The sequence below is a fragment of the Streptomyces sp. CBMA156 genome (assembly GCF_014596515.1).
Classification (GTDB): Bacteria; Actinomycetota; Actinomycetes; order Streptomycetales; family Streptomycetaceae; genus Kitasatospora.
This window is the reverse complement of the sequence record NZ_MSJQ01000385.1, coordinates 1-56269: the sequence shown is the minus strand read 5'-3', so window position 1 is coordinate 56269 and position 56269 is coordinate 1. Positions and strand designations below refer to the sequence as shown.

Below are 56269 nucleotides of genomic sequence, written 5' to 3'. Positions count from 1 at the left end.
CTCGCTGCTGCGCCCGATCGACCCGCACTGGACCCTCGACGGCCGCCCGTTCCCGGTCGCGCGGCCGGTACCGGCGGAGGTCTGAGCCCGAGGGGCTCCCGGCCTGGGAGGTCCCAGCCGGGCGGTCCGAGTCAGAGTGGCCGAACCCGGGGCCGGCCGCCCGTGCCCCGGGTGCAGCAGGCCGGGCTGCGGCGGCGCCGGGCTTGAGCAAGGCTCGACTGGGACTCGGGTCGTGCTCGACCCGGGGGTGCCACCCTGAGTGCCGGAGCGGCAGATGCCCGGGGCCACGGCGGTCCGGAACCCGCGGTTCTCATGGCCTCTGTCGAACGGCATACGCCTGAAGGTGGAGGACCTACCCCGTGGGTCGGAGCCGAGATCGCGACCTTGTGGTGACGATCCGACGGGTCCGTCCGGGCCACGATGGTGACACCGGGCGGCGGACCGCGCAGACCGGGCCGGTGGCGCAGAGCCGAACGACGTGAACGGCCCTCGGCAGCGGGAACAACAGGCAACGGCCGCATCGGTCACGACACGGGAGAGGACAGCCGGGCATGAAGGGCATCGTGAGCAAGGTCGCGCTGGGAGTAGCCGGCACCGGCATGGCCGTGGCCGTGGCGGCCGTGGCCATCGGCCCGCGGGTGTCCGACTGGTACGACGAGCGCCACCAGCAGCAGGCTGCCTATGACACCGGCACCCAGGCCAAGGCCGACCGTCACACGATGCCGGCCTGGCTGCCCGACAACGCCTCCGGCGTCAAGTACCTGATGTCCACCACCGGCGACGACCGCCTGCTGCGCGCCACCCTTCCGGAGGGGCGGCTGCCCGTCGGCTGCACCGCCGGGCAGCCGGGCAGGGGCGCGCACCCGGTGCCGGAATCGCTCAAGGCGGGCTGGTTCCCCGAGGGCGTCGCGACCAAGGCCAGCGGCACCTGCGGGCACTACAGCGTCGCGCTGAACGGCAACCAGCTCTACGCGTGGCAGGACGGCGCGGCAGTGCAGGCGGCGCTCCGCGCCGAGCACGTCGTCAAGCACTGAGCACGTCGTCAAGCGCTGAGCACGTCGTCAAGCGCTGAGCACGTCGTCAAGCGCTGAGCGCACCGCTCGGGCATCGGCCCTCCCGGTCGCTGCTGACCGATTTCTGATCACCCTTGGCTGTTCCTGATTGCTTCTGGCCAGGGACCGTTACGGCCCGCCGGGCACCGGAAGGTGCGGGCGGGCCGTCGTCGTGGGCGAGCAGGGACCGGCCGGCGGGCGATCGATCCGGGCACACTCCGTGGCCGAACAGGGCCCACCCCCGCTGTCGGAACCGGGCCGGGCTGCGATAGGACGGAGCGCGAACGAATCCCACGTCACCCGTCCGTAAGGAGAACCATGCCCGGCCCGACCGTCGGCCCCACCGACGACACGTCGACCGCAGCCGCCGCCACCCCGTCCGTCCTGCCCGCCCCGTCCCTCCCCGGAACCGCCACCGGATCCGTCGCCGCACCCGCCACCGGCCAGGCCCGCCCCGGCTGGGCCGTGATCGCCGCCCTCGGCGGTCTCACCGCGCTCGGCCCCCTCACCACCGACCTCTACCTCCCGGGCCTGCCCGCGATCGCCGACGACCTGGTCGCCCAGCCGGCCGCCGTCCAGCTCACCCTGACCTTCTCGATGTTCGGGGTCGCGGCCGGGCAGCTGCTCTTCGGACCGCTCAGCGACCGCTTCGGGCGCCGCGTGCCGCTGCTCGTGGGGCTCGTCCTCTACACCCTGGCCAGCGCGGTGTGCGTGTTCGCGCCGAACCTCACGGTGCTGATCGCCGCCCGCTTCGTCCAGGGCGCGGCCGGGTCCGCCGGGCTGGTGATCGGGCGCGCCGTCTCCCGGGACCGCTTCCAGGGCGTCGCGCTGCTGCGCTTCCTCGCCTCGATCGCCCTGATATCCGGACTGGCGCCGATCCTCGCTCCGATCGTCGGCGCGCAGCTGATGCGGTTCACCTCGTGGCGCGGCACCTTCGGCGTGCTCACGGCGCTCGGGCTGCTGCTCACCCTGGTCGCGTTCGGCGTGCTGCGCGAGACGCTGCCGCCGGAGACCCGGGACCGCGGTGGCGTGGGCGCGGCCCTGCGGACGATGGGGCGGTTGCTGCGCAACCTGCCGTTCCTCGGGCTGGCGCTGACCAGCTCGCTCGCCTTCGGGGCGCTGTTCGGCTACATCAGCGGGTCGTCGACGGTGCTCCAGCACGTGTACCAGGTCTCGCCGCAGACCTACAGCCTGCTGTTCGGGCTGAACTCGTTCGCGATCGTGGTGATGACCCAGCTGAACGGGCGGGTGCTGGCGCCGCGCTTCACCCAGCGGGCACTGATGCTCGGCAGCCTCGCGGCGGCGGTCGCCGCGGGGGTGGCGCTGGTGCTGCTGACCACGGTGTGGGACTTCGGGCTGGCCGGCTTCTGCCCGCCGCTGTTCGTGATGATGGGCAGCCTGGGGGTGCTCCTGCCGAACACCGCCGCGCAGGCGCTCGGCATGGTCGAGCCGCAGGTGGCGGGTACGGCGTCGGCGCTGCTCGGGACGGGCAACTTCCTGTGCGGCGCGGTGGTCGCTCCGCTGAGCAGCCTCGGCGGGCAGCCGTCGGCGGTGCTGCTGGCGCTGGTGGTCCTGGTCTGCGGGGTGCTGGCGACGGTGGCGTACCTGGCGCTGTGCCGGCCGGAGCGGTAGCAGAGAGCGGCGAGCGACGAACAGAAACCAGAGGACAGAAACCAGAAACCAGAGGACAGAAAACAGATGACAGCTGACAGATGTTGAAATCTGTCAGCTGTCATCCGTCAGTCGTTACCCGAAGCGGACTCAGGCGATGGAGAAGTCATCCCCGAACACGTTGCCCTGCCCGTACCAGCCGTGCAGGTACACGGTGACGGTGCCGTTGGCGCCGGTGGTGAAGGGGACGGACAGCTTGGTCCAGGTGGAGGAGTTGGCCCAGACGCTGGCGGTGGCACCACCGCTGACGCCGACGTACGCGTAGTTGCCCTGCACCCAACCGCTCAGGGTGTAGCTGGTGTTGGGCTTCAGGGTGACGGTCTGCGCGCACTCGCCGGTCTGGCTCGCGGTGGCCGCGGCCTGGAGCGAGTGGGTGCCGGAGTGGGCCGGGCTGGAGGCCAGGCCGCCGCCGCTCTGGCAGGTCCACGGGGCCAGGCTGCCGCTCTCCAGGTCACCGTTGACCACGGTGGTCGCCGGGCCGGTCCCGGTGACGGTCACCGAGTAGGTCGCGGAGTGGCTGCCGGACGGGCCGGTGGCGTTGATGGTCAGCGGGTAGGTGCCCGGCATCGTGCTCGCGGCGGCGGTGATGTTCAGCGTGGCGCTGTTGCCGGCGGTGACGGTGCCGGGGGTGACGGTGGCGGTGAGGCCGCCGATCGGGACGGTGATGATCGAGAAGTTAAGGCTCTGCGCCGAGCCCGCGGTGACGGCCGTCGTGACGGCCGCGGAGATGGACGAACCGGCCGTGACCGTACCGGAGGTCGGGTTCACGGCGACCGAGAAGTCGTTGCTCGGCTGAGTGCCGTTGACCGTCAGGATGAAGCTGCTGCTGTGGCTGCCGGAGGCCGCCGAACCGGTGATCGTGATCGGGTAACTGCCGGGCGCCGTCGCGGAGGTGGTGCTGATGTTCAGCGTGGCGCTGTTGCCGGCGGTGACACTGCCCGGGGTGACGGTCGCGGTGACGCCCGCAGGGGCGCCGCCGACCGTGAGGTTGACGCTCTGCGCCGAACCCGCCGTCACGGCCGTCGCGATGGTCGCCGACGTGGACGAACCGGCGGTGACCGTACCGGAGTTCGGGCTGGCCGAGATCGAGAAGTCGTTGCTCACCGTCGAGCCGCTGGTGAACGGCGCGAAGATGTGGGTGAAGTCCCAGGTGTTCTGGGCGATCCCGGAGCAGTTGTCGTTGCCCTTGGTGCCCGGGCAGCCGCCGTTGTCACGCTGGAGCGCCCAGAAGGACAGCGTGTTGATGCCCTTGGCGACCGCCCAGTTGTACACGGTGGTGGCGTTGGCCAGGGTGAAGGTCTCGGCCGGGCCGAAGTCGTCGACACCGATCATCTCGGTGATCCCGATCGAACCCCACAGCTGGGCGGGGGTCTTGGACGGGTACAGCCTGGCGAGCTGGTTGTAGAGACCCTGCGCGGAGGTCTGGGTGTCGGCCGCCATGTCGTGGGTGGCGTTGTCGTAGTAGTCGAAGGTCATCATGTTGACGACGTCGATCCGCGCGTTGTTGCTGACCGCGTTCCGCAGCACCGCGAGGCCGCTGTCGGCCAGCCCGGAGGTGGTGGTCGGCAGCGTGTAGGAGAACTGGATGGTCCGGCCCTTGGTGGCGGCCCAGTCCTGGACGAGCTTGATCGCCTTGTTGCGGCGGTCGATCCCACCCGTGTTGGTCAGCGAGTTGTCCTCGATGTCGAGGTCGATCCGGCTGACGTCGTAGGTGGTGATCACGTTCTCGAAGGCGGCCGCGATCTGGTTGACATCGGTGCAGCTGTCGGCCAGCTCGGTGCCGGTGTTGTCGGCGGTGTAGCCACCGAAGGACGGGATCACGTCCCCGCCGTTGGCACGGATGGTCGCGATGTCGGCGCCGAAGGTCGCGGAGGACACCGGCATCGAGGAGTCGCCGTTCCAGTACGGCGTGCAGGAGCCCTTGGTGGCGGCCTGGAGGAACGCCATCGTCAGGTGCTTGGCGCCGGACTGCGCGGCAAGCTGGGCCGGGCTCTGGCCGGTCCAGGCCTCGAAGTAGGGGGCGAAGACCCGGTTGGGGAGCGGGGTGGCGGCCTGGGCGGAGCTCGTCCCGGCGGCGACCAGGCCGGCCGAGGCGACCAGCGTGGCGCAGGCCGTCAACACGGCCTGGACTGTTCGGCGAAGGCGCATGAAATCTCCAACAGACTTGGTGGGGCAGGACGTTGGGGAGGTGCGATCGGTCCGGGCGGCGCAGCAGTGTGGGGTCGGCGGCGTGGTGCCTGGACCGGGTCGGATATCGGGAGCACGAGCGTGCGGGCGGGCGAAGGCTCGCCGGCTCGCGTGGATGCGGGCGGCGTGCGCATGCGCGCGCCGTACGGAGCGGGGGTGGAACGGAACATGGCAGGGCAGTGCCTCAGCCGCCGGTGGCCACACCCCCACAGTGCATCCCGGTCGGATCGACATGCTTATGTTTGGACTAGACCACTGGTCTGTCAAGAGACCTAACAGTTCGTCAGCATACGGTCCGCGCGGCCGAAGGGGGCGAAAGGGCGACCGCGGCGGGTGAGGTGTCGCCGAAGGGGCCGGGAACGAGAAGACCGTGGCCGCGCACCCGGGAAGGGGCGCGGCCACGGCGGCCCGGCGCTCAGGACACCGGGCGGTTCATGGTGGCGCGGATCCACGGTTCTGCGAAACCCGTGGAGCGGCGGAAATGCGGTTCTTCCGAATGCGTGGACCCCGCGTTACTCGCGGACCTTGCGTAATCCGCGGACCCTGCCCGGCCCGCGGACCCGCGGTTCGGCTCAGCGCGTCGGAGGGCAGAGCGTGGCGAGCAGTGCGTCGTTGATCTTCGCGGCGGTGTCGGGTCCGAACCCCTGCGGGTGGTCGGCGGAGGTGAAGCGCTGGCCGGCCAGCTCGACCAACTTCTGCTTGTCCTTGGGGAACTGGTACATCGACTGGCACTGGTTGCGCGCCCGGTCCACGGCCTGCTCGGGCTTGCCGCCGACGATCGCCGGATCGATCGCGTCCAGCGCGGAGACCAGCTTGGCCGTCAGGTCGGTGCCCGGCTTGGCGGGCAGCCCGGCGTCGGCGGGCGGGGCGGGCTTGGCCGGAGCGGGGGCTCCCGAGGCGCCGGCGTCGGGTGCGGGCGCACCGGCGGTGCCATCGGCCGTGGGGGCGGCCGTGCTGTCGGTCGTGGGCGCGGCGGAGTCGGGCGCGGGCGCCTCGGGCGTGGTGGTGGCGCCGGTGGGGGAAGTGGCCGGAGTGGTGGCGGAGGCGGTGGGGGAGCCGGCCGCGGCGGTGGCCTTGCCGGAGTCCGACCCGGAACCGGAGCAGGCAGCGAGGCTCACCGCGGCGAGTGCCGTGAGGGTGGCGGCGAGGAGACGAGTGCGCATGGCGCCCACACTGTCATGTTCGCGGCATGGAAGGGAAGGTCCCTCTACAGGCCGGAGAGGAGGGCTCCGCAACGGCGGACGGCGGCCCGGAGGAAGCTCCTCCGGGCCGCCGCGTTCACGATCCCCGGTCGGTCGGTGGCAACCCGCGCCGGCCGCCGGACGGGCAAACCGCCGGACGGGCAGACCGCCGGACCGGCAAACCGTCAAACCGTCAGGCCGTCCAAGCCGCCGGACCGGCAGGGGCGCCAGGTCGGCCGACCGGCCGTCCGGTCGTCAGCCGAGACCGTTGGACTTCAGCCAGTCCTTGGCCACCGCCGACGGATCCTCCTTGTCCGTCGACACGCGCTTCATCAGCGCCAGCAGCCCGGCGGTGTCGAGCTTGGCCGACACCGCGTTGAGCGCCGCCGTCGCGGTCGCGTTCACGCCCGCCTTGTTGACCAGCGGGGTGACGTTCTGCGCGCCGAAGATGTTCTTCGGGTCGGACAGCGGGACGAGCTTGTACTGGGCGATCTTCGGGTCGGTGGTGAACACGTTGCCGACCTGGATGCTGCCGTCCTTGAGCGCGTTCGCGGTGGTGTCGGCGGTGGGCTTCCACTCCTTGAAGGTCAGCCCGTAGACGTCCTTGAGCTGCTGCTCACGGCGGTTCTTGAACTCCGGCGGCCCTCCGATGGTGAACTCGCCCGCCTTGGCGGCGAGGTCGGCGATGCTCTTGAGGCCGTCCTTGTCGGCGGTCTCCTGGGTGACGCTCAGCGAGTCCTTGTCCTCGGCCGGGGAGGAGTCGAGGATGCCCAGCGAGGCGGGCAGCGTCTTGGCGAGCGCCGCGTTGACGTCCTGGGTGGTGACGGCGGTGGAGTTGGCGTCCAGGTAGGCGAGCAGCGAGCCGTTGTACTCCGGCAGGACGGTCAGGTTCCCGCTCTGCAGCTGCCCGTAGAGCACCTCGCGGCTGCCGATGTTGAACTTCTCCTCGACCTTGATGCCCTTGGCCTTGAGCGCCTGCGAGTAGATCGAGCCGAGCAGGACGTTCTCGGGGAAGTTCGCCGAGCCGACCACCACCGTCGACCCTGAGCCGCCCGCCCCGCCTGTTGAGGTCGCGGTGCTCGAACCCCCGCCGAGCGGGTCGCCGCCGCCGGAGGAACCGCAGGCGGTGGCGCCGAGGGCGAGCGCGGCGAGGGTGCCGAGGACGACGGCGCGACGGCTTCGGTTGATTGTCGACATGGTGACAGATGTCCTTCCGGGACGAGTGAGAGGAGGGGAGGAGATCAGCGGGGCCGCTGGGCGCGCACCCCGGGCGGGAGCGCGAACCGGGCGAGCAGGGCGAAGAACAGCTGGGCGCCGACCGCGAGCAGCACCACCAGCAGCGCACCGCCCACGGTCACGGCGTACTTGCGGGTCGCCAGCCCGTCGATGACGTAGCGGCCGAGCCCGCCCAGGCCGACGTAGGCGGCCACCGTGGCGGTCGCGATCACCTGCACGGTCGCGGTGCGGAAGCCCGCCAGCAGGGTCGGCGCGGCCGAGGGCAGGCAGACCTGCCGCAGTACCTGCGGGTGGGTCAGTCCGATGCCGCGCGCGGCGTCCCGGACGTCCGGGTCGGTGCCGCGCACCCCCTCGACGGCGGCCACCAGCAGCGGCGGCGCGGCCAGGGCGACCAGCGGGATCAGGACCGCGGTGTCGCCGACCCCGGCGAGCAGCACCGCCAGCGTCACCAGGCCGAGGGTGGGCAGCGCGCGGGCGGCGCCGGCGAGCGCGGTCACCACGGTGACGCCGCGCCCGGTGTAGCCGATCAGCAGCCCGAGCGGGACGGCGAGCAGCGTCGCGTACAGCAGGGCCTCGCCGGAGAGCAGCAGGTGTTCGGAGACCCGGTGCACGATCGAGTCCGGCCCGCTGAGGTGGTCCGGAGCGGTGAAGAAGTCGCTCAGCCAGTTCAGCCAGTTCACGAGCCCGCTCCCTTCTCCCGGACGGCCCAGGGCGCGAGCAGCCGTCGGGCGGCCACCAGCACCAGGTCGACGGCCAGCGCCAGGACGGCGATCAGCGCGATGCCGGCCACGATCGGGGTCGGGAAGGTGCGCTGGAAGCCGTCGATGAACAGGTAGCCGAGCCCGCCGCGCCCGACCAGCGCGCCGACGCTGGCCAGCGAGATGCTGGACACCGCAGCGACCCGCAGTCCGGCGATCAGGTACGGCACGGCGGCGGGCAGCTCGACCGAGGTCAGCCGGTGCCACGGCCCGTACCCCATCGCGGTGGCGGCCTGCCGGACGGCGTCAGGGACGGCGCGCAGCCCGTCCACGGTGGTCGGCAGCAGGACGGCGAGGGCGTAGAAGGTGAGCGGGATCATCACGGTCGCCTGGGTGGCGAGCCCGGTGTACGGGATCAGCACCACGAACACGGCCAGCGAGGGCAGCGCGTAGACGATGTTGAAGACGGCGGACAGCGGCTGGTAGAGCCGCGGGAAGCGGGCGCAGGCCAGGCCGAGCGGGACGGCCAGCAGCAGACCGATGAGCACGGGGACGAGGGCGATCACGGCGTGGTCGGCGAGCAGGTGGCCGAGGTAGCCGACGTGGTCGCCGATCCAGTACCAGCGGACGATCGGTTCATCGTCCACCGTCGGCTCCGTCCGTGCCGTCCGTCGTGTCCGTGCCGCCCGGGTCGTCCGTGCCGCCAGTGCCACCTGTGCCGCCCGCGCGGCCCGGGTCGTCCGATCGGCTTCCGGCGGTCGGGGACTTGCCGATGCGGACGGGCGCGTCGGCGGCCGTCGGATCGGGGGCCTCGGGTCGCAGCGCCGCGAGGACGGCCTCGCGGCTCGCGGTGCCGGTGGCCCGGCCGTCGGCGTCCAGCGCGACCGCGGCCCCGGCGGGGGAGAGGACGGTAGCGTCCAGCGCGCTGCGCAGGGTGTCGGTGTCCGGGCGGAATCCGGCCGCCGGGTGCAGCTCGGCGGTGACGGCGTCGCGGTCGATCCAGCCGATCGGGCGCCGCCCGTCATCCAGGGCCAACTCCCAGCCCCCGTACCGGAGTCCGTCGCTCACGGGGCGGATCTCGACGGCGCTCGCGGGGCGCAGGGCGAGGCCGCGCAGGCCCCGGTCGCGACCGAGGAAGGCGGCCACGCCCTCGTCGGCGGGGGTGGTGAGCAGGGTGTGCGGGTCGGCCAGCTGGGCGATCCGGCCGTGCTCGCGCAGCACCACCACCTGGTCGCCGAGCCGGACGGCCTCCTCGATGTCGTGGGTGACGAACAGCACCGTCTTGTGCAGCTCGGACTGGAGCCGGAGCAGCTCCTCCTGGAGCCCGGCCCGCACCACCGGGTCGACGGCGCTGAACGGTTCGTCCATCAGCAGCACCGGCGGGTCGGCGGCCAGCGCCCGCGCCACGCCGACCCGCTGCTGCTGGCCGCCGGACAGCTGGAACGGGTACCGCTTGGCGGTCTCCGGCGCGAGCCCGACCAGTTCGAGCAGTTCGGCGGCGCGGGCACGGGCCTTCTTGCGGTCCCAGCCGAGCAGGTAGGGGACGGTGGCGATGTTGTCGATCACCTTGCGGTGCGGGAAGAGCCCGGCCTGCTGGATCACGTACCCGATGCCACGGCGAAGCTTGGCCGGTTCCAGCTTCGCGACGTCCGTGTCGTCCAGCAGGACCCGGCCCGAGGTGGGCTCGACCATCCGGTTGACCATGCGCAGCAGGGTGGTCTTCCCGCAGCCGGACGGTCCGACCAGGACGGTTATCCGACCGGTCGGGACCTCCAGGTCCAGGCCCTCGACTGCGATGGTGCCGTCGGGGTGGCGCTTTCCGGCGCCGTCGAATCTGATCACGTGGAGTTTCCTCGTCAGGGCGCCCCGGGGAGGCGGCGCCTGGGTCGGTCGGTCGTTCGGTCGGGTCGATCGGTGGCGGCGGTTTGAAGCGCCCGGGCGTACTTCCGCCCGCGTGGCTGCCCAGCTTTGGACCGGCGGAAACTCTGATCAGACTATGACCTGCATCATCTCCTGTCCCTGATTTACCGTCCGGCACGCGGTGCGGCCCCTGGCTCAGCCGCCCTGACGGGTCGGTAGTCCGGCGGCCTCCCAGCCGACGAAACCGCCGTCCAGGTCGGTCGCCCGGTGCAGCCCCAGTTCGCGCAGCGAGGCGGCGGCGAGGCTGGAGGCGTAGCCCTCGGAGCAGACCACGATCACCTCGACGTCGTAGCCCGAGGCCTCGGGGATCCGGTGACTGCCCGTCGGATCGAGCCGCCACTCCAGCACGTTGCGCTCGATGATCAGCGAGCCGGGGATCTCCCCCTCGGCCGCCCGCTGCGCCGCCGGACGGATGTCCACCAGCAGCGCGCCGTCCAGCTGGGCCTGGTACGCATCGCGGGCACGCGGGCGGTGGACGCCCTCCCGGGCCCGCTCCACCAGGTCGTCGATCGTGGTCACCATTGTTCCGGTCCTTCCTCGGAGGTGCGGACGAGCCCGCCGGCCCGCAGGTCGTAGTGCGCCATCGAACTCAGCGGCGGCGAGTAGGCGTGCAGGGTGACGGCGGGGCCGACGGCGGTGTTGCGCACGTCGTGCACGTACTCGGGGCCGAAGGCACGGGCGGTGCCGGCCGGGACCCGGCGGATCAGCAGGCCCTGGTCGGGCCCGCCGAGTGACAGCTCCTCCAACTCGCCGAGGGCGACGGTGAACGCGCCGCGCGAGCCGCCGTGGTCGTGGAAGCCGGTGGACTGGCCGGGCAGCCAGCTGATCAGCCACACCTCGTGGTCCTCGTCGGCGGCCAGGCGGCGGTACCAGCGCTCCTCGGTGGAGAGGCGGACGTGGTGGATCCACTCCTCGGGCCGCTCGGCCAGCTCGCGGACGATGGTCCGCAGGGTGCTGGGGGTGAGCGGTGCGGTGGTCCGCGCCTGCCCGGTGGCCGGCGTGGGTGGTGGCTCCGGGGTGGGCGTCGGGTCCGTGGCCGTGTCCGTGGTGGCCGTGGCCGTGCCCCTGTCCGTGGGCGGGGTGGTGCTGTCGGTTGGCCGGGTGTCGGGGCTGATGCTCGGGCTCGGGCTCATGAGGGCGTCCTCGGATGCGGCGGGAACGTCGGGGGGAGGCGCCCGGCCTCCGGCGGCAGCGGGCGGGCGCGGGCCGGCGGAGCGGCCAGGCACGCACGGGTGCGCCGGAACGGGGCGGGAAGTCAGAACTGCGGGTGCGGGTGCGCGGCGCGGGCCCTGGCAGACGTCACAGGGTGGGACCGGCGGGAGAGAACAAGGTCAACAGGCACAGATGGAACTCGCCTGGCGTCGCAGATCGACGTGCAGGCGGCAGACCAGAGTGGCGCCGGAGTCCATGCGCCGGATCCTTCCCGAGCGAACCGGACGAAGTCAAGCCGAGCCGACGGCCCGCCGTCGCCCCCGGGTGCTGTCCGCCTCCGGGGCCTACCCCGCCACCGTCGATCGCGCACCCCGGGTGCCCGGATTCACCCGGACGAGTAAGAAGGCGACTCCTGGGGTAGATCAGCTTCCCATCGCCCCCGGGCACGCCCGCGTGTCCGCGCCACAAGATCGCTCCAGACGCGTTGACGCCGACGTATTGTCAGGCCACCGAGGCCGGGCCTACCGTCTACAGATCGCTTTCTACGCACGTAGACCCTGTGGCTCCCGCGTGGACCCGCAGGGCAGACCCGCCCCGTCAACCCTCAGACCGCGGGCCCGACCGCACGGCCGGACCGCGGAGTTGCGGAGGTACCCATGTCGCAGATCGTCCGTGCCGCGCTCGTCCAGACCCGCTGGACCGGTGACCAGGAGAGCATGATCGCGCTCCACGAGCGGTACGCCCGCGAGGCCGCCGCCCAGGGCGCGAAGATCATCGGCTTCCAGGAGGTCTTCAACTCCCCGTACTTCTGTCAGGTCCAGGAGGCCGAGCACTACCGCTGGGCCGAGGCGGTCCCGGACGGCCCGACCGTGCGCCGGATGCGGGACCTCGCGCGCGAACTCGGGCTGGTGATGGTCGTCCCGGTCTACGAGGAGGAGCAGACCGGCGTCTACTACAACACCGCCGCCGTCATCGACGCCGACGGGAGCTACCTCGGCAAGTACCGCAAGCACCACATCCCGCAGGTCAAGGGCTTCTGGGAGAAGTACTACTTCAAGCCCGGCAACCTCGGCTGGCCGGTGTTCGACACCGCCGTCGGCAGGGTCGGGGTCTACATCTGCTACGACCGCCACTTCCCCGAGGGCTGGCGCGCCCTGGGCCTGGCCGGCGCGCAGATCGTCTACAACCCCTCCGCCACCAGCCGGGGTCTGTCCGCCTACCTCTGGCAGCTCGAACAGCCCGCCGCGGCCGTCGCCAACGAGTACTTCGTCGCCGCGATCAACCGCGTCGGCACCGAGGAGTACGGCGACAACGACTTCTACGGCACCTCCTACTTCGTGGACCCGCGCGGCCGGTTCGTCGGCGAGGTCGCCTCCGACAAGGAGGAGGAACTCGTCGTCCGGGACCTCGACCTCGGCCTGATCGAACAGGTCCGCCAGCAGTGGGCGTTCTACCGCGACCGCCGGCCCGACGCCTACGGACCGCTCGCCGAGGCGTGAGGAGCAGCGCGATGACCACCAGTGACCCGCGCCGGCGCACCGTCGTCAGCGGCGGCCTCGTCATCACCGCCACCGAGGAACTCCACGCCGACGTCCTGATCGAGGGCGAACGCATCGCCGCCCTCGCCACCACCGGCAGCTCCGCCGCCGAGGCCTGGACCGCCGACACCGTCATCGACGCCACCGGCCACTACGTCATCCCGGGCGGCGTCGACGCCCACACCCACATGGAGCTGCCGTTCGGCGGCACCGCGGCCTCCGACACCTTCGAGACCGGCACCCGCGCCGCCGCCTGGGGCGGCACCACCACCATCGTCGACTTCGCCGTCCAGCCGGTCGGCGGCTCGCTGCGCGAGGGCCTGGACACCTGGCACGCCAAGGCCGAGGGCAACTGCGCCGTCGACTACGCCTTCCACACCATCGTCTCCGACGTCAACGACGGTGTGCTGAAGGAGATGGACGCCCTCGTGGACTCCGGCGAGTCCACCTCGTTCAAGCTCTTCATGGCCTACCCCGGCGTCTTCTACAGCGACGACGGCCGCATCCTGCGCGCCATGCAGCGCAGTGCCGTCAACGGCGGGCTGATCATGATGCACGCGGAGAACGGCATCGCCATCGACGTCCTGGTCGAACAGGCGCTCGCGGCAGGGAAGACCGCCCCCCGGTACCACGGCGAGGTCCGCCGCGAACTGCTGGAGGCCGAGGCCACCCACCGGGCGATCAAGCTCGCCCAGGTGGCCGGCAGCCCGCTCTACGTCGTGCACGTCTCCGCCGCCGCCGCGCTCGCCGAACTCACCACGGCCAGGGACGCCGGGCACAACGTCTTCGGCGAGACCTGCCCGCAGTACCTCTTCCTCTCCACCGACAACCTCGCCGAGGAGGGTGCCGACGGCTTCGAGGGCGCCAAGTACGTGTGCAGCACGCCGCTGCGGCCGCGTGAGCACCAGGAGGCGCTCTGGCGCGGGCTGCGCACCAACGACCTCCAGGTGGTCTCCACCGACCACTGCCCGTTCTGCTTCGCCGGCCAGAAGGAACTGGGCCGCGGCGACTTCTCGAAGATCCCCAACGGCCTGCCGGGCGTGGAGAACCGGATGGACCTGCTCCACCAGGCCGTGGTGGACGGGCACATCAGCCGGCGCCGCTGGGTCGAGATCGCCTGCACCACCCCGGCCCGGATGTTCGGCCTGCACCCGCGCAAGGGCACCATCGCGCCGGGCGCCGACGCCGACCTGGTGGTCTACGATCCCGCCGCCGTGCAGACCGTCTCCGCCGTGACCCACCACATGAACGTGGACTACTCGGCCTACGAGGGACGCCGGCTCACCGGCCGGGCGCGGACGGTGATGTCGCGCGGCACCGTGGTGCTGGACGGCGGGGAGTGGCTCGGCCGGGCCGGGCACGGGGCCTTCCTGCGCCGGGACACCTGCCAGTACCTGGTCTGAGACCTCCTCTCCCGCTTCCCGTCCCCGCGCCCGTGCAGGTCCACCCGTGGCCGCCCGCCCGGCCGCCCCACCGGCGGTCGGGCGGGCGGCCGAACCCCTCATCTGGAGCCCCTCATGGACATCGGCCTCGTCCTTCAGACCGACCCGCCCGCCCGGCTGCTCATCGACCGGATGGTCCGGGCCGAACAGGCCGGGTTCAGCCACGGCTGGACCTTCGACTCCTGCGTGCTGTGGCAGGAGCCCTTCGTCATCTACAGCCGGATCCTCGCCGAGACCGAGCGGATCACCGTCGGCCCGATGGTCACCAACCCCTCCACCCGCACCTGGGAGGTGACCGCCTCCCTGTTCGCCACGCTCAACGACATGTACGGCAACCGGACCGTCTGCGGCATCGGCCGCGGCGACTCCGCCATGCGGGTGGCCGGGCGGAGTCCCGCCACCCTCGCCCGGCTCTCCGAAGCCATGCACGCCATCAAGGAGCTGGCCGAGGGGCGCACCGCCGAGGTGGACGGCGTCGAGATGCACCTGCCGTGGATCCGCCCCGGTGCGTCGCTGCCGATCTGGATGGGCGCTTACGGGCCGAAGGCACTGAACCTGACCGGTCGTCAAGCTGACGGATTCATCCTCCAGTTGGCCGATCCCTATCTGACCGAGTTCATGGTCAAGGCGGTGCGGGCCGCCGCCGTCGAGGCCGGCCGGGACCCGGACTCGCTCACCATCTGCGTCGCCGCACCCGCCTACGTCACCGCCGACGACTCGCCCGGGGCCCTCGCCCACGCCCGGGAGCAGTGCCGCTGGTTCGGCGGAATGGTCGGCAACCACGTGGCCGACCTGGTCAGCCACTACGGCGAGCACTCCGACCTGGTGCCGGAGGAACTCACCGACTACATCAAGGACCGCCAGGGCTACGACTACAGCCACCACGGGCGGGCCGGGAACCCGGACACCGCCTTCGTCCCGGACGGGATCGTGGACCGCTTCTGCCTGATCGGCCCGGCCGAGGTGCAGCGGGCCCGGCTGGCGGAACTCCGCTCGCTCGGCGTCGACCAGTTCGCCGTCTACGCCATGCACGACGCCATCGAGGCCACCATCGACGCCTACGGGACGGATGTCATCCCGCACCTGTGACGTCCCGCCCGCGATCCACGCTCGGAACCGGCTTGAGAACCTGCCCGTGAGCCCGCCCGTGACCCCCACCTGAACCCAGCCGTGGCCTCGCCCGCGGCGGACGGGAGTTGCCCGTGCCCGACACCGAGACCAGCGGCGGCAGACAGCGGCAGCACCCCGACGGCCGGGTCGAACTCGACCCGGCCGACGTGGAGTTGCGTCCCAACGGCTTCACCAGCGACGACCTGCGGCCGGTGCCGGTGTCGCGGCGCACCTGGACCACGTACAACTTCCTCGCGCTCTGGGTCGGCATGGCCCACAACATCCCGTCGTGGACCCTGGCTTCGGGCCTGGTCGCGCTCGGCATGGACTGGAAGCAGGCGGTGCTGACCATCGCGCTCGCCAACCTGATCGTGCTGGTGCCGATGCTGCTCACCGGGCACGCCGGCACCAAGTACGGCATTCCCTTCCCGGTGTTCGCCCGCGCCGCCTTCGGGCTGCGCGGCGCCAACCTGCCCGCGCTGCTGCGGGCGGCGGTGGCCTGTGCCTGGTTCGGCATCCAGACCTGGATCGGCGGCGAGGGCATCTTCCTGCTGGCGGGCAAGATGATCGGTGAATCCTGGCGCACAGCAGGTGAGTTCGGCGGATACCCGTGGACGCAGTGGCTCTCCTTCCTGCTGTTCTGGCTGATCGAGATGGCCCTGATCGCGCGGGGGATGGAGGCGCTTCGGCGGTTCGAGAACTGGGCGGCGCCGTTCGTCATCGCCGGTGCGCTCGCGCTGCTGGTGTGGATCACCGTCAAGGCGGGCGGGTTCGGTCCGCTGCTCGACCAGCCGTCCGGGCTGGGGTGGGGCGGTGGCTTCTGGAAGGTCTTCTTCCCGGCGCTGATGGGCATGATCGGGTTCTGGTCCACCCTGTCGCTGAACATCCCCGACTTCACCCGTTTCGGCGGCAGTCAGCGCGCCCAGATCCGCGGGCAGGCGCTCGGTCTGCCGACGACCATGACGCTCTTCGCGTTCCTGTCCGTGCTGGTCACCTCGGGCTCCCAGGCGGTGTACGGGGCGCCGGTGTGGGACCCGATCCAGCTGGCCGCCAAGATGGAGAACCCGGTCGGCATCCTGTTCGCGCTGCTGACCGTCCTGGTCGCGACGCTGTCGGTGAACATCGCCGCCAACGTCGTCTCGCCGGCCTACGACCTCGCCAACCTGCTGCCCCGCTTCGTCACTTTCCGTACCGGGGCGCTGATCACGGGGGTGGTCGGGATCGCGATCCTCCCGTGGCGGCTGATCTCCGATCCGCACGTGTACATCTACACCTGGCTGGGCGTGGTCGGCGGTCTGCTCGGCACCGTCGGCGGCGTGCTGATCGCGGACTACTGGGCGCTGCGGCGCACCCGCCTCCGGCTCGCCGACCTCTACCGCCCCGGCGGGGCGTACTGGTACGCGGCCGGGTGGAACTGGCGGGCCGTCACGGCGCTGCTGGTGGGTGGCGTGCTGGCGGTCGGCGGTTCGTACTCCACCGTCGACGGCCACGGTGCGAAGCAGGGCCCCTTCCCGGCCGACGGCCTGATCCCCGTCCTCAAGCCGCTCGCCGACTACGGCTGGGCGGTCGGCCTGACGGCGTCGGCCACGGTCTACCTCCTCCTCAACCTCCGCAACCTCCGCCGCCGGGCATCGGTCTGAGGGGTCGCGGCACTTCGTTTCGGCGCGGTCAGAACATCCCCTCGTGTACGTGTGCACTACCGAACCACGCTCTCGCCATCGCCTCGGCCTCCTGTCCCAGGGGTGTGGTGAATACCACGGCGAGACGTTTCCTGGCGCGTGAGCAGCAGACATAGAAGAGATTGCGGGTGCGGGTCTCCCGCGCTCTGATGTGGTCGTCGCCCGAGAGCATGCGGTCGACGTTGAACTGATTCCATGCCTGGTCGTCGATGATGACGACGACGTTCTCGAACTCGGCACCCTTGACGCCGTGTTGGGTTGAGAAGGGGGTGAGTTCATCGCGAAACCGGGTGAGGTTGACGACCTGATGGTAAGAAAGGGCGCGAAGGGCGTTTGCGAAGTCGGCGTCCTTCTGCGCGCGTTCGTCGAGGTCGGTGGCCTGAAGTGTCCGCTCGATTGCCCTGACTCTCCCGGAGGGAGTCAGCAACCGGCTGCTGATGACGTAGTCGAGCACATCGCCGACGGTTCCCGTTCCTCGGACGTCGATGAGGCCCTGGAGCGTTCGGGTGGTACGGACCTTGTCGGAGTGCCTGGTGATGGCGAGGTGCTCGCCGTCGAGCAGTGCGGTCAACTGGGCGTAGTTCCGGGACTCGAATGCACTGCTGAGTTCCTCGACGGACTTCAGTAGCTGTGCGTAGGGTTCGGTGCCCTCCAGGAGGTCGTCGCGGCCGGTGGCGTAGCGCTTGGTATAGAGCGCGAGCAGGTCCTGGTAGCCGAGTGCTCCTGCGATGCGGCGATGAGTGAGGACGAGATACTTGGTTCTCTCGGGTGCCCAACCGTAGGAATCGAGCACTGGTGTGAGCACGTCGCGCGGGTCGGCGTCCCCACCGAGCGGTTTTCTCGTGAGGAAGAGGTGCACCTGGCCGTCCGTGTTGCCAGCGTCGTGAACCTGCCGCAACTCGGGGCGGATTCGGTTCAGGACATCGACGATCGGCTCGGCACAGCGGTGGTTGCCGTGCATGGTGAAGCTGACCAGACGTTCATGGGTGACCTTGCCGACTCCGGTGTTGTAGATCTTCTGCATCGAATCGCCGAACAGGCCAATGGTGCACACCGAAGTCCCCGAACCAGCGAAGTGGTCGAGCAGCACCTCGATCGTCCTGGGGAAGGTGTCCTGGTACTCATCGACGAAGATGACCGGAAACCGGTCTGCTGTGATTCGTACGAGTTTGGGCCGGGTGGTGATCAACGTGTAGGCCAAGGCGAGTACTTCGTCATGAGATATCAGCCCGTCGGCATAGCGGCGTCGGCGATCGCTGTACTCTACGACGAGGTTCGCCTTGATCTCGGCCATGTCCTGTGGACGAGCCAGCGTCTGGTTGTGGGCGATCAGTGCGTCCAGGAGTTCGGACTGGTGGTCCTGGATGGCCATCCACAGGAACTCGTGGATGGTGCCGACGTACACGAGGGGGTCGTCCCCGATGCGCTCGCGGATTTCTTCCTTGGCCACGTTGGTGTACGTGATGCAGGCGATGCGCTTCCCCGCGCGTTCGAGCTCGTCCCGGCGGGTGCGGAGCAGGTAGAGCAGGGAATGGACCAGTGCCGTGGTCTTCCCGGCCCCCGCGCCGGCCTCAACGAGGAAGTCGCGCCGGGCGTCCAGAACCTGCTGAATTCGAGTGAGAACTGTCAGCTCAGCCATTCGAGCCCCTCGCGGATGTAACGCGGGACGGTCCAGCCGTCCATGAGCAGGATGTCGAAGGCAAAGTCGGTTTTGGTGTCGGAGAGCCGTTCGGCGATCTCGTAGGCGTTGGACGTGATGTCATCGGACGAAGGTGCCGGTCCCGCGACGGCGGTGAAGGCGCCCTTGAGGACCAACATGTCGAGGTTCCGTGCGAACAGTCCTGCGTTGGCGACGATGAACGCGTCCTCGAAGCTGCGACCGCACGGTACGGCGTCGTGTTCGGGTACCTCGTACGCAACCCGCACACGGCCTGTGCTCTTGTCCTCTTCAGGCAGGTCGAGAAGGGTCTTGATCTCCTTTTTCCGAGGGAGCCAAGACTTCAGTGTGTGGTTGGACGTGACGGCGTTCCCGGTGTCCGGAGAACAGCGCCCGTTTTTCGCTGTCGGGTCCACCGAGTCGAGGTCGGTGATGATGAGGGTTGGGACGTTGATGAACTCCAGGAGTTCTTTGAAGCGGTGAGCGAAGGCTCCGCCGATTTCGATGACGGAGATGTACTGGCTCTCCAGCTTCGGTGCGCATTTGCTGATCATGGGACGCAGCAGGAGCCGCTCGACGGTGCCCTCGATGAGGATGACCTTGTCGGCGAAGAACATGTCGCAGCGATGCAACTGCATGTACTGCGTCAGGAACCGCATGGTCATGGCGCCCTGGGAGCCGGTCTTCTTCGTGTTCGCCTGAAACGTGGACAGGTCCTTGACCACGATGTCCGGGCCGTTGGAGTCGAAGTAGCGTACGGCGCTGAAGCCACTGTTGGCCACAATGTGGGACGAGTGGGTGGTGATGAACGACTGGACCGACGAGTTCCCGGCCTCCAGGAAGCGCTTGATGCTGTTGATGAAGACCTCTTGCATCTGAGGGTGCAGATGGGCTTCAGGCTCCTCGATGAAGAGCAGGGGCAGCGCGGGGCGTGGTTTGCTGCGCTGGCAGGTCAGGATGAAGTCCGTGACCTGCATGAGAGTGAAGATCAGCCTGCTGTATCCGAGGCCGTTGTGACCTTCCGGCAGGTGGTGGGTGCCGTCCGGCGACGGGTACTGGATCCGGGTGCTGCCGCGCAGGATCGCTCCGGGCTCGATCTGGGTGACGATGCGCGGTACCTGGAGCGGATCGATGGAGCCGACGCCGAAGACCTGCAAGGTGCCGAGGAAGGGCGTGAAGAGATCTCCGTAGGCCTTGTCGATGGACTCCGACGCGACGGAGAGCGCGGTGTCGATGCTCTCGATGTTCTGGTCGCGTTGGTCCTCTCCGCTGTTGGCCTTATAGAAGGCCTCGAAGGTCTTCGAGAGGGTCCGCGTCTTGTCAGCCGGGGTGTCGTCGAACTTCGTCTGCGCCTGGATGGTCCGCACGGTGATGATGCGACGGGCAGTCGTGCTGCTGATCTCCCGCCTTACGGAGGGGGCGTTCGCGGAGACGGCCCAGTAGGTGGTGCCGAAGAAGGAGGAGAAGTTCTTGCGCAGATACTTCTGCCAGGAGAAGGCCTGCTTCTGCCTCGCCGTCGTCTCCTTGATGTGGGCGAGGAACTCGTCCGGTCGCTTCACGGCGTGGACGGCCTCGAGGTTGGCGTCGAAACAGCGCTCGTCCAGGTCGAGGATGATCTCGGACAGGAGCGCGAGGTCGTCTTCGACGGTGTAGGAGATCCTCGCCAGGAGGCGGATTTCCGGCAAGAGCCCGCGCGCTTCGTCAAGGAGTTGTTTGCGGAGTTCGGGATCCTCGGCTGGTGTCTTCTGAGCTTCGACGTAGCGGCCGAAGGCCTTCTGGATCTGTGCGATCCGGCTCGTGTGCAGGTCCTCCGGTACGAAGCGGGTCTCGTCGGTCCCGTAGAACCTGTCGAAGAGGCTGGCGAAGGAGGTCTTGCCGCTGTTGTTCCTGCCCACGATCAGGGTGGCATTGTCCTCGACCCGAACGGTGATGTGCTTCAGCGCTCGGAAGTTGGTCACCTGGACCTGCGTCAGCCGCACTGTGCCTCCTGATATGCCTGCGCCCCGCCACGCAGACGTCATGCGCCATGTGTGACGAACGGGGCATGTCGCAGTATCGGGTCCTTGTGAGGTGCCCGAGTCGTGTTTGTGCAGAATAGATGATGACAGTGCGCGACGAGTGGCCCTTCCGGCCCGCACAGTCGCAACAGTTGGCGGTCGTCGGTCAACTGTTCGCTGAAACCCGGTCGATGGCGGTGAGGACCTTGGCCGTGCCGTCCTCGGTGGCCAGGGCGGCGGCGACGGCCTGGGCACGGGCGCGGTGGCGCGGGTCGTCGAGGGTGAGGCGGAGGGCGGCGGCGAGGCGGGAGGGGGTGAGGGCGCGCAGCGGGACGGGGCCGGGGGAGACGCCGAGCATGGTCAGGCGGGTGGCCCAGAACGGTGCGTCGAGTTGCGCCGGTACGGGGACGGTGGGGGTTCCCGAGCGGAGGACGGCGGCCGTGGTGCCGGCGCCCGCGTGGTGGACCACGGCGGCCGTGCGGGGGAAGAGCCAGTCGTGCGGGGTGTCGCCGATGGTCAGGACGGAGTCCGAGTCCTCGGCGGCCAGTCCGCTCCAGCCGGACTGGAGGAGGAGGCGCACCCGAGCGGCACGGGCGGCGGCGAGGACGGTCGCGGTGAGCCGCTCGGGCTCAGGGACGACCAGGCTGCCGAAGCCGACGAAGACCGGTGGCGGCCCGGCGGCGAGGAAGTCGAGCAGCCGGGCCGGGGGCTGCCAGTCCGGTGGTCCGGCCGGCCACCAGTAGCCCGCGACGTCCAGCCGGGGATGCCAGTCGGCGGGGCGGGGCACCACCAGCGGTGAGAAGCCGTGCAGGACGGGGTGGTTGCGCCGGGCCGCGGCGATGCCGTGCGGCGGCAGGCCGAGCCGCCGGCGCAGCCCGCGGACCGCCGGGACGAACAGCCGGTCGGTCGCGGCCTGGACGACGTGCCCCGCCAGCAGGTTGCCGGACCGGCCGAGCGACCGGGTGCCGGTGACGGCCGGCGCGAACTCCCGGGTGGGCGCGAGCGGTTGGAGGTACAGCCCGATGCTGGGGATGCCCGCCGCCTCGGCGGCGACCTGGCCGAGCGCGCTGGTGGTGCTGGTGGTCAGCAGCAGGTCGGTGCCGAGCGCGGTGGCGTCGGCGATGCCGTCGCCGAGCGCGGGCATGAACCGCCTGCCGAGGCGGAGTAGTTGCAGGACGGCGCCCGGTCCGGCGCCGGCCCGCAGCAGGCGCCGCCCCTCGGCGGAGGCGAGTTCGGCGCGCGGGTCGACCGGCAGGGGGCGGAACTCCAGTCCGGCGGCCCGCACCGGCTCCGCGAAGGTGTCGTGGGTGGCGACGGCCACCTGATGGCCGGCCGCCCGCAGACGGACGCCGAGCCCGGTGAAGGGGGCCACGTCGCCCCGGGAGCCGGCGGTGGCGATCAGGATGCGCATGGCCGCAGTATTTCGGCGCCTACGGTTCGCGGGAAGGACGCCACGCGTGGGCGGGCCGTCCGGGGGCCGGATTCGAACGCCGTTGCGCGGGTGACGGAACCGGGTTCGCCCGGGGTGGCGTCCTGGTGGGCAGAGCGGACGGGGCGGGGCCCGTCGCGCCGTGGACTGGAGGGGATGACGGATGGGCATCGTCGCATGGATCGTGCTGGGCCTGCTGTCGGGTGCGCTGGCCAAGTTGCTGCTGCCGGGGAAGGACCCGGGCGGCCTGATCGTGACCACGCTGATCGGTATCGCCGGGTCCTTCGTCGGCGGCTGGATCGCGTCGCACTTCATGCACCGCTCGGTCACCGGGCACTTCTTCGACCTGGCGACCTGGGTGTCGGCGATCGGCGGAGCCCTGGTGCTGCTGATCGTCTACCGGTTGCTGTTCGGCAACTCGCGCCGCTGACCGCCGGGTCCGGCAGCGCCCGCCCGCGTTCGCCCGCTTCCGCCGACGGGGTCCCCGCCGCCCGGAGCGGCGGGGCCTGGCGGCCGGTTGGCGCCGCTCCTTCCGGGCATCGGAACGATGCGAGGTCCTCGTACGTCCTTCCGGTCGGACCTGGGGGCCGGACGGGGTCGTCACACCCATGACGCAAGGGGCGGCAGATGAGCTGGATGGCGTGGATCGTGCTGGGCCTGGTGTCGGGCACCCTGGCCAGAATGGCGATGTCGAGGGGTGAGCGCGGTCTGATCAGCAGCACACTGATCGGCATCACCGGCTCCTACATCGGCACCTGGATCGTCTCGCACTGGATGCACGGGACGGTGAAGGTGAGCTTCCTCGACGTCACGACCTGGGTGTCGGCCATCGGCGGCGCGCTGGTCCTGGTGTTCGCCTACCGGGTGCTCCGCTTCGTCTTCCGGCGCTGACCGCCCGGCTCACCAGGACGCCCCCGGGCTGCCGCCGGCACCGGCACCGGCAGTTGGTGGCCTACGACACCTCGGCGACCCGGTCCGGGAGTTCCTCGCGCGCGGCGATCCACTCGGGCGGTACCCGGGCGAGCCCGGTCCGGGCGGCGACCACGCCGGCGGCGATGGCGCAGGTGGTGTCCATGTCGCCCCAGCCCTCCAGGGTGTGCCAGACGGCCTCGGGCAGCGAGTGCAGGTGACCGGCCGCGGACCAGAGGGCGAACGGCACGGTGTCCGGGGCGGAGATCAGCGCCCCCGAACCGAGCACGTTGGCGGCCTGCCGGACACTGGTGTGGCCGGGCAGCCGTGCGGCGATCCGCAGCCCGGAGCGGACATCGCTGTCCGGCAGCCGTCCGGCGACCTCGGTCAGCAACTCGGCCCGGCCGGGCGGGTCCCCGCCCCGGCTGCGGACGGCCAGGGCCGCCGCGAGCGCGACCGCCACTGCGCCGGCGACCGCCTCCGGGTGGAAGTGCGTGGTGAGCGCCTGGAGTTCGGCCTGCCGGGCCACCGCGTCGAGGTCATCGGCGAACCAGGCCCCCAGCGGGGCCACCCGCATCGCGGCGCCGTTCCCGTACGAACCCTGGCCCTCGAACTGGCCCGCGGTGATGGCGCGCCAGTCCCCGCCGGCGCCGATCCCGCGCAGCACCCGGTGCATCGAAGGGCCGTACTTGCGCCCGTACTCGCGGGTGTACTCGGCGGCGAACTCCCCGGCGAGCACATCCGGTCGGACCTCGCCCGCGTCGATCAGGTGGCGGACCAGCACGAGTGCCATCGCGGTGTCGTCGGTCCAGTGCCAGGGCGCGGGCCGGACCAGGCGGGCGGCCAGCGCGGCGGGCGCCTCGTCCACCGGGACCGAGAACCATCGGTCGCCGAAGGCATCGCCGAGGGCGAGCCCCTCCAGGCTGTCCAGGACCGGTCCGGCCGCACGCATGTCATCCTCCAGGTGAGATCAACTGTGCGCGGCAGTCTGCCGGACGGGCGAGGCGTCGGCGAGTGGATTTCCCCGCTCGCCGACGCCCGATCACCGGCGGTCCGTCACTTCGCCCTCAGGCCGCCGAGGACGAGCTTCCAGACGGCCTCGAACCGGTCGTCGACGCCGGGGGCGGACCAGGTGGACGCGTAGGCCGGGTCGTGGAAGGGGCCGGTGGCGTCGAAGACGGCGCGGGCGGTGTTCCGGATGTGGGCGAGCTTGAACTCCCCGTCCTCCGTGCCCTCCTCGAAGATCTGCGCGATCTGGCCGACCAGGGTGTCGACGTGGGCGTCCACCAGGCCGCTGTTCTCCTCGACCAGCACCATGTAGGTGGCGAACAGCTCCGGGTCGTCCAGTGCCTTCTTCCGCTTCGCCGTGAACAGCGTGGTCAGCCAGCGGTGCAGCCGCCCGGAGGCCGGTCCGCCCTCGTTGGAGATGGTCGCCAGCTCGTGGTGCGCCTGGTCGAGCCAGCGCCGGGTGACCGCCTCGCGCAGCGCGGCCTTGCTCGGGTAGTGACGGTAGACGCTGCTGTGGCTGACGCCGAGGGTGCGGGCGACGTCCACGACGGTGGCCTTGGCCGGGCCGAACCGCCGGAGGACGTCCTCCGCCGCGATCAGGATCTGCTCGGCGGTGAGTGTGCTGTCCGTGGTCACGGGGAGGTCCGTTCTTGGGGGCGTCGGTCGGTCGTGGGGCGACGGCGGTTGGTAGGTGCGGTGCCTTGAGCGAGGTGAGGGTGGCCCGGGTCTCACTATGGCACGACAGCGAACAGATTTCAAAATCTGTTCGCTGTCGTCTGTTATCTGAAAGTTGAAATCTGTCGATTGTCATTTGTCACTTGTTCGGACGGGCTCCCCTCCTGTCGGGGCTCGGCTCCCGGCGCCGGGAGGTCAGTCGGCGACGCGGCTGCGGTTCTCGTACGCGAGGTCGGTGTACTCGGGGTGGCGGAGCATCCAGCCCTTGATGAAGGGGCAGGTGGCCAGTACGGACAGGCCTCGGGTACGGGCGTCGTCCAGCGCGGCGCGGGCCAGCGCGCTGCCGATGCCCCGGCCTTCGAAAGCGGGCTCGACCACGGTGTGCGGATAGACCACCAGTCGGTCGCTGCGCAGGTACTCGGCGAAGCCCGCCGGTTCGCCGTCCTCCCAGGCCTCGAAGCGGTTCCGGGCTTCCACGTCACGTACCGAGAGGGTCATCGGGGCTCCTCGCTGCCGGAGATGTCGGAGCCGGGCCCGGCCCCGGTCCATCATCGAGCGGCCGGGGGCGCCCCGCCCGCAGGTCCGGCCGTCGTGGCCTTCGTGTCCGTCGCCTCGCTCGTGTCGCTCGTCTCGCTGGTCTCGGACGTCTTGCTCGTCTCCGTGGTGTCCGGCGCCCTCGTCGTGGCCGTCGCCTCGACGGCCGGGCCACCACCCGGCGCCCAGTCCTCGCGCCCGCCCGGCGCGCGCAGCAAGTAGGCGCGGGCGGGCGGCAGGTTGCGCCACACCGTGCGCTCGCCCAGGCCGTACGTCGTCTCGAACCGTCGCAGCAGCCGCACCACCGCGCGGTGGCGGGCACCCCGACGAGGGCCCGAGAAGAGGGTGCGCGCCGTCGTCGTGCCGAGGTACCCGAAGTACGTCAGCTCGCCGCCGGGCTTCAGCAGTCGCAGATAGCGGTCGAGGATGTCGCGGACCTGCGCGGGTCCGAAGTTGGTGAACGGCAGCCCCGACACGATCACGTCGTACCGCTCCGCGCGGCCTTCCGGCCGGGCCCCTTCCGGCGCCGACACGCGGCACTCCGGCAGCTCCTCGATCCGGCAGGCCGACAGCCGCAGCCCGATCCCCGGCCGGCGGGCGGCCAGCACCGGGTCCTCCCGAAGGCGGTCGGCGAACCGCGCGTTCGCCTCGACGACGTGCAACCGGTCGCCCGGACGCAGCACCTGGGCCAGCCGGCGGGTCACCACTCCCGTTCCGGCGCCGACCTCCAGCACCGAGATCGGACGGTTCGGGCGGCTGGTGACCGGCACCACCAGCGCGTTCACCAGCTCCGGGCCGCTCGGGGCCAGCGCGCCGGTGTCGTGGAAGGTGCGCAGGGCCTCGGCGAGGAACAGCAGGTGGTCCCCACCGGCGGGCGAACTGTACCGGGGTGCAGGGTAGTCGGGGTGGTCGTCGAGCTGTCCGTTCGTCATATCGTCGACGCTAGGCAGGGCGGAACCGCCGCGAATCGGCCGGTCAGCGACGCTGACCCCCGACGAAAGTCGAGGGTGCGGTTACCCGGAAGACAGAGGCGTCCGGCGGCCGAACGCCCCTAGCATCGAGCCCGAAGGAATGAACGACAGGCGTCCGGACGGCTCGGATGGCCCGACACGCACGGAACGCCCGGCATGGTCGGAAGGCCTTCGGGATGCGGAGAGGAGGAGTGCCATGCGCAGGAGTCTGCTCGGCTGGTACGGGCCGGACCACCGGGCCCGGACGGACACCTTACTGCTGCTGGGCCTGCTCGCCCTCACCACCGAGGAGGCGCTCGCCCAGTGGATGACCACCGACGGTCCGCTGCGCCTGCCGCGTACGGTCGTGGCCGCCCTCGCCTCGCTCTCGCTGTTCTTCGTGCGCCGCCACCCGGTGGCCGCGGCCGTGCTGCCGGTGCTGACCGGCGGGCTCTTCAACCGGGCGTTCCCCGGGCTGTTCAGCGTGTTCTACCTCGCCTACCTCGGCCGGACGGGCCCGGCGATGGCGGGCGGCGCGGTCATCGCGGTGGCCAGGGCGACGGGCGCGGACTCGCTGGTCGGCTGGGCCGGTACCACCGGGTCCCAACTCCTGCTCCAGGCCGCTATTCTGGCGGTCGGCCTGTGGCTGCACGGCAGACGCGTGCTGATCCGCACCCTGCACGAGCAGGTCGACGCGCTGCGCCGCGAGCGCGAGCTGCGCGCCGAACAGGCACGATCCGCCGAACGGGCCCGGATCGCACGGGAGATGCACGACGTCCTGGCCCACCGACTCAGCCTCCTGGTGCTGCACGCCGGGGTGCTGCGCGACCAGGCCAGGGCCGGTACCGTCGCCGCCGACCAGGCCAGGCTCACCCACCGCCTCGAACTGCTGCGCACCACCGCCGCCCGCTCGCTCGACGACCTGCGCGACGTCCTGGGGGCCCTGCGGGCCGACCCGCCGGTCCGGCCGGCCGCGGGGGACGAGCCGTCCGTACCCGCCGGGGACGCCCCCGTCCCGGCGCCCGCCCTGCGTGACCTCACCGAACTCGTCGGCGAGGCCACTCAGGCCGGGCAGCAGGTCGAACTCGTCCTCTCCGGGGACCCGGAGGCCGTACCGACCACCCACCGGCTGGCCGTGCACCGGCTGGTCCAGGAGGCGCTGACCAACGCGCGCAAGTACGCCCATGCCGCGCCCGTCACGGTCCGGGTCGGCTACGGGGCGCCGGCGACGACGGTCGAGGTCGGAAACGGTCCGGGCCAGGCACCGCCGGACGGCCCGGGCACCGGCGGCGGGTACGGACTGGTGGGGCTGGCCGAACGGGTCGAAGCCCTCGGCGGCCACCTCGACACGGGTCCGGACGGCAGCGGCGGCTTCCGGCTCTCCGCCCGGTTACCCACGCCGGACCGTCCGCCACTGGCGGTGCCGGACTCGGACCCGGCCCATGGCGACGGTCCGGCCCAGCGGCCGGGGTGGGCCATGCGGAAGTCCGAGCAAGGGACGCGAGGAGCACGGCAGTCGCAGGAAGGGGTGCGAGGGGCGCAAGGGGTGCGACGGGCGGAGCGGCCGAAGCGGAGCGAGCAGCGGGAGCCGCCGAAGCAGTCACAGCGGGAATCGCAGCAGGAGCCGTTGCAGGAGCCGAAGCAGCACCCGGAGGACGCCGCATGATCCGAACGATGGTGGTCGACGATGACGCGCTGGTGCGCCTCGGCCTGGTCGATCTTCTGGCCCAGGACCCGGCGCTCACCGTGGTCGCGGAGGCTGCCGACGGCCTGCAAGCCGTGGAACTCGCCGCGAGCCGCCGGATCGACGTCGCGCTGATGGACATCCGGATGCCCCGGCTCGACGGCATCGCCGCGACCCGGCGGCTGCGTGAACTCCCGGACGGCCCGCGGGTCATCGCGCTCACCACCTTCGACCTGGACGAGTACGTGTACCAGGCGCTCGCGGCCGGGGCGGACGGCTTCCTGCTCAAGGACACCCCGCCGGCGGAGATCGCCCGGGCCGTCCACGTCGTCGCGGGCGGCCAGGGCATGCTGCACCCGGCGGCCGCGCGGCGGCTGATCGACCGCTACCACCGGGTCGGGGCGCCCCGGTCGGTGGCCGCCCGCAACCGGGTCGCCGGGCTCACCCCGAGGGAGACCGACGTGCTGCGTGAACTCGCCGACGGTCTCTCCAACGCCGAGATCGCGGGAGCGCTCGGGATGCGCGAGGGCACCGTCAAGGCGCACGTCAGCCGGATCCTGACCGGGCTCGGCGTCGGCAACCGGGTGCAGGCGGCGCTGCTCGCGCGCGATGCCGGGCTGGTGGGCGACGGCGGCTGAGGAGGGACGGCTGAGGGCGGGCGGAGGACGGGGGTTCGTGCCCGAGGGCGGCAGCCGAAGCATGCCGGGGCTCGCCGGGGCACATCGGGGCACGGTATCGGCCGGTGTTCACACGGGCGTTCCCCGGACGTTCCCGTGGGGTCATGGCGGATGCCGAAGCGGGCTTCCCTGAGCCGCCGCGTGCCCCCGGTTCGTACCGCGTGCTGAGTCGCTGTCACCCATCCGGCGTGGAAATGCAGCGGCTTGGCCGTTTGCGCTGCCGAACTCGGGCGGCGGGTCCATGGTGGAGATGGGCGCGATCCGGCGACCGCGCCCGCGCGCCGATCCAGGCCCGCGCGCCGAGCGCCCGCGTCGATCGCGGGGGCGGGTGCCCGCAGCGGGGCCCGGCACCGGCACGCTGGGAGCAGGGCCACCTCGCAGGAAACCGAACGGTTCTTCTAGGCTCACATCTCGGCTTTCCCTGCGGCGGTCCGGCCACTGCGCCCGCCGCCAGGAAGCCGCCGTCCAACGGGGCTCCGGGCGGACCGGGGCCCCGGATCGAGCGAGGAGGACGCACATGCCAAGCACGCCGCCCAACCGTTCCACCGTACTTGGGCCAGACAGGCCGATCCGGTGGGCCGCCCAGCATCCCGGCCGTCCGGTGCGGTCCGGCCGGGCCTGGTACCCGGGCGGGAGCGGGCGGCCGGTACGGCCGCTGAATACCGGCGGCGGCCGCGGAGGCGAGCGTTGAGTCCCCAGATCGTCGGGTCGCCCGCCGTGCCGGGCGCCGCCACGGAACCCGCCCCGACGCCGGTCACCGTTCCGGCCGCCACCGACGGCGAAGCCCTCGCCGCAGCCGCCAAAGCCGCCCCGGCCACCACAGCCGCCACAACTGTCACAGGCACCACGGCCGCCACAACCGCCGCCGGCGGCACGGCAGCTGCCGCGGCGGCTCCGGGTCCGTCGGCTCAGGTGACCGCGGCCAAGTCCGGTGCCGCGAAAGCCCTCGGGACCAAGGCCGCCGGAGTCACGGCTGCCGGAACCAAAGCGGCTGGAGCCAGGACCGCAGCCGCCACGTCGGCTCTCACGTCCGCCCTCACGAATCCCGCCCTCACCACAGTCGTGGCCGCGAAGACGCCGGTCGCGAAGGCCGTTGTCGCGAAGCCCGCGGCAGACCCGGCGGCCACCGTCGCGGGGGCAGCCGCCACCGTCACCACGGCGCTGCCCGGTGTGCCACAGGCGCTCAGTGCCCGCGCCCGTACCCTCGCCGGAGCGGTCCGGCGCCGTTGCGCCGACCTGGCGCGGATCGAGTCGCCCAGCGGGGACGCTCCCAGACTCGACGCCCTGGCCGAAGAGTTGGCCGCCGGCTTCCGCTCCACCGGCGCCACCGCCCGTCGCGAACCCGGACCGGCTGGGGACCACCTCGTGCTGGAGTGGGAAGGGCGGGACGAGTCCCTGCCGCACCTGCTGATCGTCGGGCATCACGACACGGTCTGGCCGGTCGGCACCCTCACGGACTGGCCGGTGACGGAGCAGGACGGCCGGCTCACCGGCCCCGGCGTGGTCGACATGAAGGGCGGACTGGCCATCCTGGAGGGCGCGTTGGCGCTGCTCGCGGACCTGGGCGAGCGTCCGCACCGGACCGTCCGCCTGGTCGTGGTCTCCGATGAGGAGGTGGGTAGCCCGGACGGGCGGCTCCTGGTCGAGCGCCAGCTGCGGGGCGCGGCAGCGGTGCTCGGGCTCGAACCGCCGCACCCCGACGGCCGGTTGAAGACCGCGCGGCGCGGCAGCACCCGGGTGCGGCTCACCGTGACCGGCCGCGAGGCGCACGCGGGCAATGACGCCCAGGACGGGGTGTCCGCGGTCGACGAGCTGGTGGATCAGCTGGTGCTGGTGCGCGACCTCGCCGGACAGCCCGGCACCGAACTCAACGCCGGTCGGATCAGCGGTGGTTCGCGTGCCAACGTGATCGCCGGTCGGGCCGAGGCCGAGCTGGGCCTGCGGTTCGCCACCGTCGAGGCGCAGCGCCGTACGCTCGACAACCTCGCCCGGCTCACCGCGCTGCGTCCGGGCGCCAGGGTCCGTACGGAGGTGCTGTCCAGCCGTCCGGCCTGGCCCGAGCGGACCGGCAACCCGCTGCTGCGGCACGTGCGCTCACTTGCCGCGGTGCTCGGGCAGCACCTGGACGGCGCCCCGGCGGGCGGGGCGGGGGACACCAACCTGCCGGGCTCGCGCGGACTCCCGACCCTGGACGGCTTCGGTGCGGTGGGTGCCGGGGCCCACGCCCGGCACGAGTACATCCGGCTCGACCAGATCGCTCCCCGGATCGCCCTGCTGGCGGCACTGCTCGCGGTGCCGTTGCCGCGACTGCGCGACCGCGCGGAGGGGTGAGCCGGCGGGGAGCAGGCGGGGGAGCCGCTGACGGCTGACGGGAATCAGCCGGCGGGCGACAGCTGACAGGCAGCAGCAGTCGTAGCGACAGCCAGGCGCCCGCAGGCGGCGGCAGCGAACAGATGACAGCGAACAAATGACAGCGAACAGATAGCAGCCGACAGATAACAGCTGACAGATTCTGAAATCTGTCAGCTGTTATCTGTTTCGCACCTTGCCATCCCTCCACCCCGCCGCGCAGAATGGTACCGACCGAACGGTCAGTCGGTTGGTCGGCATCCATGCGACCGCCGGGCAGGACACGAGAGGGGACCGTGGTGACAGCAGAGGTGGCCGAGGCGCTCCCCGTGCAGACGCCGGAGGAACGGTTCGAGGCGGTCGTCGCCGCCGAGCAGCGGATCGAGCCCAGGGACTGGATGCCCGACGCCTACCGGGCCACCCTGATCCGCCAGATCGCCCAACACGCCCACTCCGAGATCATCGGCATGCAGCCCGAGGGCAACTGGCTGACCCGGGCCCCGTCCCTGCGCCGCAAGGCGATCCTGCTCGCCAAGGCCCAGGACGAGGCCGGTCACGGCCTCTACCTCTACGCCGCGGCCGAGACCCTCGGCGTCGACCGCGCGGAACTGACCGAGAAGCTGATCTCCGGCCGACAGAAGTACTCCTCGATCTTCAACTACCCGACCCTCACCTTCGCCGACGTCGGCGTGATCGGCTGGCTGGTGGACGGTGCCGCGATCTGCAACCAGGTCCCGCTCTGCCGTTGCAGCTACGGCCCGTACGCCCGGGCGATGGTGCGGATCTGCAAGGAGGAGTCCTTCCACCAGCGCCAGGGCTACGAGCTCCTGATGACGCTGATGCGCGGCACCGAGGGCCAGCGCCGGATGGTCCAGGACGCGGTGGACCGCTGGTGGTGGCCGTCGCTGATGATGTTCGGCCCCTCGGACGCGGCCTCGCCGAACACCGCCCGCTCGATGGCCTGGCGGATCAAGCGGCACAGCAACGACGAGCTGCGGCAGCGCTTCGTCGACATGACCGTCCCGCAGGCCGAGCACCTGGGCGTCACCCTCCCGGACCCCGAGCTGCGCTGGAACGAGGAACGCGACGCCTGGGACTTCGGCGAGCCGGACTGGTCCGAGCTGACCAGGGTCATCCAGGGCCAGGGCCCCTGCAACGCCCAGCGGATCGAACGCCGCCGCGCCGCCCACGAGGACGGCGCCTGGGTGCGCGAGGCGGCCGTCGCCTACGCGGCCAAGCGCACCGCCGAACAGGAAGCCCGGCAGGACGCCCGGCACGATCCCCGGCACGATCCCCGGCCCGCCGCCCGGCCCGCCATCGAACAGGAGAACGGAAAGTGACCGAGTCCAAGGCCGGCTGGCCGCTCTACGAGGTGTTCGTGCGCCCCCGGCGCGGACTGAACCACGTCCACGTCGGATCGCTGCACGCCGCCGACGACCGGATGGCCCTGCTCGCCGCCCGTGACCTGTACACCCGTCGCAACGAGGGCGTCAGCCTCTGGGTGGTCCGCTCGGACGCGATCACCGCCTCCACCCCGGACGAGCGCGACCCGTTCTTCGAACCCAGCGGCGACAAGGTCTACCGCCACCCGACGTTCTACGACATCCCCGAGGATGTCCCGCACATCTGACGGGGGAGCCACCGTGCACGACCACACCACGTCCACCAGCGCCACGTCCACCGGCACCGCAGGCACCCGCACCGCAGGCACCCGCACCGCAGGCACCAGCACCTCAGGCACCGGCGCCGACCGGGACGACCACGTCTACCTCAGCCTCGCCGGGGCGACCCCCGGCCCCGAGGGCGAGGGCCGCTGGGCGTACGGGACGGGCTTCGCCGACCCGCTGCTCGGCGTGGACACCGCCCTGCCCGCCGGTCTGGACGGCGCCGACCTCGCCGCCTACTGCCGGATGCTGGGCGACGACGCCCTGATCCTCGCCCAGCGGCTGATCGAGTGGTGCACCCGCGCGCCCGAGCTGGAGGAGGAGGTCGCGCTCGCCAACCTGGGCCTCGACCTGCTCGGCCAGGCCCGCCTGCTGCTCACCCGGGCCGGCCAGGCGGACGGCACCGGCCGCACCGAGGACGACCTGGCGTACTGGCGCGAGGAGCAGGACTTCCGCAACGTCCGCCTGGTCGAGACGCCGAACGGAGACTTCGCGTACTCGATCGCCCGGCTGCTGCTGTTCGCCACCGCGCGCGGCGCCCTGTACGAGGCGCTGAGCGCACATCCCGACCCGGTCGTGGCCGCGGTCGCCGCCCGGGGTGTCAAGGAGCTGGCGTACCACCGGGAGTACGCCACCGCCTGGACGCTGCGCCTCGGCGACGGCACGCCGTACTCCGCCGAGCGGATGCAGGCCGGGCTGGACGCCGTCTGGCCGCTGCTGGAGGAGCTGTTCACGGCGCACCCGGTGGAGCTGCGGGCGGGCGTCGACCCGGGGACGGTGCGTGAACCGGTGCTGCGCTCGCTCACGGCCGTCCTCACCGAGGCCGGGCTGACGGTGCCGGACGTGCCGCCGCTGGCCACCGTCCTCGGCCTGGCCGGCCGGGACGGCGTGCACACCGAGGCGCTCGGCCCGCTGCTCGCCGAGTTCCAGGTGGTGGCCCGAGCCCACCCGGGAGCGACCTGGTGACGGGCGACCGCGCCATGGACTCAACGGGCGCAACGGGCACGGTGGACCCGGTGGACCCGACGACCCGCGAGTCGGCCTGGGCCGTCGCCGCGGCCGTCCCGGATCCGGAGCTGCCCATGCTCACGCTGGCCGACCTGGGCGTCCTGGCGGAGGTGGAGGCGGACGGAGCCCACGGCACGGTGACCGCTTGGCTGACCCCGACCTACTCGGGCTGCCCCGCCGTCGCCGAGATGGCCGCCGACGTGGACCGCAGGCTGCGCGCGGCCGGATACCCGGACGTCCGGGTACGGCTGCGGCTGGACCCGCCGTGGTCCACCGACCTGATCACCCCCGAGGGCCGCCGCAAGCTCGCCGTGGCGGGCATCGCCCCGCCGCGCGCGACCGCCGCCGTGGCCGGACCGGTCGCGCTCCTCCTCGGTCCGACCCACGCCGGAACCGTGCCCGGAGCCGTGCCCGGAGCCGGGACCGGTACTTCGCCCGGCAGGGCGGCCACGGCCACGACCGCGGTCGTGCCCCCCGTACCGTGCCCGCAATGCGGCGGCACCGACACGGAGGAGCTGTCCCGCTTCGGTTCCACCGCCTGCAAGGCGCTCTGTCGCTGCCGGACCTGCCGCGAGCCCTTCGAACGCGTCAAGGAGATCTGAATGCCCGCCGCTTCCGCCGCCGACACCCAGCCGACCGGCATCCGCCCCGCCCGCCGTCCGGCCTTCCACCGGCTGCGGATCGACCGGGTCGAGCGGCTCTGCGAGGACGCCGTCGCGGTGACCTTCGCGGTGCCGGACGGGCTGGCGGAGGAGTACGCCTTCCGCCCCGGGCAGACCCTGACCCTGCGCGAGCTGGTGGACGGCGCCGACGAGCGTCGCTCCTACTCGATCTGTGCCCCGGTCGGCGGACCGCTGCGGATCGCCGTGCGGGAGGTGCCCGGCGGGCTGTTCTCGCGCCGGCTGGTGCGCGAGGCGCGGCCGGGCGACGAGGTGGAGGTGCTGACGCCGTCCGGACTGTTCACCCCCGAACTCGGCGTTCCGGCCGACCACGTGCTGCTCGCGGCCGGCTCCGGCATCACCCCGATGCTGTCCATCGCCGCCTCCGTGCTGGCCGCCGACCGCAGCTCCACCGTCACCCTGCTCTACGGCAACCGGCGCAGCGACACCGTGATGTTCGCGGACGAGCTGGCCGACCTGAAGGACCGCTACCTCGGCCGCTTCCAGCTGGTCCACGTGCTCTCCCGGGAGACCAGGGACGCCGAACTGCTCAGCGGCCGCCTCGACCCCGAGCGGGTGCGGGCGCTGCTGGCGGCACTCGTGGACGTCGGGAGTGTCGGGCACTGGTGGCTGTGCGGCCCGTTCGGGATGGTCGTCGGGGCGAAGGAACTGCTCACCGAGCTGGGCGTGCCCGGCGAGCGGGTGCACCAGGAGCTGTTCCACGCCGAGGACGAGCCGCTCCCGGAACGCGACGAGGACTGGGACCGGACGGACACCTCGTCCGACGGCGCGCCGGGTGCGCAGAGCGAGGTCACCGTCGTCCTCGACGGCCGCGGCAGCACCCTGTGCCTCCCGCGCGACCGCTCGATCCTGGACGGCGCCCAGCGCTCCCGCCCCGATCTGCCGTTCGCCTGCAAGGGCGGGGTCTGCGGCACCTGCCGCGCCCTGGTCACCGAGGGCGAGGTGGAGATGCGCCGGAACTTCGCGCTGGAGGAGAAGGAGCTGGCCGCCGGCTACGTCCTCACCTGCCAGGCCCGCCCGCTCACCGACCGTGTGACCGTCGACTACGACCGCTGAGCCTCAGACGGCGGCGGGCTCCATCGCCGGCTCACCGGGGGCCTGCTCACCGAGCGTCGGCTCGCTGAGTTCCGGTTTCCCGAGCACAGGATCTCCGAGCAGCCTGACCAGGTCGTTGACGGCCGCGCGCCCGGCCCGGTTGGCGCCGACGGTGCTGGCCGACGGGCCGTAGCCGACCAGGTGGACGCGCGGGTCGGCGGTGGCCCGGGTGCCGGTGAGCGCGATGCCGCCGCCGGGGGAGCGAAGCCCGAGCGGCGCGAGGTGCCCGACCTCGGGCCGGAAGCCGGTCGCCCAGACGATCGCGTCCACTGCCAGCTCCTCCTCGCCCCAGGCGACCCCGTGCTCGGTCAGGCGGTCGAACATTGGCCGGCGGTGCAGGGCGCCCAGCTCCTCGGCGCGCCGGTAGGCGACGGACGGGCCGAGCCCGGTCACGCTCACCACGCTGCGCACCGGCAGGCCCTGCCGGACCCGCTCCTCGACCTTCGCGACCACCGCACGCCCGTACTCGGGGGTGAACGGGCCGTCGTGGTAGACGGGTGCGGAGCGGGTGACCCAGACCGTCTCGCCGACCGCCGCCACCTCCGAGAGCACCTGGATCGCCGAGGCGCCGCCGCCCACCACCAGCACCCGCCTGCCCGTGAACTCCTCGGGGCCTCGGTACTCGGCGTAGTGCAGCTGCCGGCCGGCGAAGCGGCCCGGGTAGTGCGGGAGGAAGGGGCGGGTCCAGGTGCCGGTGGCGTTGATCAGCGCGCGGGCGGACCAGGTGCCGCGGTCGGTCTCGACCAGCAGCCGGGAGTCCGGGCGCTCGGTCTCGGCGCGTACGGCTCGCACTGTGACCGGGCGTACGACCGGGAGCGCGTGCCGGGCCTCGTACGCCGCGAAGTACCTCGGAACCACCTCGCGCGCGGGGGCCTCGGGCGCCGGTGGCGGGAATTCGGTGTCCGGGAGGTCGTGGACGCCGTGCACGGTGGCCATCCGCAGGGACGGTGAGCGGTGCGCCCAGGCTCCGCCGGGTGCGGCGTCGGCGTCGAGGACGACGAAGCCGCCGTCGGCCCCCGCCTGATGAGGGGCGAAGCCGCGGCGGCGCAGGTGATAGGCGGCGGACAGACCTGCCTGTCCGGCGCCCACCACCAGGACGTCCACGCGCTGGGGAACGCTGTTCGTTGCACCGTAAACAGTCACGCCCGTGAAACATCGGGGGTTCGGCGGCTGTTCCCGCCGGCGGGCGGTCGGCATGTCCGTCGGTGTTCCCTGTCGGTGTTCCCTGTCGGTGTGCCCTGCCGGTGGGCGTGAACGGGACGCGTGAGACCGGGGCCGTGAACGGGGGTGCGTCAGGTCAGCGGGGAGATCACCGCCGCGGTGCCGTAGGCGCAGACCTCGGTGCCGACGTCGGCCGCCTCCGTCACGTCGAACCGCATCATCAGGACAGCGTTGCCACCGCGGGCCTTGGCCTGCTCGACCAGCCGCTGCATCGCCTCGTTGCGGCTCTCGACCAGGGTCTTCGTCAGACCGCGCAGCTCGCCGCCGATCAGCGACTTCAGACCGGCACCGATCTGGCTGCCGATGTGGCGGCTGCGGACGGTCAGTCCGAAGACCTCGCCGATCACGTGGTCGACCCGGAAACCGGGGATGTCGTTGGTGGTCACGACCAGGACGTCGGCGTTCGGGCCCTGCCCGCCGCCGTACTCGTTGATGTCAGCCATGGGGCCCATCCTGCCGAGTTCCTGCGTCCGAGTGACCGAGGCAGGGCCGGGCGGTGGCCGAGAAGGCTTCCGGAAGCTGGTCCTGACCGGTGATCGGGGGACCGAAAAGCCGTACCGTTAGCCCCATGGGCGAGCGAAGCGATCATCCACAGGGGCCGGGCGCGGCGGAGGAATCCGGTGCGCAGGAGATCGAGGCGACGGTGGTGCTGGGCCTGCGGATCACCGACTGGCCGGCCCTGCGCGCGGCCGCGATCAGGGTCGTCGAGGAACTGGACTTCCACGGCATCGACACGGCCGGCCAACGCCGCGAACTGCTGCGCGAGGTCTCCGAGGACGCGAACGCGGCGCTCGGCGCGCTGCTGCATCCGGACCGGCTGCTGGCCGCCATCCCCGGCGTCGAGGCGGTCGGCGGAACGCTGGAGATCAGCGTCACCGAGGACTTCTCACCGGACTTCGCCGAACTGTTCCCGCTGGAGGGCGACGAGGAGGAAGGCGGCGCGGGCGCGGACTGGACGCTCACCCCGCGTACCGCCTGTCTGCTCCACACCCAGCTGATCGGCCTGGCCGACGCCGCCTACGACGACTTCGACGAGCACGGGGACGAGGCGGTCGCCGACGGCGACGACACGGACTGGACGGTCTTCGCCCGGCTGCCCGAGCGCACCTGGCGGATGCACCGGAACTGGCGCCGCGCGATGGCCAGGGCCTTCGACGACCTCGCCGACGACCTCGCGCTCGGCGAGTGGCCGCTGCCGCGCTGCCTGGCCGAGGAGATCGCGCTGCGGATGGCCCTGGTGGACGCCCGGACACTGCTCGGTGCGCAGCCCGAGTCGGTGGCGGACATGATGGGCGACCTCCCGGCCGACCTCTACGACTACGACTGGGACGGCTGCCACGACGAGCTGTTCGGGGTTTACGGGCCGGACGACGGGGATCCGGAGCTGGCGGCGGAGCAGCGTACGGAGGTGCTGCTGGCGGCGACCCACCCGGAGGGCTGGTTCCTGATGTACGAGGACGCGGAGGAACGGGACCCGCAGCGCGGCTACCGGCGCTGACCGGGGGCGGCGGACGGCCCGGCAGCTGCCGCGGTGAACGCCGGGGCGGGGTTTCGAGCGGAACGCCGGGGTGACCGCCGTGGTGAACGGGGCGGGCCGAGTCGGCCGGGACGGGGCTGGCATGCTGGACGGGTGACTTCTCCTTCCGCTGCCCCGACCTCCACTGCCCCGACCTCCGCTTCCGTGACCCCTACCGCTGTGGCCGACCCCGGCGACGCTTCGGAGCCCGAGGGCCGCGACGCCCTGCCGCAGTATGTGCTGCCGTTGGTCGTCCGGCTGGAGCGGGCCACTCCGCCGGGTCGGACGGACGCGCTGGAGACCTCGGCCCGCGCGGTGCTCACCTTGCTGGCCGACCCGCGGGTGACCGAGGCGGACGGCGAGTGGGCGGAGCGGGTGGCGGCCTGGGAGGACGCCCGGATCCGCAAGGTGGTCCGCCGGGCCAGGGGCGGGGAGTGGCGCCGGGCGGGGGAGCTGCCGGGTGTCACGGTGCGCGGACGGGAGGCGGAGGTGCGAGTGTTCCCGCCGATCCCGCTGGACGGCTGGCCGAAGGACCTCGCCAAGCTCCAGGTGTCCGGGACGGACCTGGAGGAGACGGCTGAGGTCGACGCACCCGAGCCGGGGCTGCCGGTGTTGTGGCTCAACCCGGAGCTGGAGATGAGCGCGGGCAAGACGATGGCGCAGACCGGGCACGCCGCCCAGCTCGCCTGGTGGCGGCTGGACGAGGCGCGGCGCAAGGAGTGGGCCGAGGCCGGCTTCGCGCTCGCGGTCCGGACGGCCGCCCCGGAGGCGTGGGAGGAGCTCGTCCGCAGCGGGCTGCCGGTGGTTCAGGACGCGGGCTTCACCGAGATCGCGCCCGGCAGTTGCACGGTGATCGCGGAGCACCCGGCGCTGCGGTGACGGCCGGCTGGCGGGTGGCCGACGGTCAACGGGCGACGGTCGGCAGGGGGCAGCCGACGGGCGACGGAGAACGGATGCCAGCGAACAGATGACAGATTTCGAAATCTGTCATCTGTTCGCTGATGCCCGTTGGCCGCACCCCGCCAGTCGTCAGCTGTGCTCGTACCGCCGGATCGCCCGCAGGCCGCCCAATAGCGCCAGGGTGGTCCAGGCCGCCATGATCAGCAGCCCGGTCCAGTGGCCGTAGTGGATGCCCGCTTCCGTCTGGGTCCGTGTCGCGTACAGGCCGGCCCGGTCGGGCAGGAACTGGCCGAGTTCGCGGACACCGGGGATGGCAGCCAGCCAGGTGGTCCCCAGGAACACCATCGGCGTCAGCAGGCCGAGCGCGGCGCTGAAGTTGCCCAGCATCGCGGTCAGTCCGAGGCAGAGCAGCACCATCATCGGGTGGTACAGCACACCGGCCAGGAAGCTGCGGGCCAGGCCAGGGGTGGAGAGGTCCAGGCCCACGGTCGTGCCGACGGCCAGGAACGAACCCGCCGTCGAGGCCAGCCCGAGCAGCAGCCCCAGCCCGGCGCCCAGCGCGAGCTTGGCACCGTACAGCCGGCCGCGCCGTGGCACGGCGGTGAGGGAGGTGCCGATCATGCGGGTGTTGAACTCCTGCCCCATCAGCAGGATGCCGAGGCAGGCCACCGCGACGTGACCGAACAGCAGCCCGTAGAAGATCCCGCCGGCCGGGTCCTCGCCGGGGGTGTGGTCCTTCGTCCCGTAGGCGACGCCGACGGCCGCCGTGATGCCGACGGTCAGCGCCAGGGCGACCAGCGGGGCCGCCCACTGTGAGGGCAGGGTGGTGAACTTGACCCGTTCGGCGCGCAGGGCGTCGGCCATCGTGCTCATGTTCGTCCTCGACTTCCTTTCCCCCGTGGTCACTTGGTACGTCGCAGGGCGCGCAGGCCGCCGTACGCCGCCAGGGCGGTCCAGAGCGCCATGATCAGCAACCCGGTCCAGTGGCCGTAGGCCACCTGCGGGTCGTCCGCGTACCGCAGCGCGTACTGTCCGGCCCGGTCGGGCAGGAACTGGACCACCCCGCGCACCCCGGGCACGCCGCCGAGCAGCGGGGAGAGCAGGAAGAGGGACGGGACCAGCAGGCCCATGGCGGCGGTGAGGTTGCCCAGCAGGGCGGTTGTCCCGAGGCAGAACACCACCAGCAGCGTCTGGTAGAGCACTCCGGCGACGGCCGCGCGGACGAAGGCGGGCCCGTCCCAGTCGGCGGGGACGGTGGCGGCGTACCCGGCGAAGGCGCCCGCCGTGCCGACGGTGCCGACCGCCAGCCCGACCAGCGCGCCGAGCGTCAGCTTGGCGCCGTAGAGCCGGCCGCGTCGCGGGACGGCGGTGAGCGACACGTCCAGCATGCGGGTGTTGAACTCCTGGCCGATCAGCAGGATGCCGAAGCAGATCAGCGCCGCCTGGCCGAAGTTGAGTCCGTAGAAGATCCCGACACCGGGGTCGTCGGTGATGCTGTGGTCCTTGCCGCCGAGGGCGGCACCGATGGCGGTGGTGGCGCCGGCGGTGAGCGCCAGGGCGAGCAGTGGGGTGATCCAGAGCGAGCGGAGCGTGGTGAGCTTGATCCCCTCGGCGCGCAGGGCGTTGCGGGCCGGGCCCGGGGAGAGGGATGCGGCAGTGGGCGGCGCGTTCACGGGGCGACCTCCGCCCGGTACTCGACGCTGTCGGCGGTCATCCGCATGAACGCCTCCTCCAGTGAGTCCTGTTGCACGGCGATCTCGTACAGCACCACGCCGTTGGCGGCGGCGAGCGCGGCGATCCGCTCGGGTTCGGCGCCGCTCACCTCCCAGGCGCCGTCGCCGACTTCGGTGGCGTCGAGGCCGTGGCCGGTGTCGCCGAGCAGGGCGGCGAGCTTGGCCGGGTCGACGGCGCGGACCCTGACCCGGGTGCGGCCGTGACGGTCGATGAACTCGGAGGTGGCGGCGTCGGCGAGCAGCCGTCCGCGCCCGATCACCACCAAGTGGTCGGCGGTGAGGGCCATTTCGGTCATCAGGTGGGAGGAGACCAGGACCGACCTGCCCTCCGCGGCCAGGTCGCGCAGCAGGGTGCGGATCCAGCGGATGCCTTCCGGGTCCAGGCCGTTCACCGGTTCGTCCAGCAGCAGCACCGGCGGGTCGCCGAGCAGTGCGGCGGCGACTCCCAGGCGCTGGCGCATGCCGAGGGAGAAGCCCCGGACCCGCCGCCCGGCGGCGTCGGCGAGACCGACCTGGCCGAGCACTTCGTCGACCCGGCGGGCCGGCAGCCCGTTGCTCGCGGCGAGCCAGCGCAGGTGGCCGTGCGCGGTCCGGCCGCCGTGCAGGGCCTGGGCGTCCAGCAGCGCTCCGACCGTCCGCAGCGGGTCGGGGAGTTCGACGTACGGCCGGCCGCCGATCAGGGCGTGTCCGGCGGTCGGACGGTCGAGGCCGAGGGCAAGGCGCATGGTGGTGCTCTTGCCGGCGCCGTTCGGGCCGAGGAAGCCGGTCACCACGCCGGGCCGGACCTCGAACGTCAGGTCGTCGACGACGCGTCGGCCGTCGTACTCCTTGGTCAGGCCCCGGATCTCGATCACGGCCCGCTCCCTTCGTTCCCGTCGTCGGTGGTCTCCGCCGGTGCCGGCTGTGGTGGGCCCCGGCGGTGGCTCCATTCGACCGGAGCGGGCCGGTGCGGCGGATCCCGCCGGCGCGGGGAGCCGTCTCCCTCCCGGGAGGGAGGTCGTGGGCGGACCGGTGCGGGAGCCGGAGGACGACGGCGGCCTGGCAGGATGGCCCGATGTCCACGATCGCAGCGCTGAAGAGCGCGGTGTCCGGAACCGCCGCGCCGGGAAGCAGGGTTCCCGGGATCGTCACGCCGCTGACGGCCGGCGCCACCTACGCACGACTGCTGCACCTGCTGGTCGGGTGGATCTTCGCGGGCATCGTGCTGATGGTCTATCCGGGGACGGGGGACAAGGGCCTCGGCGAGATCCTGATGAAGAGCATCGCGCTGGACACCGTGCTGCTGGCCCTCGCCGCGCTCATCCCGGCGGCACGGCGAGCCGAAGGCGTGCAGGCCCGCCTGCTGCTGGTGCCCGACCGCGAGGAGGACATCGCCACCGAGCCCTCCCGCACCTGGGCCGACCGGAGGCGCACGGCCGGCTGGGTGATCGGTCGGGTCGCGCTCGGTTCGGCGGTCGGCTTCGCACTGGTCTTCGCACTCACCGCCGGCTACCAGGGGCTGACCGGTCCGCGGGCGCTCTGGTACCTCCCGTTCTCCCCGCTGATGGTGCTCGGCTCCGGCTGGTTCCTGGTGTACGCGGGCCGCCTCCAACTCGCCATGGCCGTACGGCTGCTGGGGCCGTCCCCGGCCGAGCGGCTGGCCGAGGCGGAGCTGCGGGCCGAACGCCTGCTGGAGCGCAACCGGCTGGCCCGCGAGCTGCACGACTCGATCGGCCACGCCCTGACGGTGACGGTCCTCCAGGCGGGAGCCGCGCGCGAGGTCGGGGATCCGGCCTTCGTCGCCAAGGCGCTCGAAGTCATCGAGGAGACCGGCCGGCGGGCCATGGACGACCTCGAACGCACCCTCGTCCTGCTGCGCGAGACCCCGGCCGGGGCGAACGGGGTGGCCACCGAACAGCCCGGAATCGACCAGCTGCCCGCGCTGTTCGACACCGCCCGGGCGGCCGGCAGCCCGGTGGACGCGCGGGTCGAGGTGCCGCCCGGCACACTGCCGGGGGTGCTCTCCCGGGAGTCGTACCGGATCGTCCAGGAGGGCGTCACCAACGCGCTCAAGTACGCCCACGGCGAACCGGTCGACATCCGGATCGCCGTCCGCGACGGCATGTTGGAGCTGAGCTGCGCCAACCGGCTGCCCGGCGTGGGACGTTCGGCGGACGGGACGGTGCGGGCCTCGGCCGGTGGGGCGGGCAGAGGCGCAACGCGTAAGGGTGGCAAGGGATTGCGCGGCATCCGCGAGCGCGCCACCCTGCTCGGCGGGGAGGCGACGGCGGGGACGCCGGAAGACGGGAACGGGCAGTGGGTGCTGACCGTCCGGCTGCCCCTACGCTTGGGTACGTGACGAACGATCTTGTGAGGGAAGGTCCGGCCGCAGCCACCGCCGGGATGACGGACATCCTCCTCGCCGACGACGAGGAGCTGATCCGGGCCGGCCTGCGAGCCGTTCTGGAGGCGCAGGGGGACCTGCGGGTGGTCGGCGAGGCGGCCGACGGCGCGGAAGCGGTCGCCCTGGCCCGCGCGCTGCGTCCGCAGGTGGTGCTGATGGACGTCCGGATGCCGGTGCTGGACGGCCTGGCGGCCACCCGCGAACTGCTGCGCCCCGGCGCACCGGGGGAGCGCCCGCCGCGGATCCTGGTCGTGACCACCTTCGAGAACGACGACTACGTGTACCAGGCACTGCGCGCGGGCGCCGACGGCTTCCTGCTCAAGCGCACCCGTCCGGCCGAGATCGCGCAGGCGGTACGGCTGGTGGCGGCGGGCGAGTCGCTGCTGTTCCCGGCCGCGATCCGCCGGCTGGCCGCCGGGCACGGCAACCCGGGTGCCCGGGCGGCGATGGAGCGGGCGGCGCTGACCGAGCGCGAGGCGGAGGTGCTGCGGCTGGTCGCCCGAGGCCTCAGCAACGGGGAGATCGCCGAGCAGCTGTTCGTCGGCGTGCAGACGGTGAAGACGCACGTCAGCAGCGTGCTGGCGAAGCTGGGCGCACGGGACCGCACCCAGGCGGTGATCGCGGCGTACGAGTCGGGGTTCGTCGAGCCGGCGGAGTGACCGGTGCCCGGCCGGGCACCGAGCGGCCTGCCGGGGTGCCCTTGTCGTGGGGCGGCCGGATCAGGGGACGGCCGGGGCAAGGGGCGGACGGGTCAGGGGGCGGGCGGGTCAGGGACGGCCGGGCCCGTCAGGCCGGGTAGGCGTGGGTCTGGGCGGCCTTGACCGAGGCCCAGACCGGGACGCCCGGCGCCAGCTCCAGCTCCGCGACGGCGGCCGGGGTGAGGTCGGCGGCCATCGGCAGCTCGCCGGCGAGTTCGGCGCGGACCTGGTCGCCGTGCAGGTCCAGCCCGGTGACCTCGGCCTGCCACAGGTTGCGCGCGCTGGTCAGCGGGCGCTCCCGGTACAGCGTCACGGCGGAGGGAGGGAAGGCGACGAAGGCCGGACCGTCCAGTTCCTCGGTGGTGGCGAGGACCGTGCCGTCCGGGAGCGTGACCCGGCTGCCGTCGGCCCGCCCCTGGTAGAGGTTCAGCCCGACCAGCCGGGCGATGTAGTCGGTGCGCGGGCGCCGGGCGACCTCCGCCGGGCTGCCGGACTGCACCTCCTGCCCGTCCTCGATCACCACCAGCCGGTCGGCCAGCACCATCGCGTCCAGCGGGTCGTGCGTCACCAGCACCGCCACCGCCTCGAACTCGGCGAGATGACGCCGCAGTTGGGCCCGTACGTCGAGCCGGGTGCGGGCGTCCAGGGCGGCCAGCGGCTCGTCCAGCAGGAGCAGCCGGGGGCGTACGGCGAGGGCGCGGGCCAGTGCCACCCGCTGGGCCTGACCGCCGGAGAGCCGGCCGGGACGGACCGTCGCGTGGTCGGCCAGGCCCATCAGCTCCAGCCAGCCGGCCGCCTCGGCCCGTGCCTCGCGCTTGGGGCGGCCCTGGCAGCGCGGGCCGAAGGCGACGTTGTCGAGCGCGCTGAGGTGCGGGAACAGCAGGTAGTCCTGGAACACCACGCCGACCGGCCGCTCCTCGGCGGGGGTGTGCACGCGCCGCTCCGGGTCCTCCAGGAGACGGCCGTCCAGGCGCAGGTGGCCGCCGGTGAGCGGGAGCAGTCCGGCGAGGGCGCGCAGGGCGGTGGACTTGCCGGCGCCGTTGGGGCCGAGCAGCGCGACCACCTCGCCGGGGGCGGCGGTGAGGGCGAGGTCGAGGGCGAACGCGGCGCGCTCGACCCGCAGACGGGCGTCCAGGGCGGGGCCGGGGAGGCGTTCGGTGCTCATCGGGGCGGCGTCCAGGTGTGCGGGGGAAGGTCCGAGGCGGTGTCAGCGGCGATCTCAGAGGTGGAGGCCGAGGCGGCGGGTGCGGGCGCGGTCACGGCGTCGACAGCCAGCGGTCGCGCAGGCCGGCCAGGACGGCGACGGAGACCACCAGCAGCACCAGTGACAGCGCGATCGCCGCCTGCGGGTCGGACTCCATGGCCAGGTAGACGGCCAGCGGCATGGTCTGGGTGCGGCCGGGGAAGTTGCCCGCGAAGGTGATCGTCGCGCCGAACTCGCCGAGCGCCCTGGCCCAGGCCAGGACGGCTCCGGCGGCGATCCCCGGGGCGATCAGCGGCAGGGTGACCCGCCGGAACGCGGTCAGCCGGGAGGCGCCCAGGGTCGCGGCGGCCTCCTCGTAGCGGGGATCGGCGGCCCGCAGCGCCCCCTCGACGCTGATCACCAGGAAGGGCATCGCCACGAACGCCTCGGCGATCACGACCCCGGTGGTGGTGAACGGCAGCGTGATGCCGAAGGCCGAGTCCAGCCAGGAGCCGACGATGCCGCGCCGCCCGAGCACCAGCAGCAGCGCCACACCGCCGACCACCGGCGGCAGCACCAGCGGCAGGGTGACCAGCGCCCGGATCACCCGCCGGCCGGGCAGCTCGGTGCGGGCGAGCAGCCAGGCCAGCGGGACGCCGAGGACCAGCGAGACCGCGGTCGCCGCGGTCGCGCTGATCAGCGACAGCCGCAGCGCGTCCCAGACGGCGGTGCTGGTGAGCTGCTCGGACAGGCTGCTCCAGGGCGCCCGGATCAGCAGACCGACCAGGGGTAGGACCAGGAACGCCAGTCCGAGCAGCGCAGGGAGCAGCAGCGTGACCGGGACGCGGTGCGGGCGGCGGCCGCGCGGGCGGGTGCCCGGGTGGTGGCGCGGCAGGGACTTCGCGGGTCCCGTCCCGCGGCCCTCGGCGTTGCCGGTCCTGAGGTCCCGGCCGGGGCGGTTCTCTCCGGGGCCGGTGCTGCGGTCGCTCACGGCGCCTGGAAGCCCGCCGCGGTCAGCACCTGCTTGGCCTCGGGCGACTGGACGTACGCGACGAAGGCGGCGGCGCCGTCCTTGTTGGGTGCCTTGGCGAGCGCGGCGATCGGGTAGTCGTTCACGGCCTTGTCGGCCTCGGGGAAGTCCACACCGTCGATCTTCGCAGCATCGGCCCGCACGTCGGTCCGGTACACCAGTGAGGCGTCGACCTCGCCCAGTTCGACCTTGGTGAGCGCGCCCTTGACGTCCTGCTCCAGGGTGACCGGGGTGAGGTCGACGGCGGCGGCCTTGAGCGCGGTCTGGGCGGCGGCGCCGCACGGCACCTCCTTCGCGCACAGGGCGACCTTGACGCCGGAGGCGGTGAGGTCCTTGAGGCCGGCGATGTGCTTGGGGTTGCCCTTGGGGACGGCGATGGTGAGCGCGTTCCTGACGAAGGTCGTCGGCTGCCCGGCGGCGCCGCCCGCGTCCGTCACGGTCTTCATGGTGGCGGGGCTGGCGGCGGCGAAAACGTCCGCCGGGGCACCGGAGTTGATGCTGGTGGCGAGGCCGGAGCTGCCGCCGAAGTTGAAGGTGACCTTGGAGCCCGGGTTGGCGGCCTCGAACTTCTTGCCGAGGTCGGTGAAGGTCTCCTTGAGGGAGGCGGCGGCGAAGACGGTGACGGTCCCCGAGGCCTTGGGGACGCCGCCGCTGCCGGCCGCGGACGGGGCGGCGGAGCCGTCCGAGGAGGCGGTGGAACCGGAGGACTTGCCGCCGTCGCTGCCGCAGGCGGTGACCCCGAGGCCGAGAGCGAGGACCGCCGCGACGGCGACGGTGAGCCTGCGGGTGGTGGTCGTACGGGTGCTCATCGGGGCTTCCCCTCCCGGGTACGCGCCGAATGAGGCGCGAGGGACTGGTCGCAGGTGCGGCCACGACGGCGATCATAGTGCCGCAAATACGAGCGATACATCCCCTGTCGGTTCGCACGGGCGGGCCCGGCGCCGGCCTCCCTGCTGCCGTGGGACGGCTCAGGCAGCTCAAGCGGGCCCGGTGGACGTGACGGGGCGGACCCGTGGGGCGACGGCGGCGGGCCGCCCGGGCGGCGAGTGCCGTTCGGTCCGGAGACCGTCCTGGGGTTCGCCCGGAGCGAGGAGGCCTTCCCCGGACGTGAACCGCACCGGCGCGCAGGCGTGGTGGTGCGGCCGCTCGCCGAACGCTGGAGCCCCGCGCTCGGGGGGCGTGCGATCGCCGAGGTGGCCGGTGACGCTTACCCGACCCGCAAGGGGGGCACCGAATACGAGTGAGGCGGGGCCGGAGCCGGGCGGGTCGGTTCGGCCGGGCGGGTCCGGGCTCGGCTCCGTCCGGTGCCGACTGCCCGTCGGCGGCGTCGACGGGCACATCCCCGCGCAAGGAGTGCCGATGGCCACCGAAGCAGTCTCCGTTCCCGTTCCCGCGGGCGTCCCGGTGCCCGCACCCACCTCCGCCATACCCGTCCCGGCCGGGATCCCGCTGCTCGGATCGCTGTTCGACCTCACCCGCCGCCCGCTGCGCAGCTACCTCGCGGCCCGCCGCGACCACGGCGACGTGGTGCACTTCCAGGCCGGGCCGCCCGGGCTGCGGGCCGACTTCTACGGGGTGTTCTCGCCGGAGGGTGTCCACCAGGTGCTGGCCGGCGAGGCGGCCAACTTCCGCAAGGAGGATGCCTTCTACGACGAGCTGCGGACCAACGTCGGCAACGGCCTGCTGACCAGCCAGGACGCGGAGTACCAGCGCCAGCGCCGGCTGGTCCAGCCGCTGTTCACCCGGCGCCGGGTGGACGGCTACGCGGACGCGATCGCCCGGGAGGCGCAGTCGCTCGCCGATCGCTGGCGGGCGGTGCCCGGCGGGGTGGTGGACGCGGCGGAGGAGACCTCCAGGTTCGCGCTGCGGACGGTCGCGCGCGTCCTCTTCGGCACCGACGTGGAGGAGGCGGTGGCGGTGGTGCACCGCAGCTTCCCGGTGCTCGGCGAGTACGTGAAGGAGCGTGGCTACGCGCCGATACGGCTCCCGCGCACCTGGCCGACCCCGTCGAACCGGCGCGGTGCGGAGGCCCGGCGGGCGCTGTACGAGGTCTGCGACCGGATCATCGCCGAACGGGCTACGCGTGACGGTGTCGACGAGGCCGCGGACGACCTGCTCACCCTGCTCGGGCGGGCCCGCGACGAGCACGGCGACCGGCTGGACCCGGACGAACTCCGCGACCAGGTCCTGGTGTTCCTGCTCGCCGGACACGAGACCACGGCCACCGCGCTGGCCTTCGCGCTGCACCTGCTGGCCAAGCACCCCGAGCAGCGGAGGCTCGCCAGGGAGGAGGCGCGGACCGTCCTGGCCGGGCGGGCGCCCACGGCGGCGGACCTGGACGCGCTGCCGTACATCACCCGGGTGCTGAAGGAGGCGATGCGGCTCTACCCGGCGGCGGCGCTGGGCGGGCGGCGGGCGGTCGCGGAGACCGTCATCGGCGGGTACGTGATCCCGGCGGGGGCGCAGGTCGTGGTCGCGCCGCTGGTCACCCACCGGCACCCGGACCACTGGGTGGACCCGGAGCGCTTCGACCCCGACCGCTTCCTGCCGGAGGCGGAGAAAACCAGGCACCGCTACGCCTGGTTCCCGTTCGGCGGCGGGCCGCGGGCCTGCATCGGGCAGCACTTCTCGATGCTGGAGGCGGTACTGGCGCTGGGGGTGCTGCTGCGGGACTTCGAGATCGAGGCGGTCGACCAGCGGGTGGCGCTCGCCCAGGGGATCACACTGCGGGCGGCGAGCCCGATGCGGATCCGGGTGACGGCGGGCGGCTGACGGCTGACGGCTGACGGCTGAGAGCGGACGGAGTTCAGCGGACGGATGACAGATTTCAGATTCTGTTATCTGTCCGCTGTTATCTGTGCGCTGTTATCTGTCGGCTGTCATTTGTTCGCCGGTGCGCCGCCGTCCATCGCCCACTGGGCACAGGACCGGGACATTCGAACACAACGCCCTCGCCCTGCGGGCAGCTTTTCAGATCTTTCTTTGGCTGATTCCGGCCCCTCGGTAGCGTCCCACGCACCCCAGGCCGGAAGCGCACATGCGGTTGGCATATGCCCTTCGTATGCAGTCCGCCCGGTGAGGGGAGCCCGGGCGCACCGCGTACCGCCCCGGGCCCGACCGGTCGACCGGAGGTCCCATGGGCACCCTCAACCATCTCAGCCTGGGCTGGCTGACCCCCGTCCTCTCGTACCTGATGGCCTGTGCCGGAGCCGCCCTCGGGCTGCGCTGCACGCTGCGCGGCATGGTCGCGAGCGGTCCGGCCCGGCGGAACTGGCTGATCACGGCCGCCGCCGCGATCGGCTCCGGCATCTGGACCATGCACTTCGTGGCCATGTTCGGCTTCACCGTCGACGGCACCGAGCTGCGCTACACCGTCCCGCTGACCGTCCTCAGCCTCGCGGTCGCCGTCCTGGTCACCGGACTCGGTCTGACCGTGGTCTGCCACGGCCGGCACCGCGGCCTCTCCCTGCTGTCCGGCGGCGTCACCACCGGCCTCGGCGTGGCCGCGATGCACTACCTGGGCATGGCTGCCGTACGGATGCACGGGGGCCTGCACTACGACGCCGGGACGGTCGCGCTCTCCGTGCTGATCGCGGTCGGCGCCGCCACCGCCGCGCTCTGGGCCGCCGTCACCATCCGCAACGTGTACGCGGCCGCGGCCGCCGCGATGGCCATGGGTCTCGCCGTCAGCTGCATGCACTACACGGGCATGGCCGCCGTGCACGTCCGGCTGGACCCGACCAGGGCTGGGCTCGACGGGGCCAGCCCGATGGAGTTCGTCTTCCCGCTCGCCGTCGGCCTCGGCTCGTTCCTCTTCCTCGCCTCGGCCTTCGTGGCGCTCTCTCCGACCGCCCAGGAGCGGGCCGGCTACCGGGAGGCGGGTGAGCCGGTCATCGAGGAGTTCCCCGCCGAGGCCCCTGGCCCCGAGCCGGCCCGCCCCGAGCCCACCCCGGCCGAGGCCGAGGCCGGGCACCGCGAGGCCGGGCGCCACGACACCGGGCGGCGCGACCACGCGGCTTGAGCGCCGCCTCCCGGTGCACGCTCCCGCGCCCGCACCCGCGTTCCCGTCCCCGTGTTCCGCCCCCGCCCCGCGTCCCCACCCCCGCGTTCCCGTCGACGCCCTCCCGCTCGAAAGGCTCCTCAGTTCATGCGAGAAGACCGCGGCACCGCCCCCGGTGCCCGCCGGGGTGCCCATGCCGGGCCGCCTGCCCGTCCGCCGCGCCCAGGGCCGTGGCTGCGCGGGCTGCGCCCCCGGACCGTCCGTGCCCGGATCATTGCCCTGCTGATGGTCCCGGTCGTCTCCGTCATCGCCCTGTGGGGGTTCGCCACCGTCACCACCGCCCAGGGCGTCTGGGATCTGCTGCGCCAGCGCGACGCCCAGCGCACGGTGCTCACGCCGGTCGCGGAGACGGTCGCCGGGCTGCAAGCCGAACGCACCGCCGCCGGTCAGCTGCTGGCCGCCCCGGCGACCGCTCCCACCGCCGTCCGGGAGAGCGCCCTGCGCGAGGCGGCGACGGTCACCGACCGGGCGTTCACCCCGCTGTTCCCGGACGCCCGCCACCCCGACCAGGGTTACAACCGTGCGGACGCCCAGGGCCTGGGCGGTGACGCGGCCACCCGGCTGGACGCCCTCGGCAGTTCGCTCGCGGCACTGCCCGTGCTGCGGAGCCGGGTCCTGGCCAGGAGCGTCGGCTGGCCCGAGGCGTACGCCGCGTACGGCGAGGCGGTGGACCGGGCGCTCGCCGCCGCCGGCGTCGTGGCACCGTTCCAGGAGCGGCAGACGGCCGCCGACGCGCGGGTGCTGCTGGAGCTGGCCCGGTCCAGGGAGCTGCTCGCCCGTGAGGACGCGCTGCTGCGCGCTGCCCAGCTGTCCGGTGCGCTCGGTGACGACCAGCTGCGGGAGTTCTCCGGCGCGGCCTTCGCCCGGCGCGCGTTCGAGGTGGGCTCCGCCGCCGACCTGCGCCCCGCCGAGCGGGAGGCGCTGCTCGCCGTCACCGGTGGCCAGGACCACCGCGAGCTGGCCGGGTACGAGGACAGGGTCCGGGCGGCCGCCGACGGCCGGGCCGCCGTCGCGGCGGTGCCGGCGGACCGCTGGGCGATGGTCGCGGGCAACGTGGCCGGTGCCCTGAGGACCGTCGAGGACCAGGCGGGTCGAATCGCCGCCGAGCGCCAGGACCCTTACGCCCTGGGTCTGTTCACCCCGTCCGGGATGGCCGTGCTGCTGGGGCTGGCCGGGGTGATCGCCTCGCTGGTGATCTCGGTGCAGATCGGGCGCGGTCTGGTCACCGAGCTGATCGGCCTGCGGAACTCGGCACTTGAACTGGCCGGCCGCAAACTCCCGGCGACCATGCGGAAGTTGCGCGCGGGAGAGGAGGTCGACATCGAGGTCGAGGCGCCCCGGCCGGTGGAGCGGGGCGACGAGATCGGCCAGGTGCACCGGGCGCTCGGCACCGTCCAGCGGGCGGCCGTCACGGCGGCGGTCGAACGGGCCGAGGTGCTCTCCGGGGTCTCCGGGGTGTTCGTCAACCTCGCGCGCCGCAGCCAGGTCCTGGTGCACCGCCAGCTCACCCTGCTGGACGCGATGGAACGCCGCACCGAGGACCCGTCCGAGCTGGCCGACCTGTTCCGCCTCGACCACCTCACCACCCGGATGCGCCGCCACGCCGAGGGCCTGATCATCCTCTCCGGGGCCGCCCCCGGCCGGGGCTGGCGCCGGCCCGTCCCGCTGGTGGACGTGGTGCGCGCGGCCGTCTCGGAGGTCGAGGAGTACGCCCGGGTCGAGGTGCATCCGCTGCCGCGCGCCGCCGTGGCCGGCCACGCCGTCGCGGACCTCACCCACCTGGTGGCCGAACTGGTCGAGAACGCCACCGGCTTCTCCCCGCCGCACACCCGGGTGCACATCCGGGGCGAACGGGTCGGCAACGGCTTCGCGTTGGAGATCGAGGACCGTGGCCTCGGCATGGGCCCTGAGGTCCTGGCCTCGGCCAACCGCCGGATCGCCGCCGCCGAGCAGAGCGACCTCTTCGACAGCGACCGGCTCGGCCTGTTCGTGGTCAGCCGGCTCGCCCGGCGGCAGGACGTCAAGGTCTCCCTGGTGACCTCCGCGTACGGGGGCACCACCGCCGTCGCCCTGCTGCCCACCACGCTGCTGGCCGAGGAGACGGCGGAGGCGCGGTACGCCTTCGAACCGGTGGGGCCAGTGGCGACTTCGGGCGGCGGGGCGGTCGCGGTGGGGCCGGTGGATCCGGCGTTCGGTGGGTGGGCTCAGCAGGGCGCTCCGGAGCGGGAGTTCGCGCCGGCGCCCGGCCGGGTGGACGATCCGAGGGGTGTCCCGGTCGGCGGTCCGTGGCACCGGGAACCCCCGCAGGGCGGGGTTCCGACGGCGGGTGGGCCGCCGTCGGAGGGCGGGGCGCTGCTGGCGTTCGGCGTCCGGGGCGCCGACCCCGGACCGTTGCGCCGCACCCCCTTCCGGGCCTCAGGGCCCCGGGTGGCCGGTCCGGCCGCGGACGAGGGTGCGGGTGCGGAAGCCCGTCCGCAGGCCGGGCCGCCGCATCCGTACGGTGCGGAGCCGAACCGTACGGAATCGTGCCCTGAGCCGGAATCCGGACCGCCCTCGGGCGGTCACCGGGTCGACCAGGGCCCCGAGGAGTTGCCACGCCGGACCCGCCAGGCGAGCCTCGCGCCGCAGCTGCGCGAGGCTCCGACCCGCCCGGCCCCGTACGGGCGTCGCACGGCCGCCGCCTCCGCCGCGCCCTCCGCCTCCGATGTCGCCGTCGAGTCCGGCTCCGGTGACGGTTGGGGTGACGGCTGTGGGCCCGCGGGCCGCAGTCCCGAGGCGGCCCGGGCGGCGATGGCGGCCTTCCAGAACGGGTGGGCGCGCGGCCTGTCCCCGGAGAGTCGGTGGGACGGGCAGCCCGCCGACCCTCCGCAGTCGCCGCGGTCGCGCCACCCCCGATCCTCGTCCCGACCCGAAGGAGACCGTCCGTGATCGCCACCACCCACCGCGCGGGGGAGCTGAACTGGCTCCTCGACGAGCTGGTCCAGCGCGCCCCCGAACTCCGCTTCGCCGTCATGCTCTCCGCCGACGGCCTGGCCATGGGCACCTCGGCGGGCCTGGCGCGCGAGGACGGCGAGCACCTGGCCGCCATCGCCTCCGGCTTCCACAGCCTCGCCAAGGGCGCCGGTCGGCACTTCGGTGCGGGCGAAGTCCGCCAGACCATGGTCGAGTTGGAGGGCGGCTACCTGCTGGTCGCGGCGGCCGGGGAGGGCACCTGCCTCGCCGTGTTCGCCACCGCCCGGGCCGACCTCGGTCTGGTCGCCTACGAGATGGCCAGACTGGTCCGCCGGGTCGGGGAGCACCTGAGCGCCCCGCCGCGGGCGGTGGGCGGCCGGTGAGTCCGGTGCCCCGCCCGCACCGGGGGCGACATCCGGAGCATCCGAGGGCCGAACCCGACGGTCACCCCCGCAACCCGCTGGCCGCGGCCCACCGGGCCCGCTGGTACGACGAGGAGGCCGGACCGCTGGTCCGCCCGTACGCGATGACCCGGGGGCGTACCGGCACCGGGGAGCAGCAGTTCGACCTGATCGCTCTGGTGATCACCGAGCCGCCCGACCCGGCGGTCGGTCCGGCGTTCGGGCCGGCAGCGTCCGAGCCGCCGGTCGGCCCGGAGCAGGCGCGGATCCTCGCGCTGTGCCGGGCCACCCCGTTGTCCGTGGCCGAGCTGGCCGCCGACCTCGACCTTCCGGTGGGCGTCGTGCGGGTGCTGCTCGGTGACCTGCTGACGGCCGGGCTCATCCGGGTCCGCCGTCCCGTTCCGCCCGCCCTGCTCCCCGACGAGCGCATCCTCCAGGAGGTCATCCGTGGACTCCGTGCACTCTGACCACCCGTCCGACTCGTCCGAGCGGTTCGATCCGACCGACCGGTTCGGCCCGTCCGGTCCGTCCGATCCGCGCCGTCGGCCGGATCCGTTCGACCTCGCGGGGCCCGAGGACCCCGACGGCACCGTGCTCGCGCTCAAGATCCTGGTGGCGGGCGGCTTCGGAGTCGGCAAGACGACGCTGGTGGGCGCCGTCAGCGAGATCCGGCCGCTGCGCACCGAGGAGCGGCTGACCGAGGCCGGGCGCGGGGTGGACGACCTGGACGGCGTGGAGCGCAAGTCCACCACCACGGTGGCGATGGACTTTGGCCGGATCACCATCCGCGAGGGCCTGGCGGTCTACCTGTTCGGCACCCCGGGGCAGGACCGGTTCTGGTTCCTCTGGGACGAGCTGGCTCAGGGGGCGCTCGGTGCGGTGGTGCTCGCGGACACCCGCCGGCTGACCGACTGTTTTCCGGCCGTCGACTTCTTCGAACACCGGGGTATTCCGTTCGTGGTCGCGGTGAACCGGTTCGCCGGAACGCGGGACTTCGGCCCGGAGGAGGTCGCCCGCGCGCTGGACCTGGACGCCGGCACTCCCGTGCTCCTGTGCGACGCGCGTCGTCGGGCCTCGGGCAAGGAGGTGTTGATCAAGCTGGTCGAGCACGCGGGCCGGGTGCACGCCGCCCGGCTGCTCGCGGAGGTCTCGTCGGTGGGCTGAGTCGGTGGGCTGAGGCGGCGGGTGGAGTTCAGCCGACGGGTTTCAGATGACAGATAACAGATGACAGATTTCGAAATCTGTCATCTGTTATCTGTCGGCCGTTCGCCGCCACCTGCCGCCCGTCACCCGCGTCTCGTCACCCGCCGGTCCGGCCTGCCCGAGACTTCGGCCGGGCTTCGGCCGGGCTCCGGCCGAGGGGTCGAGGGTTCAGCTGTGCCACTGGAAGACGATCTTCGTCCAGCTGGACCCGGGGCACTTGCCCCAGACCGCCCAGGCCTCCGGTCGCGCGCCGATCCACAGGCCGGTGGTGTGCGAGCCGTCGGCGCAGTAGGTGATGGTGCGCAGGCGGCCGGAGTAGACGTTGCAGTATCCCTCCCAGCGCCAGCCGTAGTTGCCGGTGATGACGCAGCGGTAGGCGTCGGCCGTGATGGTGTTCGAGGGTTCGATGGACCCGGGTGTGACGGTCCGGTGCCGGACCGTCGCCGCGGCGGCCGGCAGGGCGGTGGCCCCGAGCGCGCCGAGGGCGGCCGCGGCGGCCAGTCCGAATGTGGTGATCTTCCTGGCGATGCAACCTCGCATGGTGGTTCTCCTTGCCGAGGGTTCTCGTCGAGCGGCGCGTCCGGGCTGCCGGGGTGTCCGCGCGAAGGCGAAGTCCGGCCCCCCGTACCGCTGGTGACGTGATGCATACGATTGACTGCGCACGGTGAGACGACGAACTATGATGTGACCTGTGTCACAACTCGTCCGGTCGGGTCACATCCCTTGCGACCAGGCCAGACCGGGCGTTCGGGGTGCCGATTTCCGGGGAGAGCGGCATGGCGGATTGCAGTGGTCGGAATGCGGGCGGCGGACGGGGAAAGGACTTCGGTCCGAGCGGGAACGGCGACCAGGAGGCCGAATTCAACCGGGTGTTCACGGATCTGCTGCCCAGGCTCCAGCAGGCGGCGGCCTCGCTGGCCGGCAGTCCGCTCGCCGCCGGGGACGTCGTCCATGACGCGTACCTCCGGATCGCCCGTCGGCCGGAGCGCTTCCTCGGCCATCCGCAGCCGTACGCCTACGCGTTCACCACGATGGTGAACATCCTGCGCGACCAGTGGCGCAGGGAGCGGCGCCGGGTGCCGATGCCGGAGATTCCGGAGGTGGCCGACGCCGCCGCGCGGGACCGGGGGGCGTTCGACCCCCCGACCGGCGGGATGGTCGAGTTGCAGGCGCGCTGGGAGGTGCTGCGGCTGCTGGGTTTCCTGACCGACAAGCAGGCCCGCGTGGTGGTGCTGGTCGACCTCGACGGCTACAGCGTCGACGAGGCGGCCGAACTGCTCGGGCTGCACCGCAGCACGCTGGCCGTCACCCGGCGCCGCGCCCACGGCCGGCTGCGCGCCGTCCTCCAGCGGGAACGCGAGCGCGACTGCGAACGCGAACACGGCCGTGAGGGGGAGCGCAGCCGCGAACGGGGGTGCGAACGGGGCGACCGGGCTCGGCGGCGGAGCCCCGGGCGCGGCATCGGGTGCGACCGCCGCTCCGACGCACCGAGCTGACGGCAAGTCAGCTGATGCGCCGCCCGGGCCCGTACGCTGCGAATCGTGATCACGTACGAGGACGGCCGCCTGCGTGCCCTGGCCGAGGACGGCCGCTGGCCCGAACTGCTCGCCGCCTACCGGCAGGGCCGGGCAGCAGCCGTGGCGGAGGCGGGGGAGGAGGCTGCCGCCGGCCTGACCGCGCCGCTCGGGCATCTGATCGCCTACGCGGCGCCGCCCGAGCTGGCCGTCCGGCTGTTCGACCGGGACGGCGGCGCGGGGACGGCCGCCGGGGTGGCCGACCACGACGCCGGTCCGCTGTGGGAGGTGCT

The 56269-nt window shown here is 72.6% G+C and carries 54 protein-coding genes (1 of these 54 cut by a window edge); 29 read left to right on the top strand and 25 right to left on the bottom strand.

Annotated elements, in window-relative coordinates:
• The 3 genes from BU198_RS34020 to BU198_RS34010 form a co-directional block, all read left to right on the top strand.
• Nucleotides 1–85, top strand: the final stretch of a protein-coding gene (locus BU198_RS34020) for an alkaline phosphatase family protein (protein WP_188300703.1). It extends 794 nt beyond the left edge of the window; only the last 85 of its 879 coding nucleotides appear in the window; the start codon falls outside the window, past its left edge; its stop codon occupies nucleotides 83–85.
• Nucleotides 86–551: 466 nt separating this feature from the next.
• Complete coding sequence (locus tag BU198_RS34015) at nucleotides 552–1034, top strand: hypothetical protein (RefSeq protein WP_188300702.1); 483 nt, start codon at nucleotides 552–554, stop codon at nucleotides 1032–1034.
• Between the two features lie 336 nt (nucleotides 1035–1370).
• Nucleotides 1371–2684 (top strand): multidrug effflux MFS transporter, encoded by a 1314-nt coding sequence (locus BU198_RS34010; protein ID WP_188300701.1) that lies wholly within the window; start codon nucleotides 1371–1373, stop codon nucleotides 2682–2684.
• 129 nt (nucleotides 2685–2813) lie between these two features.
• Here BU198_RS34010 and BU198_RS34005 read toward each other — a convergent pair whose 3' ends face one another.
• The 9 genes from BU198_RS34005 to BU198_RS44360 form a co-directional block, all read right to left on the bottom strand.
• Nucleotides 2814–4871, bottom strand: a complete 2058-nt coding sequence (locus BU198_RS34005; protein WP_188300700.1) for a glycosyl hydrolase family 18 protein — start codon at nucleotides 4869–4871, stop codon at nucleotides 2814–2816.
• Between the two features lie 611 nt (nucleotides 4872–5482).
• A complete protein-coding gene (locus BU198_RS34000) occupies nucleotides 5483–6073 on the bottom strand; it encodes a hypothetical protein (RefSeq protein ID WP_188300699.1) in 591 nt (196 codons plus the stop codon).
• A gap of 273 nt (nucleotides 6074–6346) precedes the next feature.
• Nucleotides 6347–7288: an ABC transporter substrate-binding protein gene (locus tag BU198_RS33995; RefSeq protein WP_188300698.1), complete on the bottom strand. Its 942-nt coding sequence runs from the start codon at nucleotides 7286–7288 to the stop codon at nucleotides 6347–6349.
• Nucleotides 7289–7332: 44 nt separating this feature from the next.
• Nucleotides 7333–8007 carry an ABC transporter permease gene (locus BU198_RS33990; protein WP_188300697.1) on the bottom strand — a complete coding sequence of 225 codons (675 nt, stop codon included), beginning with the start codon at nucleotides 8005–8007 and terminating at the stop codon, nucleotides 7333–7335.
• Nucleotides 8004–8672, bottom strand: a complete 669-nt coding sequence (locus BU198_RS33985) for an ABC transporter permease (protein ID WP_188300696.1) — start codon at nucleotides 8670–8672, stop codon at nucleotides 8004–8006. The genes BU198_RS33990 and BU198_RS33985 overlap by 4 nt, the downstream gene beginning before the upstream one ends.
• The gene (locus BU198_RS33980; protein WP_188300695.1) at nucleotides 8662–9867 is read right to left on the bottom strand and encodes an ABC transporter ATP-binding protein; all 1206 of its coding nucleotides are present in this window, start codon (nucleotides 9865–9867) and stop codon (nucleotides 8662–8664) included. The genes BU198_RS33985 and BU198_RS33980 overlap by 11 nt, the downstream gene beginning before the upstream one ends.
• A gap of 213 nt (nucleotides 9868–10080) precedes the next feature.
• Nucleotides 10081–10467 carry a rhodanese-like domain-containing protein gene (locus tag BU198_RS33975; RefSeq protein WP_188300694.1) on the bottom strand — a complete coding sequence of 129 codons (387 nt, stop codon included), beginning with the start codon at nucleotides 10465–10467 and terminating at the stop codon, nucleotides 10081–10083.
• Complete coding sequence (locus BU198_RS33970; RefSeq protein WP_188300693.1) at nucleotides 10461–11078, bottom strand: cysteine dioxygenase; 618 nt, start codon at nucleotides 11076–11078, stop codon at nucleotides 10461–10463. The genes BU198_RS33975 and BU198_RS33970 overlap by 7 nt, the downstream gene beginning before the upstream one ends.
• 198 nt (nucleotides 11079–11276) lie before the next feature.
• Nucleotides 11277–11354, bottom strand: coding sequence for a putative leader peptide (locus BU198_RS44360; RefSeq protein ID WP_107086570.1), 78 nt, complete (start codon nucleotides 11352–11354; stop codon nucleotides 11277–11279).
• A 399-nt stretch (nucleotides 11355–11753) separates the two neighbouring features.
• On the opposite strand from BU198_RS44360, the gene BU198_RS33965 reads away from it, so the two are divergent.
• From BU198_RS33965 to BU198_RS33950, 4 genes are all read left to right on the top strand, one after another.
• Nucleotides 11754–12596 carry a nitrilase-related carbon-nitrogen hydrolase gene (locus BU198_RS33965; RefSeq protein WP_188300692.1) on the top strand — a complete coding sequence of 281 codons (843 nt, stop codon included), beginning with the start codon at nucleotides 11754–11756 and terminating at the stop codon, nucleotides 12594–12596.
• Nucleotides 12597–12607: 11 nt separating this feature from the next.
• Nucleotides 12608–14038: a dihydropyrimidinase gene (gene hydA, locus BU198_RS33960; protein ID WP_188300691.1), complete on the top strand. Its 1431-nt coding sequence runs from the start codon at nucleotides 12608–12610 to the stop codon at nucleotides 14036–14038.
• Nucleotides 14039–14152: 114 nt separating this feature from the next.
• A complete protein-coding gene (locus tag BU198_RS33955) occupies nucleotides 14153–15166 on the top strand; it encodes a TIGR03842 family LLM class F420-dependent oxidoreductase (RefSeq protein ID WP_188300690.1) in 1014 nt (337 codons plus the stop codon).
• Nucleotides 15167–15279: 113 nt separating this feature from the next.
• Complete coding sequence (locus BU198_RS33950; RefSeq protein WP_188300689.1) at nucleotides 15280–16827, top strand: NCS1 family nucleobase:cation symporter-1; 1548 nt, start codon at nucleotides 15280–15282, stop codon at nucleotides 16825–16827.
• Nucleotides 16828–16855: 28 nt separating this feature from the next.
• Here BU198_RS33950 and BU198_RS33945 read toward each other — a convergent pair whose 3' ends face one another.
• The 3 genes from BU198_RS33945 to BU198_RS33935 all read right to left on the bottom strand — a co-directional run bounded on the left by BU198_RS33945 (nucleotide 16856) and on the right by BU198_RS33935 (nucleotide 21931).
• Nucleotides 16856–18505: a UvrD-helicase domain-containing protein gene (locus BU198_RS33945; protein ID WP_188300688.1), complete on the bottom strand. Its 1650-nt coding sequence runs from the start codon at nucleotides 18503–18505 to the stop codon at nucleotides 16856–16858.
• Nucleotides 18493–20502 (bottom strand): AAA family ATPase, encoded by a 2010-nt coding sequence (locus tag BU198_RS33940; RefSeq protein WP_188300687.1) that lies wholly within the window; start codon nucleotides 20500–20502, stop codon nucleotides 18493–18495. Before BU198_RS33940 ends, BU198_RS33945 begins: the two co-directional genes overlap by 13 nt.
• Before the next feature lie 184 nt (nucleotides 20503–20686).
• A complete protein-coding gene (locus BU198_RS33935) occupies nucleotides 20687–21931 on the bottom strand; it encodes a glycosyltransferase (protein WP_188300686.1) in 1245 nt (414 codons plus the stop codon).
• Between the two features lie 181 nt (nucleotides 21932–22112).
• Here BU198_RS33935 and BU198_RS33930 point away from each other — a divergent pair, with 181 nt between their 5' ends.
• Both BU198_RS33930 and BU198_RS33925 read left to right on the top strand, forming a co-directional pair.
• Nucleotides 22113–22379, top strand: a complete 267-nt coding sequence (locus tag BU198_RS33930; protein ID WP_188300685.1) for a GlsB/YeaQ/YmgE family stress response membrane protein — start codon at nucleotides 22113–22115, stop codon at nucleotides 22377–22379.
• Between the two features lie 197 nt (nucleotides 22380–22576).
• Nucleotides 22577–22840: a GlsB/YeaQ/YmgE family stress response membrane protein gene (locus BU198_RS33925; protein WP_188300684.1), complete on the top strand. Its 264-nt coding sequence runs from the start codon at nucleotides 22577–22579 to the stop codon at nucleotides 22838–22840.
• A gap of 61 nt (nucleotides 22841–22901) precedes the next feature.
• On the opposite strand, the gene BU198_RS33920 is transcribed toward BU198_RS33925, so the two are convergent.
• From BU198_RS33920 to BU198_RS33905, 4 genes are all read right to left on the bottom strand, one after another.
• Nucleotides 22902–23810, bottom strand: coding sequence for an ADP-ribosylglycohydrolase family protein (locus tag BU198_RS33920; protein WP_188300683.1), 909 nt, complete (start codon nucleotides 23808–23810; stop codon nucleotides 22902–22904).
• Nucleotides 23811–23914: 104 nt separating this feature from the next.
• Nucleotides 23915–24502 (bottom strand): TetR family transcriptional regulator, encoded by a 588-nt coding sequence (locus tag BU198_RS33915; protein WP_188300682.1) that lies wholly within the window; start codon nucleotides 24500–24502, stop codon nucleotides 23915–23917.
• A 234-nt stretch (nucleotides 24503–24736) separates the two neighbouring features.
• Nucleotides 24737–25039 (bottom strand): GNAT family N-acetyltransferase, encoded by a 303-nt coding sequence (locus tag BU198_RS33910; RefSeq protein WP_188300681.1) that lies wholly within the window; start codon nucleotides 25037–25039, stop codon nucleotides 24737–24739.
• Between the two features lie 50 nt (nucleotides 25040–25089).
• Nucleotides 25090–26007 carry a class I SAM-dependent methyltransferase gene (locus tag BU198_RS33905; protein WP_188300680.1) on the bottom strand — a complete coding sequence of 306 codons (918 nt, stop codon included), beginning with the start codon at nucleotides 26005–26007 and terminating at the stop codon, nucleotides 25090–25092.
• Between the two features lie 235 nt (nucleotides 26008–26242).
• Here BU198_RS33905 and BU198_RS33900 point away from each other — a divergent pair, with 235 nt between their 5' ends.
• The 8 genes from BU198_RS33900 (at nucleotide 26243) to paaE (ending at nucleotide 35143) form a co-directional block, all read left to right on the top strand.
• Entirely contained in the window at nucleotides 26243–27691 is a 1449-nt protein-coding gene (locus BU198_RS33900; protein WP_188300679.1) for a sensor histidine kinase, read from the top strand.
• A complete protein-coding gene (locus BU198_RS33895) occupies nucleotides 27688–28347 on the top strand; it encodes a response regulator (protein WP_188300678.1) in 660 nt (219 codons plus the stop codon). The genes BU198_RS33900 and BU198_RS33895 overlap by 4 nt, the downstream gene beginning before the upstream one ends.
• A 1101-nt stretch (nucleotides 28348–29448) precedes the next feature.
• Nucleotides 29449–30717 carry a M20 family metallopeptidase gene (locus BU198_RS33890; RefSeq protein WP_317620441.1) on the top strand — a complete coding sequence of 423 codons (1269 nt, stop codon included), beginning with the start codon at nucleotides 29449–29451 and terminating at the stop codon, nucleotides 30715–30717.
• A gap of 281 nt (nucleotides 30718–30998) precedes the next feature.
• On the top strand, nucleotides 30999–32075 hold the full coding sequence (gene paaA, locus BU198_RS33885) for a 1,2-phenylacetyl-CoA epoxidase subunit PaaA (RefSeq protein ID WP_188300677.1): 1077 nt from the start codon (nucleotides 30999–31001) through the stop codon (nucleotides 32073–32075).
• Entirely contained in the window at nucleotides 32072–32365 is a 294-nt protein-coding gene (gene paaB / locus BU198_RS33880) for a 1,2-phenylacetyl-CoA epoxidase subunit PaaB (RefSeq protein WP_030056311.1), read from the top strand. The genes paaA and paaB overlap by 4 nt, the downstream gene beginning before the upstream one ends.
• Before the next feature lie 13 nt (nucleotides 32366–32378).
• A complete protein-coding gene (gene paaC, locus BU198_RS33875; protein WP_188300676.1) occupies nucleotides 32379–33365 on the top strand; it encodes a 1,2-phenylacetyl-CoA epoxidase subunit PaaC in 987 nt (328 codons plus the stop codon).
• Between the two features lie 50 nt (nucleotides 33366–33415).
• Complete coding sequence (gene paaD / locus BU198_RS33870; protein WP_317620440.1) at nucleotides 33416–34009, top strand: 1,2-phenylacetyl-CoA epoxidase subunit PaaD; 594 nt, start codon at nucleotides 33416–33418, stop codon at nucleotides 34007–34009.
• The gene (gene paaE / locus BU198_RS33865) at nucleotides 34010–35143 is read left to right on the top strand and encodes a 1,2-phenylacetyl-CoA epoxidase subunit PaaE (RefSeq protein ID WP_188300675.1); all 1134 of its coding nucleotides are present in this window, start codon (nucleotides 34010–34012) and stop codon (nucleotides 35141–35143) included. It abuts the gene before it with no gap.
• Nucleotides 35144–35146: 3 nt separating this feature from the next.
• Here the strand turns inward: paaE and BU198_RS33860 are convergent, their stop codons facing one another.
• Both BU198_RS33860 and BU198_RS33855 read right to left on the bottom strand, forming a co-directional pair.
• Nucleotides 35147–36286, bottom strand: coding sequence for an NAD(P)-binding domain-containing protein (locus BU198_RS33860; RefSeq protein ID WP_317620439.1), 1140 nt, complete (start codon nucleotides 36284–36286; stop codon nucleotides 35147–35149).
• 188 nt (nucleotides 36287–36474) lie between these two features.
• Nucleotides 36475–36846, bottom strand: coding sequence for a YbjQ family protein (locus BU198_RS33855; protein ID WP_188300673.1), 372 nt, complete (start codon nucleotides 36844–36846; stop codon nucleotides 36475–36477).
• Between the two features lie 125 nt (nucleotides 36847–36971).
• On the opposite strand from BU198_RS33855, the gene BU198_RS33850 reads away from it, so the two are divergent.
• Both BU198_RS33850 and BU198_RS33845 read left to right on the top strand, forming a co-directional pair.
• A complete protein-coding gene (locus BU198_RS33850; RefSeq protein ID WP_188300672.1) occupies nucleotides 36972–37901 on the top strand; it encodes a hypothetical protein in 930 nt (309 codons plus the stop codon).
• 183 nt (nucleotides 37902–38084) lie between these two features.
• On the top strand, nucleotides 38085–38798 hold the full coding sequence (locus BU198_RS33845; protein ID WP_188300671.1) for an aminoacyl-tRNA hydrolase: 714 nt from the start codon (nucleotides 38085–38087) through the stop codon (nucleotides 38796–38798).
• Nucleotides 38799–38948: 150 nt separating this feature from the next.
• Here BU198_RS33845 and BU198_RS33840 read toward each other — a convergent pair whose 3' ends face one another.
• Genes BU198_RS33840 through BU198_RS33830 form a run of 3 tightly spaced genes read right to left on the bottom strand, consistent with a single transcriptional unit; the run spans nucleotide 38949 to nucleotide 41406 of the window.
• A complete protein-coding gene (locus tag BU198_RS33840) occupies nucleotides 38949–39692 on the bottom strand; it encodes a hypothetical protein (protein ID WP_188300670.1) in 744 nt (247 codons plus the stop codon).
• A gap of 29 nt (nucleotides 39693–39721) precedes the next feature.
• Nucleotides 39722–40492, bottom strand: coding sequence for an ABC transporter permease (locus BU198_RS33835; RefSeq protein ID WP_188300669.1), 771 nt, complete (start codon nucleotides 40490–40492; stop codon nucleotides 39722–39724).
• Nucleotides 40489–41406 carry an ATP-binding cassette domain-containing protein gene (locus tag BU198_RS33830; RefSeq protein WP_188300668.1) on the bottom strand — a complete coding sequence of 306 codons (918 nt, stop codon included), beginning with the start codon at nucleotides 41404–41406 and terminating at the stop codon, nucleotides 40489–40491. Before BU198_RS33830 ends, BU198_RS33835 begins: the two co-directional genes overlap by 4 nt.
• A 200-nt stretch (nucleotides 41407–41606) precedes the next feature.
• On the opposite strand from BU198_RS33830, the gene BU198_RS33825 reads away from it, so the two are divergent.
• Nucleotides 41607–42890: a sensor histidine kinase gene (locus BU198_RS33825; protein WP_188300667.1), complete on the top strand. Its 1284-nt coding sequence runs from the start codon at nucleotides 41607–41609 to the stop codon at nucleotides 42888–42890.
• A 44-nt stretch (nucleotides 42891–42934) separates the two neighbouring features.
• Nucleotides 42935–43594: a response regulator transcription factor gene (locus tag BU198_RS33820; protein ID WP_188300735.1), complete on the top strand. Its 660-nt coding sequence runs from the start codon at nucleotides 42935–42937 to the stop codon at nucleotides 43592–43594.
• A 127-nt stretch (nucleotides 43595–43721) separates the two neighbouring features.
• Here BU198_RS33820 and BU198_RS33815 read toward each other — a convergent pair whose 3' ends face one another.
• The 3 genes from BU198_RS33815 to modA all read right to left on the bottom strand — a co-directional run bounded on the left by BU198_RS33815 (nucleotide 43722) and on the right by modA (nucleotide 46655).
• Complete coding sequence (locus BU198_RS33815) at nucleotides 43722–44798, bottom strand: ABC transporter ATP-binding protein (protein ID WP_188300666.1); 1077 nt, start codon at nucleotides 44796–44798, stop codon at nucleotides 43722–43724.
• A gap of 91 nt (nucleotides 44799–44889) precedes the next feature.
• Nucleotides 44890–45711, bottom strand: coding sequence for an ABC transporter permease (locus BU198_RS33810; RefSeq protein WP_188300734.1), 822 nt, complete (start codon nucleotides 45709–45711; stop codon nucleotides 44890–44892).
• Nucleotides 45712–45803: 92 nt separating this feature from the next.
• Nucleotides 45804–46655 (bottom strand): molybdate ABC transporter substrate-binding protein, encoded by an 852-nt coding sequence (gene modA / locus BU198_RS33805; protein ID WP_188300665.1) that lies wholly within the window; start codon nucleotides 46653–46655, stop codon nucleotides 45804–45806.
• 550 nt (nucleotides 46656–47205) lie between these two features.
• Here modA and BU198_RS33800 point away from each other — a divergent pair.
• The 6 genes from BU198_RS33800 (at nucleotide 47206) to BU198_RS33775 (ending at nucleotide 54423) form a co-directional block, all read left to right on the top strand.
• A complete protein-coding gene (locus BU198_RS33800) occupies nucleotides 47206–48618 on the top strand; it encodes a cytochrome P450 (RefSeq protein WP_188300664.1) in 1413 nt (470 codons plus the stop codon).
• Between the two features lie 364 nt (nucleotides 48619–48982).
• A complete protein-coding gene (locus BU198_RS33795; protein WP_188300663.1) occupies nucleotides 48983–49867 on the top strand; it encodes an MHYT domain-containing protein in 885 nt (294 codons plus the stop codon).
• 126 nt (nucleotides 49868–49993) lie between these two features.
• The gene (locus tag BU198_RS33790; RefSeq protein ID WP_188300662.1) at nucleotides 49994–52834 is read left to right on the top strand and encodes a nitrate- and nitrite sensing domain-containing protein; all 2841 of its coding nucleotides are present in this window, start codon (nucleotides 49994–49996) and stop codon (nucleotides 52832–52834) included.
• Entirely contained in the window at nucleotides 52831–53241 is a 411-nt protein-coding gene (locus BU198_RS33785; protein WP_188300661.1) for a roadblock/LC7 domain-containing protein, read from the top strand. The genes BU198_RS33790 and BU198_RS33785 overlap by 4 nt, the downstream gene beginning before the upstream one ends.
• Before the next feature lie 143 nt (nucleotides 53242–53384).
• Nucleotides 53385–53726 carry a DUF742 domain-containing protein gene (locus BU198_RS33780; protein ID WP_188300732.1) on the top strand — a complete coding sequence of 114 codons (342 nt, stop codon included), beginning with the start codon at nucleotides 53385–53387 and terminating at the stop codon, nucleotides 53724–53726.
• A 124-nt stretch (nucleotides 53727–53850) separates the two neighbouring features.
• Nucleotides 53851–54423: an ATP/GTP-binding protein gene (locus BU198_RS33775; RefSeq protein ID WP_317620444.1), complete on the top strand. Its 573-nt coding sequence runs from the start codon at nucleotides 53851–53853 to the stop codon at nucleotides 54421–54423.
• Nucleotides 54424–54630: 207 nt separating this feature from the next.
• Here BU198_RS33775 and BU198_RS33770 read toward each other — a convergent pair whose 3' ends face one another.
• Nucleotides 54631–55002, bottom strand: coding sequence for a hypothetical protein (locus BU198_RS33770; RefSeq protein WP_188300660.1), 372 nt, complete (start codon nucleotides 55000–55002; stop codon nucleotides 54631–54633).
• A 329-nt stretch (nucleotides 55003–55331) separates the two neighbouring features.
• On the opposite strand from BU198_RS33770, the gene BU198_RS33765 reads away from it, so the two are divergent.
• Both BU198_RS33765 and BU198_RS33760 read left to right on the top strand, forming a co-directional pair.
• A complete protein-coding gene (locus BU198_RS33765; protein WP_317620438.1) occupies nucleotides 55332–55958 on the top strand; it encodes an RNA polymerase sigma factor in 627 nt (208 codons plus the stop codon).
• 45 nt (nucleotides 55959–56003) lie between these two features.
• A partial coding sequence (locus BU198_RS33760; RefSeq protein ID WP_188300659.1) for a hypothetical protein occupies nucleotides 56004–56269 on the top strand: 266 nt, incomplete at its 3' end.

Excerpts from the sequence above, each read along its gene's own strand:
- hydA (WP_188300691.1), top strand. The coding sequence starts at position 12,608 with ATGACCACCAGTGACCCGCGCCGGCGCACCGTCGTCAGCGGCGGCCTC.
- BU198_RS33925 (WP_188300684.1), top strand. The coding sequence starts at position 22,577 with ATGAGCTGGATGGCGTGGATCGTGCTGGGCCTGGTGTCGGGCACCCTG.
- BU198_RS33970 (WP_188300693.1), bottom strand. The coding sequence starts at position 11,078 with ATGAGCCCGAGCCCGAGCATCAGCCCCGACACCCGGCCAACCGACAGC.
- BU198_RS33825 (WP_188300667.1), top strand. The coding sequence starts at position 41,607 with ATGTCCACGATCGCAGCGCTGAAGAGCGCGGTGTCCGGAACCGCCGCG.
- BU198_RS33910 (WP_188300681.1), bottom strand. The coding sequence starts at position 25,039 with ATGACCCTCTCGGTACGTGACGTGGAAGCCCGGAACCGCTTCGAGGCC.
- BU198_RS33795 (WP_188300663.1), top strand. The coding sequence starts at position 48,983 with ATGGGCACCCTCAACCATCTCAGCCTGGGCTGGCTGACCCCCGTCCTC.
- BU198_RS34015 (WP_188300702.1), top strand. The coding sequence starts at position 552 with ATGAAGGGCATCGTGAGCAAGGTCGCGCTGGGAGTAGCCGGCACCGGC.
- BU198_RS33820 (WP_188300735.1), top strand. The coding sequence starts at position 42,935 with ATGACGGACATCCTCCTCGCCGACGACGAGGAGCTGATCCGGGCCGGC.
- BU198_RS33815 (WP_188300666.1), bottom strand. The coding sequence starts at position 44,798 with ATGAGCACCGAACGCCTCCCCGGCCCCGCCCTGGACGCCCGTCTGCGG.
- BU198_RS34010 (WP_188300701.1), top strand. The coding sequence starts at position 1,371 with ATGCCCGGCCCGACCGTCGGCCCCACCGACGACACGTCGACCGCAGCC.
- BU198_RS33900 (WP_188300679.1), top strand. The coding sequence starts at position 26,243 with ATGCGCAGGAGTCTGCTCGGCTGGTACGGGCCGGACCACCGGGCCCGG.
- BU198_RS33800 (WP_188300664.1), top strand. The coding sequence starts at position 47,206 with ATGGCCACCGAAGCAGTCTCCGTTCCCGTTCCCGCGGGCGTCCCGGTG.
- BU198_RS33850 (WP_188300672.1), top strand. The coding sequence starts at position 36,972 with ATGGGCGAGCGAAGCGATCATCCACAGGGGCCGGGCGCGGCGGAGGAA.
- BU198_RS33930 (WP_188300685.1), top strand. The coding sequence starts at position 22,113 with ATGGGCATCGTCGCATGGATCGTGCTGGGCCTGCTGTCGGGTGCGCTG.
- paaE (WP_188300675.1), top strand. The coding sequence starts at position 34,010 with ATGCCCGCCGCTTCCGCCGCCGACACCCAGCCGACCGGCATCCGCCCC.
- BU198_RS33840 (WP_188300670.1), bottom strand. The coding sequence starts at position 39,692 with ATGAGCACGATGGCCGACGCCCTGCGCGCCGAACGGGTCAAGTTCACC.
- BU198_RS33895 (WP_188300678.1), top strand. The coding sequence starts at position 27,688 with ATGATCCGAACGATGGTGGTCGACGATGACGCGCTGGTGCGCCTCGGC.
- BU198_RS33945 (WP_188300688.1), bottom strand. The coding sequence starts at position 18,505 with ATGGCTGAGCTGACAGTTCTCACTCGAATTCAGCAGGTTCTGGACGCC.
- BU198_RS33955 (WP_188300690.1), top strand. The coding sequence starts at position 14,153 with ATGGACATCGGCCTCGTCCTTCAGACCGACCCGCCCGCCCGGCTGCTC.
- BU198_RS33935 (WP_188300686.1), bottom strand. The coding sequence starts at position 21,931 with ATGCGCATCCTGATCGCCACCGCCGGCTCCCGGGGCGACGTGGCCCCC.
- BU198_RS33780 (WP_188300732.1), top strand. The coding sequence starts at position 53,385 with ATGACCCGGGGGCGTACCGGCACCGGGGAGCAGCAGTTCGACCTGATC.
- BU198_RS34005 (WP_188300700.1), bottom strand. The coding sequence starts at position 4,871 with ATGCGCCTTCGCCGAACAGTCCAGGCCGTGTTGACGGCCTGCGCCACG.
- BU198_RS33770 (WP_188300660.1), bottom strand. The coding sequence starts at position 55,002 with ATGCGAGGTTGCATCGCCAGGAAGATCACCACATTCGGACTGGCCGCC.
- BU198_RS33920 (WP_188300683.1), bottom strand. The coding sequence starts at position 23,810 with ATGCGTGCGGCCGGACCGGTCCTGGACAGCCTGGAGGGGCTCGCCCTC.
- paaA (WP_188300677.1), top strand. The coding sequence starts at position 30,999 with ATGCGACCGCCGGGCAGGACACGAGAGGGGACCGTGGTGACAGCAGAG.
- modA (WP_188300665.1), bottom strand. The coding sequence starts at position 46,655 with ATGAGCACCCGTACGACCACCACCCGCAGGCTCACCGTCGCCGTCGCG.
- BU198_RS33905 (WP_188300680.1), bottom strand. The coding sequence starts at position 26,007 with ATGACGAACGGACAGCTCGACGACCACCCCGACTACCCTGCACCCCGG.
- BU198_RS33790 (WP_188300662.1), top strand. The coding sequence starts at position 49,994 with ATGCGAGAAGACCGCGGCACCGCCCCCGGTGCCCGCCGGGGTGCCCAT.
- BU198_RS33965 (WP_188300692.1), top strand. The coding sequence starts at position 11,754 with ATGTCGCAGATCGTCCGTGCCGCGCTCGTCCAGACCCGCTGGACCGGT.
- BU198_RS33995 (WP_188300698.1), bottom strand. The coding sequence starts at position 7,288 with ATGTCGACAATCAACCGAAGCCGTCGCGCCGTCGTCCTCGGCACCCTC.
- BU198_RS34000 (WP_188300699.1), bottom strand. The coding sequence starts at position 6,073 with ATGCGCACTCGTCTCCTCGCCGCCACCCTCACGGCACTCGCCGCGGTG.
- BU198_RS33855 (WP_188300673.1), bottom strand. The coding sequence starts at position 36,846 with ATGGCTGACATCAACGAGTACGGCGGCGGGCAGGGCCCGAACGCCGAC.
- BU198_RS44360 (WP_107086570.1), bottom strand. The coding sequence starts at position 11,354 with ATGGACTCCGGCGCCACTCTGGTCTGCCGCCTGCACGTCGATCTGCGA.
- BU198_RS33975 (WP_188300694.1), bottom strand. The coding sequence starts at position 10,467 with ATGGTGACCACGATCGACGACCTGGTGGAGCGGGCCCGGGAGGGCGTC.